The sequence below is a fragment of the Synechococcus sp. R50.1 genome (genome assembly GCF_047462115.1).
GTDB lineage: Bacteria > Cyanobacteriota > Cyanobacteriia > Thermostichales > Thermostichaceae > Thermostichus.
Map to the genome: position 1 here is coordinate 1 of NZ_JANSIN010000004.1, position 56651 is coordinate 56651.

Consider the following 56651-nt stretch of genomic DNA (forward strand, 5'->3'; position numbering starts at 1 on the left):
CTGTCGCGCTTGAGCCAGTCATCGACGATGTCGAACCATCCTCGCTCCTGACGCACGCGCCCTACCGCTATGGTCATAGGACGTCTCTCCAGAACAATGACGACGAATAAAGTGCAATACAGCAGCGCCCACAACAGTTCTGAGCAGCACTGTCCTTCCATCTTACGAAAAATCAATAAGTTGCAACATAACCTCAAGATGAGGCGCTGCATCAGCTCATCCGGCGCAGGGATCCCTTGTGTTTTAGGATGGGAAGGGTTTTGGCTGAGGGCAACTGAGCCGGGATCCGTTCGCGGCGGCGGAGCGGAGCCCACAACACCAGGGAGGGCAGCGTGGTTCAAGCCAGGATTTTGTTCGCAGCGGCAGAGGCAGCACCTTTGGCCAAGGTGGGGGGCATGGCGGATGTGGTGGGATCCCTGCCTGTCGTTTTGCGCAAGCTGGGTCAGGATGTCCGCATCATCATGCCTCTGTATGGCTTTCTCTGGGACAAGTTCGGCCAGGAACCGGGGCAATACCCCCGCTCGAAAGATCCCATCTGGTCTAAACAGGTCATGGGTCAGGTGGCCGATATTTACGAAAGCGTTTTGCCCGGCACCGATGTGCCCCTCTACTTGGTCAGCCACTACTGCTTTGCCCCCCACCGCATCTACTACGGCGAGGACGAGTTCTGGCGCTTCACCTTTTTTGCCAACGCCGTAGCCGAATTTGCCTGGACTTACTACCCCTGGAAACCCAACATCATCCACTGCCACGATTGGCACACCGGCATGATCCCGGCCTGGATGCACCAAGCTCCCGATATTGGCACGGTGTTCACCATCCACAACCTGGCCTACCAAGGGCCCTGGCGCTGGCAACTGGAGCGCATGACCTGGCTGCCCTGGTATTTTTCTGCCCACAACACCATGGCTGCCGGGATCCTCTACGCCGACCAAGTGAACACCGTCTCGCCCACCTATGCGATGGAAATTCGCACCCCTCTGCATGGGGAAGGACTGCAGGACTTGTTGGCCTGGAAAGGGGAACGGTTGCGAGGAATTTTGAATGGGATCGACATCGATAGGTTTGATCCCCGCACCGACCCAGACCTAGAAGCCAATTTCAGCATCGATGATCTCAGCGGGCGGGCGACCAACAAAGCCACGCTACAGGCCAAGTTGGGCTTGACCGTTAACCCAGATACCTTCCTGATGGGCATGGTGGCCCGTTTGGTGGAGCAAAAAGGGATCGACTTGCTCATCCAAGCCCTGGATCGCTTTTTGACCTACAGCGACGCGCAATTCGTTTTGCTGGGAGGCAGCGGCGAAGCCTACTACGAAGGGCGGATCCGGGAGATGGCCGAGCGGCACCCGGGCAAAATGGCCTACCAAAAAGGCTACCAACCCAAGCTGGCCCAGTTGATCTACGGGGGGGCAGATGCGTTTTTGATGCCCAGCCGCTTTGAGCCCTGCGGCATCAGCCAAATGATCGCCATGCGCTATGGGTGTGTGCCCATCGTCCGCCGCACGGGAGGGCTGGTGGATACCGTCAGCCACCACATCCCCAGCAAGGGGATCGGCACCGGCTACTGCTTTGACCGCTACGAAGCCCTGGACTTTTACACCTGTCTGGCGCGGGCTTGGGAAGCCTTCCAGCACAAAGAAACTTGGCAAGCGCTGCAGAAGCGGGGCATGGCCAGCGATTTCAGTTGGCACCGCTCAGCGCTGGAATACCTGCGCATGTATGAGCTGATTCTCAACCTACCGCTGCTGCCGGAAAAGCCTCCAGAGCCACCCAACTCGCCCAGCTCCTCTCCGCCCAAGCTCAAGAAGCCCATCTCCTCCCAGCCTCGCTCCAAAGGGATCCCTGAGCTGCAGCAAAGACCCGAGGAGTAGGGTAAAGTGGAACGGGTCAAGAGAGGTTTTGGGGGTTACCCACACATGATCGGACGACGTCCCGCTGTTGCTTCCCAAGGCTGTCGCCAGGACGCCATCGCACAGGGGCTCAGCCTTCTGCGCCGTTCTTGGGCGCGGTTGGTTTTCGGCGTACTGCTCGGCCTTGTCCTGGGCATGGGCTCCACCTTCTGGGCCACCGCTCAGCAGCTCCCTGCCGGACAGCAGCTTATTCCCAATCCGCAGCAGTTTCGCGCCCTAGAGCAACCCAGCAGCGCCCTCAGCGCATTGCGAGCCGAACAACTGGCTGCCGAAGCCGATGCCGCTATCCAAGCGCAAAACTACGACCAGGCTGTCGAGCTGCTGCAGCAGGTGTTCAACGCCTACAACCAGCGCTCCAACTACCACCAAGATCTCTCCCGCGCCTTCGCCGGGATCCAAAACCGCATCTCCGAAGAGCAGCGGGAGCTGGCCCGTGTTGCTGCCCAAGCCCGGGATCAAGCCGCCTACGATTTGGCCGTGGTCTACCGCGCCGCAGGGCGACCGGAAGAGGCCGTGGGCTGGCTGATCCAGGTCATCAACAGCCAGAGCCCAACCCGCGAGCTGGGCACCCAAGCCTACCAGCAGCTCTTGGAAATCGGCTTCGTCAGCACTCCCTTCCCCAGCTAGAGCTGCTCTTCCAGATGGCGATAGAAAGCCAGCGCCGTTTGCCCATAGGTTCGTTGGTCAAAGCGCAGCAGGGATCCCACCTGGTCTGGTAGCTTCTGGCCGCTGCGATGCTCGACGATCAAGGTTCCGCCTGGCTTGAGCAAGGGCGGGATCAGGGGCAGGAGCGGGGCGTACAGACCGGCCTCGTAGGGAGGAGCAAAGTACACGTAATCAAATGGCTCCAAGTTCAGGCCGCGGCTGAGCAGCTTGCGGGCATCTCCCTGAATGACCTGGAAAGATTGCCCCGGCTGCGCCACCTTGGCCCAGTTGGCTCGGATGATGCGGCAGGCAGGGGCGGCAATCTCGATCCCGGCCACAAAAGCGGCCCCCTGACACAGGGCTTCTGCCCCCACCGTACCGGCTCCACAGCACAGATCCAGCCAGCGACAGCCTTCTACCTGCCCTTGCAAGATGTTGAACAAGGCCTGCCTCACCCGGCCAGGTGTGGGTCGAGTGCCCAAGCCAGCGGGAGTTTGCAGCGCTCGTTTGCCGCTGATGCGCAGGCTCATGGGATCCCTTCAGGGGCTAGGCGTGGCCGGCAACTGGCCGGTCAACCCACTGCGCTGGGCAGCGCGATCCCGCTCCATCTGGATTTGCTCCACCAAAGGTTGGGGCAGTTGGGCGGAAGCTTGCAGGGCCTGATCGAAAAGGGGGACGGCCTCTCGGTCTTGCCCTTTGGAAACCAGAATTTGCGCCTTGAGGTAATAGAGCTCCGGGTTGTTGCAGGAAGCAGCAATGGCCCGATCCACCGCCTCCAATGCCTCGTCAAAGCGCTGCATATCCCGGTAGGCCAGAGCTTGGCCGCGGTAGGACAGATAGTCAGGCGCTGCCATCCGAAACTGATTTAGAGCCTTCTCCCGGTAGGTCAGCAGCAAATCCATGTAGCCGTTGAGCAGATTCAGCTCCGGATCGCTGCTGTCCACTGCCTGGGCGGCCCGGATGGAGGCAAACAATTGATTGAGGGTGGGCAGAGCCTTGGGCAAACCGATGACCACCCCATCTCGCACCACAATGTTGGCTGCCTCTAGCCCGTAGCCCACACCCTCGTAAAGGTTGCCACGCAAGGGATCCGTCTTTTTCAACTCGGCGGCCACCTGTCGGGTTTGAGTGGCCAACTGGGCAAATGCTTCCAGGTCTCCCTCCTGATAAGCCAGCGCCGCCAACAGGGCATAGACCATCGGCTCTTCGGGAGAGGCCTTCTTGGCCATTTCCAGCTTTTCCCGGCTCTGGCTGTAGCGGCCTGCACAGAAGAACTCTTCAAAAGCTGCGGCTACCTCTGGGCTGATGGGGCGGGCATTGTCCCCGCTGCGGAAGGGATCCTGCGCCCAAACGGGCAGAGCGGATCCCCACACCCAACAGAGCACCCCCAGCAGTTTGCCCAGCCTGCTCATTTTGCCGATACTCATCCCCACTGCCTCAACCCCCACCCCTGTCTAACTTTCCCTTTAGCGCAGCAGTTGCGCAATCGAAGCAATAGCCGCATCTTGAACCAACTCATTGGGCTCATAGGCCAGAAGATCGTGCAAGGGACCCAAGGCGCGCGGATCCCCGATTTGGCCGAGGGCACGGGCCGCCGCCTCCCGCACCACCGGTTCATCGTCCGCAAGCTTGGTCAGCAAAGCCGGCACCGCCTCCACCACCCGCATTTGCCCCAACCGGTAAATGGTTTGCAGTTGAGCCTCAAGAGGGGTTGCTGGGAGAGCAGAGCTGTACACAGAAATACCCGCAGAACCGTCGTAGGAATAGCCGCCGTGCGCCATCGAGATAGCCGAGAGAGCCTGCAACGCCTCTAGGGCACGATATCGCTCTGCCCCGCTCATCTGGGGCAATTGAGCCACCAGATCATCAAAAGCTTGCTGCACAGGATCGACAGCCGCAACCTGTTGGGCAATGCGAGTTAATTGGCGATCCGCCTGCACCTGCTGCCAAGACTGGAACGCTGCCAGACCTGCCACTATCAAAGCCGCATCGGCCAGAATGGCTAGCAGCGCCATTCCTCCCCAAATCTTGCTGCGACGGCTGAGCCTTCGCATTTGCTTGTCCACATAGACAAAGGCTTGGTGCTGCCGTTCCCAAAAGTCGGGGGCCACCTGCAGAGTTTGGGCGCTCAGATCGGGAGACAGAAGATTTTCCTCGCGGGCTACCTCCAGGCTCTGTAGCCTCTGATTCAAGCGAGAAAATTGTTTCGTCCAGAGCCAAGTAAACATCAGGTCACGTCCTCTCTCCAAGCCTGCCAATGAGAACCAAGTCCTGCTGACACGACATCATGTGGCCTGTGCTGGCATCTAATCTAGCGTCAGGCAAGGTTGGCCCACTTTCCCTCGCGATCCCAGGGGGGAGCTTATGCGACAGGATAACAAAAGCGTCGGCTCCCCACCACCGGTCTTTACCCCAGAATCGCAGGATACCTCTCATCATGGAGAGGCCGACGAAGGATACAGAGAGGTTGGCTGCACTTGCGACCGAGAGAACCCGAAGGCCACCGCGTCGAGCTTCTCGACACCCGACTGACCGTTTGAGCCATTCTGCCGCTGCCTGAGGAGATGCCATGACCACTGCCCTCGCCCCCCGTAAAACCCACACTTCAGAGGAATACTTTGCCCTGGAAGCTGAATCAGAGGCCACAGGCGGGATCCGCCGTGAATTTCGCAATGGGGAAATTATTGAGATAACTGGCGGCACACCCATTCATAGCCAACTGATTACCAGTGTCAATGCCCTACTTTGGCTTAAGCTAAGAGGCAAGGGTTTTTCCGTTTTTTCTAGTGATCTCAGACTTTACATACCTGCCTTCGAACAATATGTCTATCCCGATGGTATGGTGATCCAAAACCCAGTTCAGCTTAAAGAAGGGCGCAAGGATACTGTCACTAACCCTATCTTAATTGTGGAAGTGCTCTCGCCTGCCACCGAAAGCTACGATAGAGGAGCGAAGTTTGCTGCCTATCGCTCTCTCCCAACTTTACAGGAGTATCTGCTAATTGACCAAGCTCGAATCAGTGTAGAACACTACCGCCGCCAGGGAAATGTCGAGTGGATCTTCAGGGACTACCATGCCCTGGATGATGTTGTTACGCTGCCATCTGTCAACATCACTTTTTCCCTGGCAGACATTTACGGTGATATTGAATTAGAGCAAGATTCAAATGCAACACGCTCCTGACAAGAACCTACTCCCCCACTTGAAATGTAGATGAGGCAAGTTGGGAATGCCTGAAGTGATTCTGCTAGATATCTACATCCGGCTCTGGCTAGGGTTACACGGCTATGCCATAAAAGACTATTAAAGGATGAGATGGGCGACAATGTTTGCAGAAGTATCTAGGGCGTTTTAACTCATTCAAGGGAGGAAAAACTATGACTGCTACCTATGCTGTGTCTTCTAAGCCAATGACTTTTGCTGAGTTTCTGGAGTGGAAACCTAACAGACGATACGAACTACACAACGGAGTTGCGGTTGAGATGCAACCCACAGGGAAACATGATGAAATCAGTGGTTTTCTTGCCATCGAATTGGCATTAGAAATCCGCAGGTGCAACCTCAACTATTTTCTAGGTCGGGACACCTTGATCAAGGCGCCGGAAGGCGATACTGCCTACGCTCCTGATGGGGTGGTGATTGACCGTACCGCCTTGGCCAGAGAACCCCTGTGGCAGAAATCCTCGACGCTCATCCACGGAACCTCTATTCCTCTTGTCATTGAAATTACCAGCAACAACTGGCGAGATGACTACTGGCATAAGCTGAGTGACTACGAGACGTTAGGTATTGCCGAATACTGGATCGTTGACTACCAAGCGTTGGGGGGTCGTCGGTACATTGGCGAGCCGAAGGTTCCCACAATCTCGGTTTTCCAACTGGTCAATGAGGAATATCAGGCGCAATTATTTCGGGGCAATGACCGGATTCGCTCTAAAGTTTTCCCTGAATTAAACCTCACGGCTGAGCAGATTTTTCGGGCTGGAGCCTAGCATGGTCAAGGCACTTCCGCCCGTATTAACTCGTGGTCAGAGGCAACTTTTTCCAGCCCATTGGCAGAAGCATATCGAATTGGCTGATATATGGCTACCACCCTTCTGAAAGACGTTCCACAATATCCCGACGGGACAACACCTTTTCGCAGGTCTCCCATCTTGGGCCTTTGGGTTCAACTGTGCTTGCGTAGCGCAGCTCAAAAGCGTTGGCCTGTTTCTTGCGCTCTGTAAACTCCTGCAATTTGGCCTCCAGAGTTTCGATATTCTCAATCCACTCATCTTCGATAGTATCGGGCAAAGAACCGAACAAGTCGTAGCGATCTTTCATCCGCTGAGAAAGCACCTCGTATACCTTTTCGTCGTGGGTACCGTGGTACACCAGGTTGAGCATGTCCACACGGTCGCGGGTCTGACCAAAGCGCTTGATCCGCCCGATGCGCTGCTCTAGGCGGGAAGGATTCCAAGGGAGATCAATGTTGATCAGCGTGCCCAAAGTTTGGAGATTCAGACCTTCACAAGCAGCATCGGTGGCCACCACCAGCCGAATGGTACGCTCTCGCACGGCTCTCTTGATATCTTCCCGCTCTGCGCTCCGCCATTCTCCGGCAAAAAACAAACCCGACTTGTGGGCGCCTGCATAGAGAGCCACACTTTCTTGAGGCAGACGTTGGCTCAGGTTGTTGGCCACCCAATGGGCGGTATCAAAATACTGGCTGAAAATGATGCATCCCAAGTCCAGCCAGTGTCGTTCCTGTAGGAAATAGAGGACGGCATCGAGTTTGGGATCCGTGCTCTTTTGGCTCAAGACGCTAACAATGCGCTCCAAATGGGCATATTCTGCCTCTAAAATCTCTGGAAGGTTGTCTAACAGCCAATCTTCTTCTCCGTCCTCCTCAAAAAAACGCCGCTTTTCCAGTAGTTTCTGAGCCGTAGATAGGCCGCTGGCAATACTGGAGCAGATCCGGCTTTGCATGATGCTTTTCATAAACCCAGCGGATTGGGTACGCTGTCTCAAAGCCCTAGCAAAATCTTGGGCAGCTTCATAGGCCACATCAAATTCGGGAGAAGTGAGCAAACCCAGCCCACAGAACATGGGCAATTGCTCTCCCTCGCTCGGCCAAATATCGACGGCAATCCGCTCAAGCAAGCCCAATTCTTCCAAGGTAGAGCGTTTTCGCAATACGGTATGGCGCAGAATTGGGTTGTGTCGCTGGAAAAAAGTCAGCCCCTGTTGGCGCTCTTCCAGGGCATCTCGCAGTTCTTGGCGGGTGAAGTCCTCCAATTCCGTCAGGGGCTTATCTGTGAAGTGTTGACCTTTGAAGAGCTTCAGATCGCTGCGGATGTGGTCAAACAAGGGATCCTCAACAGATGGCGGCAGAGGATTGCGGAGCAAATTCCAGGCAAAATGCTCGTCGGTCACTGCTTGTTGTCCTGTCAAGATGGGCAGGATCTTTTGCGTCTGCTGCCACAACTGCTGATGCCGTCGTCCCAACACATGCTCGGCACCGCTGTTGAGCACTCCCAGCAGATCCCACAGTTCCTCAACATGGGTTTGGATGGGGGTGGCTGTGCCCAAAAGGACGTGCTTGGACTGCGTGGCCGCCTTGCCCATAAAGTCCAAGAGATTGTTGGGTTTGGGATCCCTTACCGTGACACCACGGGTACAGCGGGCGCGGTGGGCCTCATCCAGGACAATCGTGCCAAAGCGTCGTTCCAAAAGGCATTGGGCTTCGGGGGCATTGTGAAAGATGAGACCCGTAGAAACAATACCAATTTGATAGGGGCAACGGCCAATACCTTCAGCACCCTTGGTTTTGATGATGTGCCCATTGGCATCTTGCCATACCTTGCGGTTGGAGAGCCACACAGCAGAGGGAATGCCCAGTTTATCTTTGAGTTCCACTTGCCACTGCTGGCAGAGGGTAGCCGGACAAAGAATTAAGGCTGGCCCATCTTCCAAAAGGCACGCCACCATCGCCGCAACCGCCAAAGACAAGGTTTTACCCAGCCCCACTTCATCTGCCAGAATGAGTCGCACTGCACCATACAGCTCTCGGTGTTCCAGGAACATTTCCACAAACGACTGCTGCCATGGTTTGAGAACCTCACCCCGGCGATAGAGAGGGGCTTCCACCAATGCGGCTCCAGGAACATCGACAGGTTGCAAGTCTTGAAGAAATACCTCTACCTTGCGAGATAATCGCCCCACCTCTTCCACAATCGCTTCTGGCAGAGGAACACTCCGTTCCCACAGGTACTGAAACTCCGCTTCGACCCAAGCAACCCCTTCTGGCGACTGGTCTTCCCAGACAATTTCGTAATGCTCTTGCCATCCCTGCCGCGTTTCGTTGAGGCTGCCGATAAAAGCAGATTTGGTGCCATCTCTTGCCTCAATAACACCTGCTTTGCCGTGGAGAAAGGGGGCATCTGCGGCTGACACCACTCGCACTTCCACTTTGCCGCTTTTGAGGATTTCGTAAAGTTGACGGTAGCGGGGGCGCTGTAATAGGCTGGTGATCAATTCTCCTTTCTCTTCGTTCCATTTTTCTTTGAGCGCCATTTCTCTGGCCTGGCGGGAAGCTTTGCCGATGGCAATATCCCAGGGATCCAAGTCGCTGTTACAGACGATCTGCACCTGCTCGATGTGTGTAATCTCTTCAGTCACCAATTCAAAAATAGAAGAGCGAAAGTACCCAGCAATGCGCTTGTAGGTGCGTGCCTTTGCCAGGCGATCTTTGAGAAAGACATGGCTGAGCCGCTGCTGGCGGGAACTGAAACGGCGTAGGAAAGAAGTGCTGGACATGGCGGGCTGGGGTAAAATTGTAACAATACTCTAGCCTTAAAATGAGCAGCCGAAGGCGCAAGCAGCGTCTTTGCAGAATAAGCTGATCAGCGCAAGGTAGCCATGTCAACCGTACAAGAGTCTGCAGGCTTTCAGGGCAGAGAGAAGCGCAGCATAGGAATATCCGAAGCACAAGCGCGGCTTATTCAAGAGAAAATTCAATCCGTCTTTGGCTCGGATCTGTGGGCTATTGTTGTCTATGGATCCCGCGCCAATAATTCATGGGTTCACGGCTCTGACCTCGATTTATTAGTAATTGCAGAGAATATACCCGATTGCAGGAGCAGAGATGACTTACTGCTTCCTACCTGCAGGGATCTAGAAAAACTTCTTGGCTTGGAGATAAACTTTATCTTGCTAAAGCCCACAGAGCTATGCAGGCCAGCCAGCTTGACTTATGAAGTGGCTACCAACCACCACATCATCTATGAAAAGCAGAACTGCATCACGCAGATCAGGGATATAGTCAATCAACTCATCTGTGACAGTTTAATTACGTATAAAGTATGCCGGGGGATCCCCTATTGGGTGAATAACGATGAGAAAGAAATTAGCAAGAGACTACTATCAAAGGGCTAATTATCGCATCCAAGCGTTGTCATTCTTCTATGAGGTTGGCGATTACGCTGATGTAGTTCGGATGTACCAAGAAATCATTGAGTTATTCATCAAAGCTTGCCTAATCATTAAGGGAATAAACTACGGCAAAACCCATGACCCTGGTGGCCAAGTAGCAGAAAATAGAGAACGGTTCCCAGAGCTTTCTGACGAGGAAATAGCCTTGCTGGAAAACATATCATTTGAGATGCGCAAAGATAGGGAGTTGGCTTTTTATGGAGCTGTAGATATTGTCCCCTTGGAATACTACAAACAAAAAAATGCGGACAAGGCTATAGCTTATGTTAACCAAATAAAGTCGATTGTTGAGAAATACTTTAACTCAGATGCTGAGCTTGAAGGAAGCCCTGACAATACAACTTGTGAGTGAGTTAATCCTATAACTTCTTCTTCAACCCAAGCGTTCATTTCTGATAAGGGCGAGCAAGATCCCGGCGGCTGAGGACTCTTCTGGATAGCGGTGTTCTCGCTTGCGGGCAATGTATTGACAAAAAGCCACCAAATCATCCCGGCGCATGTGGTAGTTGGGCACCAAAGACCGCAGGTGTTCCATCACCTCATCGCTATCCGCCTCTTTCTGCAGTTCGTAGAGAGCAAACAAAACGGCTCGCAGTGCTGAGCGGCCAAATTCGCCCTCAAAGCTGCTCTTCTTGAAGTCTAGAGCATTTTTGAGTCGGGCATTGTTGGGCTGCTGAGAGGCCATCAATTCGCCATAGTCGCCAACTCGAAATGCCTTGGCAAAGTTCTGGTAGTTGTCCAGCTTCTTCAGCCCTACCGCTTCCAGTTCCATCATTTTCAGATAAAAGCGCTCTGCACCACAGCACCCCTCCCACACCCCCTGCGCGATGCCTTCAGGTACAAGATGCTCATTGGCAACCTGCACGGCATAATCAATAATTTCCCGAACGATATCTCTTTCGCCTTTGGGTCGGGGGCGCAGGGCTGCTGCCACCATATCCTGTCCATCAATGCGCCGGTAGCCCGTCAATACCCGCAACGCTGCCGCATAACCTGCCATTTGCAAATCGGCATCTTCAAACAGGTTTTCGGTGCGCCCCTTGCCTTGGGTGCTTTGATTTAGCCCCACCATGGTTTCAATCTGATGGGCAACTTCTTGCCGCACCTCTTCCACCAGCTCATCCCGATAGGCAGAAGTATCTTGCAACCGCTTACGCGCCACCAGCAACACCGTGCCTTGCACATAACCGCCCTTTTTGAGTTCAGAAGTGGTTTCGGTGGCAATGTACCAAGCGGCTGTAACTTGCAAGCCCGCCCCCCACATGATGCTGGCCATATCCGACCACACTTCGGCATCCTGATGGGTGAACATCACAATTTGCAAGCCGTTGTCGGGCATGTGGTTTGCCAAGGCAGTATAGGCGGCAATCATATCCTGACGGAACTTTTCCCCCTTGCCCTGAATGGCTAAAGCTCTGCGACTATCCCACACCCAATGGGCAAATTCTTTGGGTGGATTCTTTCGCAACCACGCAATAAAAAACTCGGTGATTTCGTGGTAATGAATTGCATCGGCATAAGGGGGATCGGTAACTCCACAGTCACAACTTATTTTATGTTCCCGGGCATCTGTACATTGAACAGTAGAAATTCCGGTTAGATGGGAATATCGACGGTCGTATCTGGATACATAAGCACTAATCTCGCAAGAACTTCTCTCGGCATAAGAGAAAAAAGTGTTAAGCGCTTGATTGTAAAATACTTGGGCAACTTTTTCAGCAGTCAGGGCAACACCAGGTCTTCCTGGACTTCCAGGAGTCCATCGACACAACTTAGATGAGTAATCTAATATCTTACAAAGATCTACTGAAAGAGTGGAAACTTTCTTTAATCGATTTGACATCCTAGAAAGTATAAACAATTGTCTTGGACTAAACAAATGATGCCAATACGTCCAGCCCCGCGTGCGAATTAGCTCATCGGTTTTTTCTCCAGGTTCAATCGGCATATCGGGTACCAGTCCAGCTTCTTGCCAGGCGGCGAGGTTTTCTCTAACGATTTGCTCTACTTTGCGCTCTCGTTCTAGGTCGGCGGGGGTGACGCTGGCGAAAAAGGTTTCTTGACGGCTCTTGCCCAAGGTTTCGGCGGTGATCCACTGAATGCAATACAGCCGTTCCTGAAAAATATCGTCGGGGCGAGGCATAAAATCGTGCTTTTCCCAACGGCGCAGTTTATTGCCGGTGGTGCCATCGGGAAGGCGGTAATCGCCTCGGATGGTTTTAATAGGCGTGCGGTACTCTTCTCCATCCAGAACGTAAACCAAATCGCCATCCTGAACGGTGCCCTTGGCAGCGGCTTTCATTTCCGCTTCGCTGACCCCGGATACAATTTCAATCTCAAAGCGCTTGTGTTCGGGATTGGGGATCAACTTGGCTACCACATTGCGGGTTTTGCTAATCACCCAACTGGGAGCCATTGGCACCATCCAGCCCGTGTGAGGGCAACGAGTTTCCAGGCAATACAAATAGGCTTTGGCGCGGTTGCCGTGCTCATCATGCTCAATGCCTAGAGCAGTAATTTCCCGATCCACCGCCTCAGCCACTGCTTTTTGGGCTGCTTCAATTTCCCGACGGGTGGCTTCATCGGCTCCCACGATATTCAGCGCTCCCCAAGTGAGCATACAGGCAATGGGATTGAGGTCGCTGGCATAGACATCGCATCCCAGCCTTGCCGCCTCAAAGGGGATTTGACCGCTCCCGCAAAAGGTATCCCCTACTCGTGGGCGATGGCCAAACCGCAAAGTCCCCAGTTGTTCCACCAATTCCGGGAAACTGTGGGCATTTGTCCCCAAATGTTGGTTCACCCGATCCCAAATGGGGCCGTAGAGGGTGGCATCGTCGCATTCTTCGGGTCTCTTGGCCTCTGAGACGCGAGTTGGGTAGTCATGGCAGCGCACAAATTCTGTCTCCCACTTCAGCCGCGTCTGTTCATCAATAGCCGGGTTCCAGATCAAAGTTTTATTTGGGTCAACAATAATTTCGTCAATTGCAGACGGATCAAAAGGCAAAATCTGATCGTTTTTTGAACCGAACTTTCGGGATTCTCGCCACTGAACGGCAAATAGCCTAGATGCTGTTTGGTTATTCAACCGCGAATGGGCCTTGAGTGTTTTGTAAATCTTAATGGGATTCTTTTTAAATCCCCTGCGAACAAATGCTTCATCGTCAATTGCCATCAACAATTCAAACACTTCCAGATCGGCTTCGGGGTTATCCGTTGCAGGTAGCAATGCCCCCAATACGCAAGCTTTGGCCAGGATCAGAGGTTTGCGCCCTTTCCAATAGCTCCCCAACGCCGTGAGGGTTTGGCCAGCCCCAGCTTTGCGTTCCTTTTGCGCTTCGGCGCTGATTTTTTGGGCAGGCAAGAGCCGCTCGATCAAACTCGGCTTATCTTTCCAAGCAAGGGGGATGATGGACAAGGGAGATCTCCGGCGATACCATCGATCATGGTAGCTCTTAGGGCCCTAAGCCGTGAACTGGGAAGACTATATTCATTCGGATCCCGATATTCTCCTGGGTAAGCCAGTTTTCAGAGGAAGTCGCCTATCGGTGGAATTTATTTTGGGGCTATTTTCGGCAGGCTGGACGGAAAAGCAGATTTTGGAAAACTACCCTACGCTGACTCCAGAAGCACTTAGGGCTATGTTTAGCTATATCCAAGAATGTATGCGTGAAATGAACTTCTACAGTTTTTCAGATAAAGTCAGTTGATGCAATTTCTCGTCAATGAAAATTTTCCACGCTTAAGTATCTGTCTATTGCGAGATGCTGGCTTAGATGTGGCATCGCTCTCAGAGGAAGCTCCAGGTACTAAAGATTTCGAGGTCTTGGCTAGAGCTGCACAAGAGAAGCGGATTATATTGACTTTTGATCGGGATTATGGAGAACTAATTTTTCGTTATTCTTCCCGAGAAAGAGCATCTGTGGTTTACTTTCGTTACCAGCCGAGTACGCCAGAAGAACCAGCTCAGCAATTGCTAAAGTTGGTCGGCGATAAAAACTTGGTACTGGAAGGGATGTTTACTGTGATCGAGCGCAATCAAGTGCGACAGCGTCCTTTGTAAGTCTAGCTTGTCCAAATCTGGAATGGACTCTGGAAGAGCGTTAAACAACTTGCGAAACTGGGCAGTGGTGCGAGATTTCACAGTGTTTCGGGGTTTAATTCTTCCGTCTTGCCTGCTTGATACTCGGCTATTGCCTCGGCACCGAGTTTTGCTAACATATCCGCTGAAGAAGCAAAGGATTCTTCCCATCGCTGATCGTCTTCTAGCTCATCAAGAATCAGGCTGGCAATTGCATTTTGCTCCTCTGTGGGTAGAGCTTTTAACTTGCTAATCGCTTTCTCCAGCAGTTCTGTCATCATTTGCATTCTCCCAAATAGGCGGTTTTATCTAGTATAACTTAATCTCTTAGCTTTGTCGTGCCAATGGTTGCTTCACTATCCCAAAAGGGCGAGGGATCTTCTTGCAAGCAGGATAACAGGCTGAGTTGATCGGCTTCTACGGCTTCGCTACGCAAGCTATCGGAACAAGCTGGCTGGTATGGGCGCTTGACCGGAGTAGGCACACTCAGTTCCGTCAAGGGATTTTCTGTGAGGGCATAGCGCAGGGCTTTGCGCCAACCGATATTCCCGTGATCGACACCCCCTGTCGCCGCTGCTGTCATGGTGTAAAGCCACCAGCGCTCTTCTGGACGCAGCCCTCTCCAGTTGCGAATGGCATTGGGGATCGCCTCCGGTTTGGCCCGTTCTACTGCCCAAGCCAGCACCAGCAATTCCTTCCCCAGCAGACGTTCTACGAGGTTGCGGCCAGTTGTCCAACGGCTCGGATTCATTTTTTTCGCCCGCAGGCGGTCATTAAACTCTTGTTTGAGATCCTCAGCAATCTGGCTCCAGATAGACCGGCTGAGAACACAGCGCTCCGCAATGTCCGGCTGTCCGTTGATGCCCGCCTTGATGCCATAGACTTCGTAAATCAGCACAGGAGCGGTTCTGCCGGCAGGTATTTCGACCACAAAGTGGTGGGGATCAACGGTTTTGGGACAGCCGAACCCCACCGTCTCCCATTTTTTATCGCTCACTGCTCTACCTCTCCCGGCTCAGGATTGATTTCCAACCGATGCAAAAAGACTTCCAAATCGTGGCCGCTGCTGAAGTGTAGGTCGTCCAAGCGCAGACTCACCTCTGCCGTCTCATTGCCCAAAGCCTGACGTGCTATCGCAATAAACTGCTCAATGTCTTCCGCTTTTACCACCATATCGCTTCCAAACCGGGTGGTGATGGCTCGGTTCCCTTCCCCCACGGTTAGGGAGATCCCACCCGCCAGTCGCACACCCAAAGCCTTGCTCTGATTGATGGCCGTATAACTCGCCTTATTTCCTTGCAGGTTGAGGCGCTTGTGCAGCTTAGCCGGTTTGTTTTTGTCAATCACCGGCCCTTTTTGGTCGAGCGCCGGGATCGTGAAGTTGCGAGTGGTGCTCACCCCTTGATCTTCGGCGTAGGCATAGATGGTAACGGCTTCTGATCCCTCTAGTTCGATGGGGCCAGTGTAGAGGGTGCCTTCCCGTGGGTTAATGCCCGTGGTGTTCCAGCGAATTTGACCACGGGGTTTCACGGTTAGCTCTACGGTGCGCTTGCCGCCGCCAATACGAGGCTGGTGGGTGAGGGTCAGCGTATTCTTCCAAGCATAGACATCCCCTGTCTCGTGCCGGCCATCCGGGTCAATGGCGACAAACCACAGGGCAGTGGCATCAGTTGTCCAGATCGTATCGGGCACCACAGGGCTGTTGGCATCCACATTGGGCGTGTAGCTGTAGTGAACGCGGCCATTTTTGCCCGCATCTCGAGGCAGAATTTCCAAGGTAGCCGTACCGGTGCGGTCATCGTATTCTCGCTGGGTGATGGCTACGGATGTGCGGGGGGGCGGAAAGGGCCCCTTTTCGATGTATCCATCTTCGGTGTACCGCCAGCGACCTTGGCTGACGGCTATCTGCCGCAGGGTATCCATTCCTTTGGGGGGCAACCAGGGCCAGCGCTCGTTGGTGATGGTGCGGGAAACCACGTCTCGCCAAGGGATACGCCGCTCTCCCCCTGCCGGCCACAACAGGTCTTCTGCTCGCGACAGCAACGCCTCGGCATTGGCTTCCACATCGACATACAGCTTGGATGCACCGACATCGGATAGGGCTTTTTCGATCTGCTCTTCAGCATGGAAGGTATTGCCCGTAAAGGTCATGGAGAGCTTGGTAGGAGTCAGTTTGCCCTTGATGGGGTAATAGACCCGATTGAACAGGCTGACCACAGTGGCGTTAAAGTCGTAGGCGGCTTGTTCGGCCTCTTCCTCCAGTTCTGCTTTGTGGGGGGATTTGTCTCCACCGGTTTCTTCCAGTACTCGGGCAACGGCCCACAAACGACGGGTTTTGTCTTCTAGGCTGGCCAGATTGGAGCCATCTCCGGTAACCACACAAAAGTTGTTCTTCTCGGGAACACTTTCCCAAAACTGCTGGGCCTCTTCTGGGGGTGTTTTGCTGTCTGGGCTGAGTACCAGGCACACCCGCGGGCCATTGAGGCGAATCTCATCAATTTTGGGCAGGGCTTGCACCTCTTGATAGGCAATCCGCCGTTGGGGTCGGAAAATTTCTTCCAGCCGCCGCTTCATTTCCGCATCAATTTTCGGCTGGGGAGCGTTGCGGGCACGGCTATCAATGCGCTTACGCAGGTTCTCGATGTTGGAAAAGTACCAAGCATCGTTTTCTTTGCGGTGCAGGTACCAGGCGTTGGCACGGAACGCTTGAAAAGCATCCTGAAATTCGCTGACATTCCGCTGAGGAGCTACTAGGTATTCCAAAAATTGCCCCTCGGTAAAGCCTTTCACGGCATCAACTGATTCAGACAGAGAGGCAGTCAACAGCAGGGCAGCAATCTGACTGGCAGCATCATGGCCCAGTTTTTGATCCACCAGTTCAGCGACAGCAGTGCCATTGGCCGCAATATCGTGGGCAATCGCTCCCTGTAGATTGCTGATTTTGTTGATCTCTTCCCGCACATCTGGGATGTTGAGGTTCAGATGCTGGCAACCGATCAGGTAGACATCGTTGCTGGGACGCTCCCATACCGACTGGATTATTTTTGAAACAAACTGCATCAAGCCGCGAGTTTGACGGTAGCTTTCGTTTTCCTTAAATAGGGCAATGATGTGCTTAACCGAAGGATGGAAAGGGTAAGAAGCATGAATTTCGGCGGCAATTTGTTCGGCAGTTTTGGCAATTGATTTGGCTCTGGCTGCATCTCCCAGCACTTTTGCGTAGGCAGAAGCAACTGCATCAATGGTTTGTACATTGGGCAGGGAGCTAAATAGCCGCTTGCGGAGAATGTCGTAAATTTCCGATGTGCCCAGGTCTACCGGTGTGATGGATCGCGCTTGGCGGTTGGTTTCTTGAGCGAAGTTACCGATTGCTTTTTGCAGTTCCCGTGAGGCTCCTTCGTAGCTGCCGGATAGGTTGGAAATGACAATGCAGCAGCGCTTTAACTTCAAGGCGGCACTCAGCAGGTTCGATAGGGCGTAGGTTGTCACTTGCGCCAATGTACCTCCGCCCACCATGCGGGTAATGGCGTAGTCGAAGTAGGGCGGCAGCTCGTCCAATAGAATGAGGGTGGGTTCATCTCCAATTAAATCAATCCAATCCTGCTCACTGGGGGCATCTGCTCCGTGCTGCCAAAATTTGACAAAAGCCTCTTCTTTCCCCAGTTGCCGGGCAATCTCTCCCCAAATAAACCGTTGCTCGAACTTGAGGCGTCCATTGATGGCAACCAGTTTAGCGTCGGCAAAAGGAGCATCTTGAGTGATGTCTGGCACAACCTCGGCACGCAAAGCGGCATCCCGCGCCAGCAACCCTAGGGCAATCATGGAGTGGGTTTTACCACCCCCCATCGCCTGTTTGAGTTCAAACACCGCTTGGTCGGAGCGACCTGCCAGCCGTTTGAGCCCCTGACGCAGCAACAGATCCATCCCGCGGGTAATGTGGTTTTTGGCGAAGAATGCCCGGGCATCCTCTGCTGTATGCTCGATAACATTCGACAGATTTTCAATTTGCTCAACTATGGCGTAGTTCAAGGCCATAGGATGAATTTGACAAACGTCTTTGACGGTGGGAATCATTGAGGCTAGCTCCTGCTACCCAAGATGGTGACCCTCTCTTCAACTAAAGGAACTGTGGGGGGTGTTCAGTATTTAGCAGAGCTGACACAGGCAGGCAAGGGCGGCTGTTCGATATTCATGTCCCGCCTTGTTTGGGATGCGACGGTCAGGATGGGGATCCCTCTGTGAGGATTTGGTTAACCTTTTCTGTCCACTGGGGATCTTCAGGTGCAATCACTATGCTCTTGGGTCGGGATCCCAGTTCCCGATAGATGGGCTCCACTGCGGGAGTGCCCCGCAACTGCCAAGCTATGTCTTTGAGCTGTTGAGTGGTCAAGGTCGATAAATCAAGGATGGTCATGTGGATAGCTCCCCCTCTGGGCCAGTGAATCTCTGTAGCTTCGACCCGTTGGGCTTTACCTCAAGATAAACGGAGAGGGTGGGATTCGAACCCACGGTGGCGTCAACCACGGCAGTTTTCAAGACTGCTTCCTTAAACCGCTCGGACACCTCTCCAAATTGCCGGGATCCCCAGGCTTTACTTATGTTACGCAATGGGTTTCTGGCTGTGCAATCGCTGCCGACCACAACCCCCACAGATTTACCCGCCACTGCCGCTAGAGACCTGAGTGGACGCCTGATGGTTGCGAATGGCCCGCTTGACCAAATTGAGGAAGGCAAAGGCCCGTTGGTCGGTGGGATCCAAGCGCATCACCGCTTGAAAGGCTGCTTCCGCCTGTTGCAGAACGGCCAGATCGATTTGTCCATCCTCATCGGCTTCCAGTTGGGCCTTTTGCAAGAGGAGGGCCCCTCGATTGTAATGGGCTGCCACATGGTTGGGATCTGCCGCCAAAACGGCTTCCAGCTCTGTCAGGGCCGGATCCAGATAGCCGCTCATGCCCAGTACCCAGGCCAGCTTGTAACGAGCTTCGGTATGGGTTGGGTCGGAAGCAACCGCCTGCCGAAATGCCCGGATGGCAGCCTGGAAATCGCCCGCTTGTACCGCTGCAATGCCCTCTTGGTAGCTATCGTGAGCCATGAGCAAGTTTGGGGTTGAATGGGAACCTGGCGTGAGGTTATTTGCAGCTTAACCCTTGCCAAACGTGTTGCCCCCAATTCCCATCCTAGATGCCGAGAACAGAGCTGTGCCCCTGCCGGTTCAGCGTCTTTTCCCCCTGGGTGATGCCATCTGCAGCAGGAGAAACTGCCGCGGCAGGAGATTGGAGATTGCGCAAAGCCTGACCCCCTCAACCTGTGCCCCTTCCTAGGATGAACATAGCCATTGATCGGTTGTGAACCATGAACGCCAAACTGCTTTTCCTACCGCTGGCTTTGGGGCTGTCTGTAGCTCCGGCCACCGCCGTTTTTCCGCAAACCCTGGGCATCTACCCTCCTTTACAGAGGCTGCAACTGGCCGATACCCGTCAGTTGGATGCTGGCACCCGCTCCATCATCGTCAACCCCGTTCCTTCCGACCTGCGGGTGAATCTGGAGCTGGATCGGCGCGGGTCTAACCCCATCTACCGGCCTGGCGAGCCGATTTCTATTACCCTGAGCACCAACCGCGATGCCTACGTCTACTTGTTCAGCATCCAAGCCGATGGCCGTACTCACCTGATTTTGCCCAACCGCTTTTCCGGCGGCAACGAGTTTCTGCGGGCCGGAGAAGTGCGCACCTTCCCACCGCCGGGGGCCAGCTACCGGTTGACCATCGCTCCGCCTTTCGGTCAAGCCCAGGTGTTGGCGGTGGCATCCCCCCGTCCGCTGAACTTCCAGGAGATCGCCTCTTTTGAGCAGAGTGGATCCTTTGCCGATGTGCGGGTGCGGGGATCCCAACTGGGCAATGCCATTGCCCGCGCCATCATCGTCGAGGGGATCCCTTCCGACCAGTGGGTGACGGCCACCCGATTCTATCGGGTTGCCCCGCGCTAATCCAAGCTCTGAGACCTCAGGTGGATGGCCCGCACAGGATCCCATTGGATTGGGTGCATGACCAGGCCGGGAAGGGAGTCAACTCTCCCAAAGGTTGCCTAAAGATTGGGTTCATCTGCCACAATGAGAGCAGCCAAAGGTAGTCTCGGCTACGTTTCTCCTGTGCGGTTTTGGTCGGCCGTTCTATGTCCCCTTCCTCCAATCCCCTGAGCGAGCAGATTCGCAGTATTGACGACCATCTCTCCCGCCGACCCCTGGATCTGGATCCGGCGGGCTATTTCGTCATCTACTTGGATCGGGAGCAGAACCTCATTTGCGCCAAGTACTACAGCACCGTCATCAATGAGCGGGGGCTGGCCACCGATCCGGAAACAGGAGCTGTGATCCCGGCAAAGGGCCCCGTCAACCGATCCCCTGAACGGGTGTATGTTGGGCGCACGGCCAAAGAACTGTGTGTACAGATCTTTGAAAAGGAGCAGGAGAGAGTGGTCTCCCAGCTCAGCCATGCGGCCTACTTGGGAAGGGAGTTTCAAAAAGCCGAAGCCGCCCTCATCTCCGGCGAGGAGTACATCCAGGACTGATCCCTTCCCAAGCAGGGCCAGAGCTCATTGAGACTACATCATCCCCTTGGCCCCAGAGCCAGCCGCCGGTTTGGGCTCAGGCTTTTCCACCACAATCGCTTCGGTTGTGAGGTACATTCCGGCTATGGAAGCCGCGTTTTGCAGCGCTGAGCGCACCACTTTGGCCGGATCGACGATCCCCTGGGCAAACATATCCACATAGGTTCCGCTCAGGGCATCGAAGCCAAAGGGCATCTCCTTCTCCAAAACCTTTTCCACCACCACTGACCCTTCCAGACCGGCATTGTGGGCAATCTGAAAGAGAGGGGCCTGCAAGGCTCGGTAAACAATTTCTGCCCCCACCTGTTCTTCGGCATTCAACTTGGCCTTGAAAGCCGGGATCCCTTTGGAGAGGTGCAATAGCGTCGCCCCGCCGCCAGGGACGATCCCTTCTTCCACCGCAGCTCGGGTGGCATTCAGGGCATCCTCAATGCGCAGCTTGCGATCTTTAAGTTCTGTTTCAGTGGCAGCCCCCACTTTGATCACCGCCACTCCCCCGGCTAACTTGGCGATGCGTTCTTGCAGTTTCTCGCGGTCGTACTCGGAATCGGTGGTTTCCAGTTGCTTGCGAATTTGAGCCACTCGCTTTTCCACCGCCGCCTTGGTGCTGCCATCGGTCACAATGGTGGTCTTGTCTTTGGTGACGGTGATCTTGCGGGCCACCCCCATCATGTCCAGGGTGACCTTATCCAGCTTGATGCCAACATCCTCAGAGATGAGCTGTCCGCCGGTGAGAATGGCGATATCTTCCAGCATGGCTTTGCGCCGATCCCCAAAAGCCGGAGCCTTGACCGCCACCGCATTGAGTACCCCCCGCAGGCGGTTCACCACCAATGTGGCCAGAGCCTCTCCCTCCACATCCTCCGCAATGACCAGAAGAGGCCGACCCTCGCGGGCCACCCGCTCTAGGATGGGCACCAGATCTTGCAGGCTGGAGATCTTGTTGCTGGTAATCAGCAGATAAGCATTCTCATACTCGGCCACCATCCGCTCCGAGTCTGTGACGAAATAGGGGGAAATGTAGCCGCGGTCAAACTGCATCCCCTCCACCACGTCCAACTCGGTTTCCAGCGACTTGGATTCTTCGACCGTGATCACCCCATCTCGCCCTACAGCATCCATGGCCTTGGCGATCATCTCTCCCACTTCGCTGTCATTGCCAGCAGAGATAGTGGCTACTTCGGCGATGGTTTTACGGCCTTCCACAGGCTTGGCATGAGCTGCAATTTGCTCCACCAAGTAGGCAGTGGTCTTTTCAATGCCGCGCCGCAGAGCCACAGGGTTGGCGCCCGCCGAGATGTTTTTGAGCCCTTCCCGCACCATGCTTTGGGCCAGGATGGTGGCTGTGGTGGTACCATCTCCGGCCACATCGTTGGTCTTAGAGGCCACTTCCCGCATCAACTGGGCGCCTGTGTTCTCCAAAGGATCGGCCAACTCAATTTCCTTGGCAATCGTGACCCCGTCGTTGACGATTTGGGGGGCACCAAACTTCTTCTCCAAGACCACGTTGCGTCCTTTGGGGCCAATCGTAACCTTGATTGCATCCGCCAGTTGGTTGATGCCCTGCTCCAATGCCTTGCGGGCCTCTTCTCTAAACAGAATCCGCTTTGCCATAGAATCCGCGATCCTCGTAAGTCTGACTGGGCTCCTACTTTGGGTACTGCCAGGCGGAGTGGGGTTCCCAGGAATCCTCCGGCTCGGCTAGCAGGGAGTTAGCACTCTAAACTCCCGAGTGCCAATCTAGCTCAAAGACGGGAGCCTGAGCAAGATGGGCAGATCCGGAGTCACGTTTTGGCTGACAGGGGGGAGAGGGCTAGGAGTTGCCGCCGATCAGGATGTCGGGAAACTGGGCCTGGGCTTCGCTGATGGGGCGGTTGCGCCCGCCGTTTTGCCAGTAGTTGATGAGTTCGGTGGCTCGGTTGAGCAGCTCAATGCGATCCACCTCGCTGATCCAGGTTTTGCTTTCCAGCTCAGCCTTAAGCTGCTCCCAAGCGTCATCCCGCGGCCAGAAAAAGTAGTGGGTGAGGGGGCTGCGGTTTTTGGCCACCACCTGATCGACGGCAATAGCCAAATCGTTTTCCAACCAGAGGGCTTTTAGGGCGAACTTCGGCAAGGCTCTCTTCTCCTTTGGGCTACTCAACGGACGATCCGATCCTAACCAGGCAGCCTTTCATTCTGACATATGTCCTGTCCATCGGCGGGCCGAGAGCCGGAAGATGGATACGGGCTCAGCCCTGTCTGGGGGCAAAGGGCCCTAGATCACAGAGGGCTGTTTCCCCTTTCAGTACCAAGTCCCGCAGGATGGCGGCGCTGATCGGGGCCAGCAACACTCCATTGCGATAATGGCCGGTGGCAATGAGCAGATTGGCGTAGCCAGGAGCCCAACCCAGGATGGGGGCGCGCTGTCCCACTGGTCGAGGCCGATGGCCGGCCCAATGATCCAACAAAGTTGCTTCGGCCAAAGCCGGGCAGAGTCGGATGGCGCGGGCCAGCAGATCTTGTAGCGCCAGCAGCGTCGGCTCGGGATGAGGGGCCTGAAATTCCACTGTTGCCCCCACCCACAGGGATCCATCCCCCAGGGGAACCAGATGCAGATCCGCGTCGGTGACCACGGGCCCCAGGGGGATCCCGGGAGCTCTGACCCGCAGGGCCTGGCCTTTGACCGCTTGCAGGGGCACCTGCAACCCCAGCTCTTTGGCCAGAGGGGAGCTGCCCAGACCTGCCGCCAGAATGACGTGACCTGCCGAGAGGGTGAGAGCGGGGGTGTAAACCGCTTGCAGGCGAAAGGGGGGATCCGAGCTGCGCTGAATCTTCTGGACAGGCTGGTGGAAGAAAAAGCGGGATCCCTTGCGTTGGGCTGCTTCCAAGAGAGCCTGGGTTAGGAGCTTGGGCTGGACTTGTCGATCCTGGGGAGAGTAGATGGCCGCCGCCAGGTCGCTGCGCAGGCCGGGCTGCAGGGATCCCACTTCGGCAGGGCTGAGCAGATCTAGGCGGTAACCTGCTTGTCGGCGGGCCGCCAGGGTCTCTTGCCAAGCTTCCACTTCCTCCTCCCTGAGGAGTTTGAGAATGCCGCGCCGATTGACGGGCAAACTCCGGCCCAGGTCTTCCTCCAGCCGCGCGATTAGGGGATCGAACAGCTCCAGGCTTTTTAGACGCAACTGCACCACCTCCCCGCTAGGCTGGCGGCTGCAGATCCCCATCAACACCCCCAGCGACGCGCCCGCGGCGCCTGAGGCCGGCTCCCCGGCATCCACTCCAATGACCGACAGCCCAGCTGTGGCCAATTCGTAGGCAATGGCACAGCCCACCACTCCACAGCCAATCACCAACGCATCACAGTTCAACAGCCCGACCCTCAACGGAGACGCTTTTCGTAGTGATACTCCACAGAGTTGCTGCGATCGTGCAATTCACGAATTTCCGGCAGACGCACATAGCCGAGCCGCTCATAAACCCGATGAGCCGTCGTGAAGCGAGTATCTGTCCACAGATGCAGAGAGTCCGCCTGCTGCTGCCGAGCCGCAAATTCGGCCTGTTCAATCAAACGCCGACCCAAACCCCGACCGCGCACTGCGGGCAGAGTGTAGAGTTTTTTCAGCTCCATGCGCCCAGGGATCCCATCGGGCACAAGGCCGACACAGCCGACCACTTGATCCTGATGCTGCGCCACCCAAAGGGATCCCCCCATCTCCGCGAAAGCTGTGGCAGGCTGAAGCAACTCCGGCACCTCTTCGATATCCAATACACAGCCTGGATACTCCGCAAAGACCACCTGCAAAATGTGGAGCAGAGCCGCACTGTCCGAGTTTTCCGCAGGACGGATGTCGATCTGCATCGAGCAGCGAAGAAAAAGAAATCATCGTTAAGTAAAGCTTTCTCGATTGTACCTGGGCTTGCTCGAGGACTCTGTTTTCTCTGTTTCTCAGGGAGCAGAGGATCCCTGAGGTGAGCAGCTAAGATCGCTAGCATCCCCAACCCCATCTGCCCATGGATACTGAACTGCTGGTTCCCGACGTCGCCGATCTCGTAACAGAGGATGATACCCCGGTGGATAACTTTGCCTCCGAAAAGCAGCAGCGCCTCTTGACAGGGGCTCTCTACAGCGCTTTGCGCGGCAAAACCTTTTTAGCAGCGGCAAATGTAGGCATCTACACCGCCATCGGTCGGCCCCCGATTGTGCCGGATGTTTTTCTCAGCCTGGACGTCACGGTGCCGGAGCAATGGTGGGAGAAGCAAAACCGTTGCTACCTGCTCTGGCAATTTGACAAGCCGCCGGATGTGGTGATCGAGATCGTCTCCAACCGCGAAGGCGACGAGCTGGAAGGCAAGCTGAGCCGTTATGAGCAGATGCGAGTTAGCTACTACGCGGTCTTCGATCCCAATCATGAGCTGGGGCCAGAGGAGTTGCGCATTTTCGAACTGCGGGGCCGCCACTACGCGGAAATGACCGAGACCTGGCTAGAACAGGTGGGGCTGGGCCTGACGGTGTGGGAAGGCGTTTTTGAGGGGAAACAAGCTCGCTGGCTGCGCTGGTGTGATGCCCAAGGGCAGTTGCTGCTGACCGGCGATGAACGGGCTGAGTTGGAGCGGGAACGGGCCGAGCAAGAACGCCAAAGGGCGGAGCGAGAACATCAACGGGCGGAGCGTCTGGCGGCAAGATTGCGGGCTTTGGGTGAGGATCCCGATTTGGAGAGCTGAAGCCCAGGGATCCCCTTCAGCACCCACCCTCCACTACACTCAGAGAGGGAACTGCTGCCGGAGTGGCAGGGATCGTTGGACTCACAGATGGGTTATCGCCGCCGGGATTGGTTGGCCTACTGGCTGCTCAAGTGGCTGGTGGTCAACCCCTTGTTTCGGGGACTGTATTTTGGGCGCACCTATGGGCAGGAAAACGTGCCTCGCCAGGGATCCCTCATCGTCGTCAGCAACCACGCCAGCCACTTGGATCCGCCGCTGGTGGCCAATGCGGTGCGCCGTCCGGTGGCCTTCATGGCCAAGGAAGAGCTGTTTCGGGTGCCGGGGTTGAAGCAAGCGATTCAGCTCTACGGGGCCTATCCGGTCAAAAGAGGCGGCTCCGACCGCGCTGCCTTGCGAGCCACAGAAGCAGCTTTGGCGCAGGGATGGGCGGTAGGGATCTTTTTGAATGGCACTCGTACCCCCGATGGCCGCATTCCTCAGCCCCACTTGGGAGCGGCCTTGGTTGCAGCCCGCACCCAAACGCCTCTGCTGCCTGTAGCCCTTTGGGGCACGGAAAAGGTCTTGCCCAAGGGATCCCGGTGGCCGCGCTTGTTCTGCCCCATCACGGTGCGCATTGGCAACGTGATTCCCCCCCCTGCTTCCAGCGATAAGGCCGATTTGCAGCAGGTGACGGCAGAGTGCGTGCAGGCTATCCATGCCCTTTTGGATCAGGGGCGCTGAGGGTATCTTGGGCTACCAGATACTCAACAACAGGGATCCCTCCCAAGATGTGCTTTTGAAGAATCTCCTCCACCACCTCCGGCGTGACCGAGTGGTACCAAAACCCACCGGGATAGACCAGCAACACAGGGCCAGGAACAGCATAGTCGCATGCCCGCAGGCAGTTGGCTTTGGTGCGGTGTACCCGCAGGGATCCCCCGCTCCCGATTTCCAGGTTCAATTCCTTGATCCGCGATTTCAAATAGTCCCAGGCTTCCAATCCCACGGCTTTCTCACAACATTTGGGCTTGGTTTGATCTGCACAAAGGAACAAATGCCACTGGTAGGGCGGAATGGGAGCCGGCTGAGGCGCTTGGCCTGGGGATCCGGTTGCCGAGGAGGGATCCAGGATAGGGGAAGAAGCGACAGGACGCGACATAACAAGATGTTTGGGCTTGGCTACAGTTGCATTATCCCCTGTTCTCTAGGTTCTTACCGATGCTGGTGGATAACCCCAAGCAGCGACTGTTTCTTGCTCTGCTCCCCCCTCCAGCACTGCAAGAGCAGGTGACAGCCATCAAACAGCAGTTTGCCGAGCAATTTGCCAGCCAAGCGGCCCTGCGCTCGCCTCCCCACATCACTCTGGTGCCGCCGTTCGAGTGGCCCAGTTCCGATCTGCCGGCCTTGACGGGATCCTTAGAGGCCTTTGCCAAGCAGCAAACTCCCGTCGCCATCCAGTTATCCGGCTTTGGGGCCTTCGCGCCGCGTGTCATTTTTATTCACGTCGTGCCCTCCCCAGAACTGCAGCAGCTACAAGCTCAAGCCCATCACCACATGGGGCTCCTTCTCAACCGGAAAGAAACGACCGCTCAAGCCCGTCCGTTTGTGCCCCACATAACCGTGGCCTTCCGAGACCTAACCCCCGCCCACTTTCGCGCCGCCTGGCCAGAGTTCAAGACGCGTTCTTTCCAGAGTGCGTTTGTAGCGTCAGCTTTGACGCTCCTCCTCCACGACGGCAAACGTTGGCAGGTTTTTGCCCAGTTCTCGATGGGGGAATAATGGGGAACAGAAGAGGGTTGCCAACCAAAGCAGCCTACTCCACCCAGTGAGCGGCCATGTATTCCGCCAAGTCCAACACCCGCTGGGAGTAGCCCCACTCGTTGTCGTACCAAGCCATGACCTTGACCAGATCCCCATCCAGCACACTGGTCATCTCCGCATCCACAATGGCCGAGCAGTCGTGGCCGCGGTAGTCGATGGAGACCAAGGGAATATCCGAGTAGGCGATGATCCCTTTCATCGTGGTTTCCGAGGCTTCCTTCAGGGCAGCGTTTACCTCTTCGGCAATCACGCGCCGCTCCGTCTGCACCACCAAGTCCACCAGAGACACATTGGGCGTGGGAACCCGTACCGCCACCCCATTCAGCTTGCCTTTCAGCTCCGGGATCACCAAAGCCACCGCCTTGGCAGCCCCCGTGGTGGTGGGCACCATGCTCAATGCTGCTGCCCGGGCCCGCCGCAGGTCACGATGGCCCCCATCCAAAATCCGCTGGTCGCCGGTGTAGCTGTGGGTGGTGGTCATGGTGGCGCGAAGGACGCCGAACTTGTCCAGCAACACCTTGATGATCGGGGCGAGGCAGTTGGTGGTGCAACTGGCATTGCTGACAATGTTGTGGCGCACCGGGTCGTAGGTGTGTTGATTAACACCGTAGACAAACGTGGGAATGTCTCCCCCCTTGGCCGGAGCGGTGATCACCACCTTTTTGGCTCCCGCTTCTATGTGCTTAGAGGCGCCCTGGTAGTCGACAAAAACACCTGTAGCCTCGATAACAAGATCCACCTTCCACTCTTTCCAGGGCAGGTTGCTGGGGTTGCGGTCGGAAACGGCATGGATGTGCTTGCCGTTCACCACCAAACCGTTTTCTGCAGGCTCAACGTCTGCTCCCTGCAACGGCCCAAGGATGGAATCGTACTTGAGCAGGTGGGCAGCCGTGCGAGCATCTGAGGTGTCGTTGATGGCAACAATGTCCAGGTTGGACTGGGAGCGACCCAGCCAACAGCGCAAAAAGTTGCGACCAATGCGACCAAACCCGTTGATGGCTACCCTAACCACTGCTCCTGACCTCGCTGCTTGAAATCTCTTGGGGGCTGCTGCTTAGCACATGATATCGCAACCCCTGAACATTCTGAAGACAAAATTTGGGATCCAAGGGGTTGTCTTCGTGGACGTTGACCTGCAAACCTATGCGGAGCAGGGATTGAGCCTCTTTCAAGCGGGATAGCGCTGGTGCAGCAGAGCCATAGCCGAGGCCACATTTTCTACCCCTCGCTGCTCCAGAAGATCCGTGAACATACTATCCAGCCAGTAAAGGTGCTCGCTGATGATCTGGCTCCAGGCGCGGTAGAGTTTCACCTGGACTTCCAGGGGCAGCAGGATCAGCCCTTCGGTGGAAAGGCGTAGGGTTTGCACCTCGGTCATGCTCACTGCCGTAAAGGAGCGCCGCCGCCCCGTCAGCAGAGAAAGTTCCCCAAACAAGCGCCCGGCGTGCAGCGTGGCCAGCCAATAATCTCCCGGATGTCGCACGTACTGGCGACGCAGCTCCACCACTCCACTGAGGATCATGTACAGGTCACTACTGGGATCCCCTTCCTGGAAGATCACCTGGCCTGGGGAAAAGCGGCTGGGCAACAGGGCAGCCGTCAATGCCTTCCACTCGGCATCTTCCAAGGATTGGAAGAGCAAATGCTCGCGAACACGCTCAAACGGATAACGGGTGCTGCTCATCGCGTCGGTGATCCCAAGGGGGGCTTGAGGCCGGCTCTGTCTCATCCTACCCTTGCTGGAATTGACTTGCAGGGGGTCAGTCCTGGCGGAAGACCTCCCTTAAGCTTTCCAGCACTGCTCCTGTCAGCTCAAAGAAGCGGGTGGAGCGCCAGGTCTCGAAGCCGCGTGGCTGGGGGAGATCTACCGGGATCACCTTGGCAATTTGGCCGGGGTTGGGGGTCATCACCACCACTCTGGTGGAGAGAAATACCGCCTCTTGAATGGAGTGGGTAACGAAAAAGACGGTTTTTTGGGTAGTCTCCCAGAGGCGCAGCAGCTCCAGGTTCATTTTCTCGCGGGTGATCTCGTCTAGGGCCCCAAAGGGCTCGTCCATGAACAGCAGCTCGGGGTCAAAGACCAAGGCCCGCGCCAGCGAAACCCGCTGTTGCATACCTCCAGACAGTTGCCAGGGGTAGCTGTGCAAAAAGTTCCCCAGCCCCACCCGCTGCAACATCGCTTTGGCCCGCTCCTGACGCTCTCGTTTGGAGAGGTGCATCACCTGCAGCGGCAACATCACATTCTGCAAAGCCGTGCGCCATTCCAGCAGGGTCGGGGCCTGGAAAATATAGCCGTAGAGCCGCTCCTGCCGGGCCTGTCGGGGGCTTCGTCCTGCAATGGACACGGATCCCTCGCTGGGCTGCTCCAGATCCGCCAAAATACGCAGCAGCGTGGTTTTGCCGCAACCGGAAGGGCCAATCAAGGCGATAAACTCGCCCCGCTGCACCTCCAGATTGATATCCCGCAGCGCCACCAATTCCCCAGACGGGCTGGGGTAGCGCTTGCCAACCCCACGCAAGCTGACCAGGGATCCCACCTCACCGGCCTGTAATCCGTCAGAGACAAGGGAAGGGTTCATGAAAGAAGACAAAGGTCAGAACAGCCATCCACCCCAAAAAACCAAACGGTTAGTTGACAGACCTGACTGGGTGCCTATTCCTCAAGCACGTAGGAAATGGCGTTTTTGTTGACGCAGATAAACTCCGCATGGGCAACACGGCGGCCATTGATAAACATTTCTGAGTCGGTTAAGGGAACAAACGTGCGCTCGTCGTTGAGCAAGCTGGAGACCCGTCGCTCGAACTCCGTCCCCTCCAGAAACACCTCGCCGCGAATGTCGGTGCCATCCAAGGTGCGAATACGGATGCGCCGCCGCTCCTCTCCGATGGCCTGGGCAGTTTCATAGGCTCCCCGTCGGGCTGCTTTCTTGATTGAGCGACCCGCGGTGCTCATGGCCTCTTGCAAATCATCCAACTGTTTGTCGCTCATGTGCCCACTCTAGAACTCAGCACGGGGCCGAAAAGCAGCCCAATCGCTCCCTGTGGAGTTAAGACTAACACAACCGATCGCTCCACCTTACAAGCCGAGGCGCTAACTCTTGCAAAGCTATGCTCTGCACGTCTGTTGTGGGGCAAGACGAGCAACATCATCAAAAAATCAAAAAAGATAATGAAAGGTGGTTTCTCTCCGCCAGAGCACGGACTATGTCCCAGATTCCCTGCTGATGAAGCCACTGACAGCTCAGGTGGTACTGCGTGTAGGTTAGGAAAGAAACCACGGCCCTACTCGTGCCAACGCCGAAGAGGGATGGGTGTGAGGCTACTTAGCTTTATCTTAGTGCGCCCCCGATGGAGGCTGCATGCATCCTGGATCGATTGTCTGCTGCCGAAACCGCGAATGGGTTGTGATGCCCGCAGACACGGACGAGACCATTGTTCTCCGCCCCCTCACCGGCACCCCGGAGGACGTGGTTTACCTTCACCGGGAACTGATGGGTCTGGTGGGCGGTACCCTGCCGTTTGAGCGAGTCACGCCTGCATCCTTCCCGCTGCCCACAGCCGAGGACGTTTCCGACGCCACAAGCGCTCGTCTGCTTTGGCAAGCTGCACGGCTTACGCTGCGCGAGGGGGCTACCCCACTTCGCTCCCTAGGGCGCATTTCCATCCGGCCACGGACGTACCAATTTGTGCCCCTTCTGATGGCCCTGCGTCTGGATCCCGTGCGGCTGTTTATCGCCGATGACGTTGGCGTAGGCAAAACCATCGAAGCTCTGCTGATTGCCAGAGAACTTCTGGATCGCGGCGAAATCCGGCGCTTTTGTATCCTGTGCCCACCCTACCTGTGCGAACAATGGGCTAAGGAATTGGCGGAGAAGTTCAACCTTGAAGCGGTGGTCATCCGCTCCGGAACCGTCGGGCAGCTTGAGCGCCAAACGCCGGTAGGGCGCAGCCTCTACGAACACTTCCCCGTCCAGGTGGCAAGCATTGATTTCATCAAGACGGAGCGCAACCGAAACCAGTTTTTGCAATTCTGTCCTGAGCTAGTCATTGCCGACGAAGTTCACGGGGCAACAGCAGCCCATCCTGGCAGGAACCAGCAGGAACGGCATGCCCTTCTAAAAGCCATCGCTCAAAAGCCCGACCGACATCTGATCCTGCTGACGGCGACCCCCCACAGTGGTATCGAAGACGCCTTTCGTTCCTTGCTGGAACTGCTGCGCCCTGAGTTTGGGGCCTGGGATCCCCAAGCCCTCAATGAGGATCAACGCATCAAACTGGCTCGTCACTTCGTCCAGCGCACGCGGCGGGATATTGCTCAGACCTGGGAAGAAACTGCCTGTTTTCCAACGCGGGAATCTGTAGATGAAACCTACACTCTTTCTGAGCGGAATCGTGAGCTGTTCGAGCGCACCTATGCGTTTTGCTCGGAAATCGTGCGCACCGGCGAACATTTGGAAAAGCGCCAGCGGCGGGTGCGTTACTGGGGCGCTTTGGCGCTCTTACGCTGCGTTATGTCCAGCCCAGCAGCAGCCCTGGCAGCGCTGACCCATCGGGCTGGAGCACCGCTGGCCGAAGAGGAGACCGAGGAATTTGGGCATCTGGTGTTCGAGTCGGCAGAAGGGCGCACCGACGACGAATCGCCCACTCTGGCTCTCGAGGCCACCGGCGCAACTCTGCAAGAACAAGAAGCAGACCGCCGCAAGCTGCGCGAACTCGCTCAATTGGCCAACAAACTCTACGGCACGGACGACGACACCAAGCTTAAGCGGGCCATCAAGATTGTGCGGGATCTGCTGAAGGAAGGCTTCCATCCCATCCTTTGGTGCCGGTATGTCGCTACGGCGGAGTACCTTGCAGACCACCTGCGCCAGTCGTTGGAAACCACAGCCCAAGTGGTGTGGGTCACCGGTCGCATGGGCGACGATGAGCGGGAAGCGAAAATTGCCGAAATCGAACCTAACCGTCCTCGGGTGCTTGTGGCAACGGACTGCCTCTCGGAAGGGGTGAACCTGCAGGAGAAGTTTACGGCTGTCGTTCACTACGACCTGCCGTGGAATCCCAATCGGCTGGAGCAGCGGGAGGGCCGAGTAGATCGCTACGGCCAAAAGGCCGGGCGGGTCAGGGTCATTCGGTTTTTTGGGCGCGACAACCCCATAGACGGCGTGGTGCTTGAGGTGCTGCTCAACAAAGCGCGGGAGATCCACCGCGCCTTGGGCACCCATGTGCCTGTGCCGGAAGCCAGCGAGAGCGTCACGCAGGCCGTTCTTGAAGCCCTCTTCCTGCGCAGGGGACGCTGGTCTGCCGAACGCCAGCTTGTGCTCGACCTTGGCGTGCCAGAAGTGGAAGAGTTTCATCGGCAGTGGCAACAGTACGCCGAGCGCGAGCAGATCAATCGCACCCGGTTTGCCCAGCGGGCGCTCAAGCCCGAAGAAGTGCAGCGGGAAGTTGAGGCCACAGATGCTGTGCTAGGGGATCCCACGGCTGTGCGCGAATTCCTCCTGGCGGCAGCAGAGCGCATTGGTCTGCCTGTTTCCCCGGACAACCGACCGGGTGTCTTTCGGGCGAGCATCACTCCAGAGGCGACCAGAACCCTGCCTGAACTGGTCAAGTTGGCCCTGCCCTCCCCCAAGGACGGTCGGTGGCTCATCAGCTTCGACTCGCCCACGCCTGAAGGGGCGGAATACATTGGCCGAAACCACCGCTTCGTAGCCACGTTGGCCCGCTACCTCTTCGAGGCAGCCTTGAACGATCCCAGCCCCAATAGCAGGGTGGTCTCCCGCTGCGGCGTCCTGCGCACCCGTGCCGTAACCAAACTCACGACCATCCTGCTGCTGCGTATACGCTACCTGGTCGAGCAACCTGCTGCCCGATCCCTTTTATCGGAAGAAGTCCTGGTGCTTGCCTATGTTGGCCTGGGAGGCAGCAATCCCCAGTGGCTGGAGACCGGCGATGCCTTGCGGCTGCTGGCAGAAGCCCAGCCGGATGACAATCCCCCTCTGGCCGAGAAGCAGGAGCTAATCCGACGGGTGCTCAGCAACCTTGGAGACTGGCACAGGGATCCCCCTGAAGCCTGGGGCACAGGGCACTTGCTGCAACAAGCCATCCGGGATCGAATTGTCCGCCGCGCGGACGAACTGACTGCTGCTCACAAACGCGTCTGTCAGGCGGTGGCACTGCAGGTGCGGGGGCTGGCGGTCAAGCCGCAATTTCCTCCCGATCTTCTGGGACTCCTTGTCTTGCAACCTGTGGTGTCGCGATGAGCCAGTTCCCTGCCGTACGCCTTGAAGGGGGGCTTTTGGGCCCCGATACGCTGGAAAAGCTCCTTGCCGGCGAGCTTACTGGGCAGAAGCCGAAAGACTTTGGGCTGGACAACCGGCGCAGCCTGACGGATGAGATTGCCGGCGTCTTTGCCGAGGCCCGCGCCCAGTGGGAGATCTTCCGGCGTCGCCTAGAGCGCCTGCCGGAGAGCGACTTGGCCACCTCGGTTACTCGCGATGTCTGGTTGATCCCGTTTCTGAGCCTGCTGGGGTACGAGCTGCGCTACAACGCGCGCGCCTACGAAATAGACGGTGCCACGTTTGCCATTTCGCATCGCGCCGGAGAGGCGGAGGATGCACCGCCAGTCCACATTGTCGGGGTTCGGCAGGAGCTGGGGCGTCTGGCTCCCAGCGGTCGACCAAGACTTGCGCCCCATTCGCTGGTGCAGGAGTACCTCAACCGCAGCGATCACCTCTGGGGCATTGTGAGCAACGGCCTGAGGCTGCGCCTTTTGCGAGATTGCACCTTCGTGCGTCGCCAAGCCTACGCCGAGTTTGACCTGCAGCAAATCCTGGAGGAGCAGCGCTTTAACGACTTTGCCATCCTCTACCGGCTGCTGCACCGCAGTCGGCTGCCGCACAGGGCTGAAGATGCCCCAACCTGCCTGCTGGAGCAGTACTACCGGGACGCCTTGGAACAGGGGGGGCGGGTACGGGATCGGCTGCGGGATGGTGTGGAGCAATGTCTGAAGCGCTTGGCCAACGGCTTTCTGGAGCGCTCCAACAACACTGACCTGCGGAGGCGGATCGACCCGAAAGCCGGCAGCTCAGAGCCTCTCACCCCAGAGGAGTTCTATCGGCAACTGTTGCGCTTGGTCTATCGCTTTCTGTTTTTGCTGGTCTCGGAGGAGCGGGGGCTGATTAGCGACAATCCTCTCTACCGGGATCACTACAGCGTGACGCGGTTGCGGCGGCTTTTGGATCGGCAGAGTGCCTATACCGAACACGAGGATCTTTGGTGCAGCTTGCGGGTGCTGTGGAGGGTGTTCTCGAAGGAAGAGCTGGCCAACCTGTTGAAGGTCTCTCCTCTTAACGGCGAGCTTTTTGCTCCCCTCGATCTAGATACCTACAGCCTCAGCAATCGGGCTCTGCTGGAGGCCTTTTGGCATCTATCCTACTATCGGGAAGATGCTTCCGCCTCACCTCGGCGCGTGAACTATGCGGCGCTGGATGTGGAGGAACTGGGCTCGGTCTATGAAAGCCTGCTCGAATACCACCCTCAGATTGACACCTCGGGAAGGATCCCCCGCTTTGAGTTGGCCTTCGGGTCAGAGCGCAAGAGCACCGGCTCCTACTACACCCCGCCGGAGCTGGTGGCAGAACTCATCCGCTCGGCGCTGGAACCGGTTCTAGCAGAGCGGCTGGCCAAAGCCAAGCCAATGGCGGATGCCGAACAGGCCCTGCTCTCCCTCCGCGTCCTTGACCCCGCCTGCGGATCGGGACACTTTCTGCTGGCTGCCGCCCGCAGGTTGGGCAAGGAACTGGCAAAGATCCGCACCGGCGAAGAGGAACCCGCCCCCGAGCGTGTCCGCGAGGCCATCCGCGATGTGGTGGCGCACTGCATCTACGGCGTGGACAAAAACCCCCTGGCGGTGGAACTCTGCCGCGTGGCCCTGTGGCTGGAGGCCCACTGCGCCGGCAAGCCCCTCACCTTCCTGGATCACCACATCAAGTGCGGCGATTCGCTGGTGGGTGTCTTGGATTTGGCGATTTTGGAAAAGGGCATCCCCGATGAAGCCTTTACCCCGGTTAGCGCTGACTCCAAGGAGGCTGCCCGCTCGCTAAAGCAGCGCAATCGCACCGAGTGCCAGAGTTTGCAAACAGGGCAGCTTTCCCTTGCTTTTGACACTGACCAGGTGGTGGCTGAGCTTAGCCAGGAGCGACAGAAGCTAGAAGCCATTCCAGACAACTCCCCGGCAGAGGTTAGCCGCAAGCAGCAGCTCTACAGCCGCTACTGCCAAGACCCGCAACACCAAAAGCTAGTGGAAGCCTGCAACCTGTGGACAGCCGCTTTTTTCCAGCCCTTGATCCCTGACTTCTCTAGGGCCATTACCACCCAAGCCGTGGCTGATCGACTGCAGGAGAGAACCCCCTCCCAGGCCCTTGCCACTGCTCAGGCCCTCGCCGTCGAGAACCGGTTTTTCCACTGGCCGCTGGAGTTCCCGGAGGTGTTTGAAAGTGGCGGCTTTGATGTGATCCTCTCCAACCCGCCCTGGGAGCAAATTCAACTGGAAGAGCAGGAATTCTTCGCCAGCCGCGATGCCCAGATCGCCCGCGCCTCTAATGCCGCCGCCCGCAAACGGCTGATCGCCGACCTACCCAAGACCAACCCCGCCCTCTGGCACGACTACCAGCGTGCCCTGCACGGCGCCGAAAGCACCAGCCGCTTTTTACGGGGCAGTGGTCAATATCCCCTCGCCGGCCGCGGCCGTATCAACACCTACTCGGTCTTTGCCGAACGGGTGCGTAGCCTGCTCAATATCCGGGGGCGGGCGGGCATCATCGTCCCCACCGGCATCGCCACCGACGCGACCAACCAGTTCTTCTTCGCCGATCTGGCAGGCAAGGGGCAACTGGCAAGTCTGTTCGATTTTGAGAACCGCCAGCGACTCTTTCCGGCAGTGGATAGCCGCATGAAGTTCTGCCTCCTCACCCTGGCAGGATCGTGGCAACCGACGCCAGCCGGCGTGTGCGAAGCGGCGCCGATGGTCTTCGCCTTCTTTGCCACCCATGCCGATCACCTGCGCGACCCGCGTCGCGTTTTCACCCTCACAGCGGACGACATTGCCCGCATCAACCCCAACACCCGCACCCTGCCCGTTTTCCGCACCCAGCAAGACGCCGACCTGACCCGCGCCATCTATCAGCGCGTGCCAGTGCTGGTGAACGACTCTCCTCTCCCCACGGGAGAGGGGCTGGGGGTGAGGGTCAACCCCTGGGGCGTGCAGTTTAAGCAGGGGTTGTTCAATATGTCTTCTGACTCGCACCTCTTCCGCACACGGGCAGAATTGGAGCAGCAGGGGTATCGGTTGGTGGGGAATGTGTTTGTCAGGGGTGAGCCATCCACCGCAACGCACTACCTCCCGCTCTACGAAGCCAAAATGATCTGGCACTACGACCACCGCTACGGCACGTATGAAGGAGTGGATTCGCGTTCCAGCACCCAACTGCCCACCCCCGACGAGCGCCAGCACGCCGATCCGCACTTCGTCGTTCTGCCCTGGTACTGGGTGCCCGCTGAAGAAGTAACGAAGCGCCTGGGCGACTGGCAGCGTGGGTGGTTGGTGGGATTCCGCGATGTTACTAACGCCACTAACGAGCGCACCGCCATCTTCAGCCTGCTGCCCAGAGTTGGGGTAGGACATACGATGCCCATAGTCCTTACGGGTGAGATTTCGGCTATTCATCTCTCGTGTTTTCTAGCCAATCTAAATGTCCTGATTTTTGATTGGGCATTGCGCCAGAAAATTGGTGGGACGCATCTTACTTTCTTCATCCTCCGCCAACTCCCTATTTTTCCCCCCACTGCCTACACCCCCGCCGATCTCGCCTTCATTGTGCCGCGCGCACTGGAACTGACCTATACTGCCTGGGATCTCAAGCCCTTCGCCGACGATGTGTGGAACGAAGCTGATGACGGGCTGCGGGCAGCCATCCATGCTGCGTGGGATGCAAACCGTATTGCTGTCGGCAGGCATGAAGGGCGCCTGCCATCCTGGATCAGCGCTTACCCGGAGATCGAAACCAACCCGCAGAAAGGCATCCCCTTTCCGCCCTTCCGCTGGGACGATACGCACCGCGCGGTGCTGCGTGCCGAACTCGATGCGTACTACGCCCAGCTCTACGGCCTCACCCGCAAGCAACTGCGCTACATCCTCGACCCGGCAGACCTCACCGAACGCGAACTGGAAGACATACTCGACCCGCGGGAAGAGGTGGCAGACCCGCTCGACCCGGCTGGCTACGCTACCCGCGCTGCTGCTAGCACCTTCCCCGGCGAAACCTTTCGCGTGCTGAAGGAGAAGGAGATAGGTCAATACGGCGAATACCGCACCCGGCGGCTGGTACTGGAGGCGTGGGAGAAGCTGGCGCAGCACTCAACAAAAGCTTAGAATACACATAGATCTGCATTTCTATACACACAAGTGGCTCCTCATGCGCACCAACATCGTCCTGGATGACGACCTGATCGAGCGTGCCCGCCAGGTAACCGGCCTCAAGACCAAGCGCGAGGTGATTCACGAAGCGCTGCGTGTCCTGATTCGCCTACACGAGCAAGCTGAGATCCGCAACTTACGCGGCAAGTTGAAATGGGAGGGCAATTTGCAGCAGCAACGCCTGTCGTGCCTGCAGGACTGAGGATGATCCTGGTGGACAGCACCATCTGGATTGATTACTTCAACGGCATTTCATCGCTTCACACCGACTATCTGGATTGGGCCCTGGATCAAACTCTTATCCTGGTGGGCGACCTGATTTTGGCAGAAGTCTTGCAGGGCTTTCGCAAAGATGCCGATTTCGAGCAGGCTCGCTGTGCTCTGGTGAAATTGCATCAGGTGCAAATGGTTAACCCCTCCCTGGCGGTGAAAAGTGCGCAGAACTTTCGCTTGTTGCGTCGCAAAGGCGTGACGGTGCGCAAAACAATAGACAGTTTGATTGCCACTTGGTGCATTGAGAACAATGTTCCGCTCCTCCACCACGACAGTGACTTCGATGGCTACGAGGCGCATCTAGGATTGCGGGTTATTCGTCCATGAGGCAGAGGTGGCCTTCTGCAGACCAGTTTTCTCTTGACATACCCCCTGCCTAAAGGCAAGGGATTCTGGTTCCTGCATTCGGAGAACGCTGCAGCCGTCGGCGGGTACTGGAGGTGTGGGGGAAGCTGGCGCATTGCCGATCCCACTTCGGAGATATCTTTTTGCCGTTCAGCGGGCCGTAGATCTTGGTGGGTGCGGTTTCAAACACCACTTGCGGCATCTTCAAGCTAGGCTTGAGCTAACCAAGCGGGCCTTAAGGGCAGATTCGATGTCCACCATCTTTGATCTCCACGCCACTGTTCTGGACGACTATCGCGATTTTGTCCGCTCCTTTTTTCTCATTGGCGACCAACGGGCGCAAGCCTTTGTGAATCAAGCTCTAGAGGAAGGGATCCACCTCTGGCCAGAACCCCTCCTCCAGCTCAGCCCTAGTTATGTATCTGGTCCAACCGTTGACGAGTTGGCCGAGGCGGGGCGCATTGCCCAAGAAACAGCCCGCATTTTCCGCTTTGAGGATGGCAGACCCTTCCGCCTCTACCGCCACCAGGAGGAAGCTGTTGCCAAGGCCCTAGCAGGCAAGAGTTTTGTCGTTACCAGCGGCACCGGCTCTGGCAAAAGCCTTTGCTACTTCTTGCCCATCATTGACAACTGGATTCGCCAGGGGGGATCCGTGGGCCAGGTGACGGCCCTAGTGGTCTATCCCATGAACGCGCTGGTGAACTCCCAGTACCAGGCTTTACAGGATCTCCGCCAGCGGTATGAGCGCCGCTACAGTCGCCCCTTTCCGCTGCGCTTTGCCAAATACACCGGCGAAACCGAGGAAAGCGAGCGGGAAAACCTGCGGCGGGATCCACCCCAGCTCCTGCTGACCAACTACGTGATGGCCGAGCTACTGTTGGTGCGCCCCGAAGATCAGCGCTTCCTCAGCCCCAACGGCCTGCGCTTTCTGGTCTTTGACGAGCTGCACACCTACCGGGGTCGGCAGGGGGCCGACGTGGCCATGCTGGTTCGCCGCCTCAAGGGACGCTGCGCCGCCAAGAACCTGGTGCACATTGGCACCAGCGCCACCATGATCTCCCGCCCCGAGGCCAGTGCCCTGGAGCGCCGCCAGACCGTGGCCGACTTCGCCAGCCGCTTCTTTGGCCATCCCTTCACACCGGAGCAGATTATCGAGGAGACCCTGGCCCCTTTGAGCGAAGGTGGCCCGCCTTCACCTGAAGAGCTCAAACCCGCCCTCGATCCCCCCTGGCCCACCGACCTAGCTAGCCTGCGCCGCCACCCCTTGATGCGCTGGTTGGAGTACGAGCTGGGCCTAGAGTTAAGTCCCGACGGCATCAAGCGCCGCGTGCCCAGGAAGCTCTCCGAGGTGGCCGCCCAACTGGCAGAGCTGACCAGCACTACCCCTGAGAGCTGCACCGAGTCCCTACGCCAGTTTCTGGCCCACGCCAGCAGCCTGCGGGAGGGCTCTAGCCGCGGCCCGGCCTTGAAGTTGCACCAGTTTATCTCCCAGGGCCGCACCCTCTATGCCACCCTGGAAAGTCGGGACAAGCGGCAGTTTTCCCTGGAAGGACAAGTGCAAGCAGGGGAAGGAAAGCTGTTTTTCCCCGTCAAGTTCTGCCGCCACTGTGGCCAGGACTACTACCACGTCCTCAGGTCAAAGACTCACTTCCTGCCCTATCCTCTGGGGGAAGAGGTTGAGGAAGGCGAAGACCAGCAGGCCGGCTACCTCAGCTTGGATCCCATTGACAACGAGTGGTCGCTGGAGCAGATCCCCGAAGACTGGTACACCCCTGAGGGCAGACTCAGGCCCAACTGGGGAAAGCGCGTCCCCCAAGCCGTCTGGGTGCGCCCGGATGGCTCCTTTTCCGAGTACCCCCAGGCGGAGGCGCAGAAGATGTGGTGGCAGCCCCACCCCTTTTCCCTGTGCCTGGCCTGCGGCGAGTACTACAGGGGCCGCGAGCGGGAGTTTGTCAAGCTGGCTTCCCTCTCCAGCGAAGGCCGCTCCAGCGCCACCACCATCCTTGCCACCTCCCTGCTGCGCCATGCCGAGCAAACCCAGGCCGCTTGCAGCAAGCTGCTGACTTTTACCGACAACCGCCAGGACGCCTCCCTGCAGGCCGGCCACTTCAACGATTTTGTGCATGTGGCCCTTCTGCGGGCCTCGCTCTATGCTGCCCTCCTCAAGAAAAAAGAGCTGGGCTTTGACGAGGTGGCCCAGGAAGTGGTGCGGGCTTCTGGCCTGGAGCTTGCCGACATTGCCCAAAACCCGGCTTTGGATCCCGACTCGCCCAGTGCCGAGGAAGTGTGGCAGACCTTTAGCGAGCTAACCGAATACCGGCTCTATGAAGATCTGCGGCGCGGCTGGCGGGTTACCCACCCCAACTTGGAACAGGTGGGCCTGCTGAAAATCGAGTACCGCGGCCTCGGGGAGCTCTGCCAAAATTCAGCCCTGGCTTCCCTTCACCCCTGGTTTGCCCAAGCCAGCCCTGAGGAGCAAGAGCAACTGCTGCGGGCTCTGTTGGATCAGTTTCGGCGCCAATTGGCCATCGATGTGCCCGTGCTCAAGGCAGAGCCCCAGAGAAGGCTGCGCCGGCGCGCCCAGCAATATCTCAATGAGTTTTGGGGCCTGGAAGAGCATGAGGAGTTGCGGACGGCTCGCTTCTTTGTGCGCCAGAACCCTTCCCGGGAAAACGGGCAAATGCTCAGCCTGGGCCCCCGCAGCACCATTGGTCGCTTCCTCCGCAGGCGCCTTGGCGCCTTGATCTGAACCAAGAAGCCTACGACAGGTTTTTGGAGTCCCTGCTGTCTCTCCTGGTCAGACAGGGCCTGCTACGGCGCCACGTGGAAAATGGCCAGGTAGCATACCAGCTAGACGCCGGCTGTCTGCGCTGGTGTCTGGGGGATGGCCTGCCGCCGCCGGATCCTCTGTATTCCCGCAGCGCCCAGCAGGAGGGCTACACCTCTGTCCGCCGTCCCATCAACCCCTTCTTTCAGGAGCTCTACCGAGCCGGGGCAGCAGGGCTAGGATCCCTGGAGGCTAGGGAGCACACTGCCCAAGTGGTTCGGCCAGGAGAGCGGGAGCGGCGAGAAAGGCGCTTTCGCGGCGAGGAGAGGGATCGCCGCCTTCCCTACCTAATCTGCTCGCCCACCCTGGAGCTGGGGGTCGATATTGCCGATTTGGATCTGGTACATCTGCGCAACGTCCCTCCAACGCCGGCCAACTACGCTCAGCGCAGTGGACGCGCAGGCCGCCAGGGGCAACCGGGGCTAATCGTAACGTATTGCAGTGCTTTCAACAGCCACGACCAGTACTACTTCCGCCGCCGCGCCGAGATGGTGGCCGGTCGAGTGCGCCCTCCCCGCCTGGATCTAGCCAACGAATCGCTGCTGCGCGCTCACATCCACGCCGTTTGGTTGGCTCAGGTGCGCCTGCCCCTAGGCAATTCCATTGAAACCGTCATTGACGCGGATCGGGAAGAGCTGCCCCTCAGGGAGACAGTGGCCCAGCAAATCCAACTTGAGGAGTCTGCCCGCCAACAAGTGAAGGAGCAGGTGCAGAAGCTGCTGGCCGCCGATCGCCAACTCCTAGATAAAAGCGGCTGGTTTAGCGAGCGCTGGCTTCAGCAGGTCATTGAAGAGGCACCCCAGGCTTTTGACCGAGCTTTCGATCGCTGGCGAGAGCTCTATCGGGCTGCCACGCAGCAGTTGGAAGCCGCTAACCGCCAGCTCCAGACGACTCGCCAAAAGAAAGACCAACAGGAAGCCGAGCGCCGCCAGCAAGAAGCCCTGCGCCAGCGCAACTTGCTGCTGCAGATTGGAACCCAGCGGGAGGAAAGCGACTTCTATCCCTACCGCTATTTGGCTAGCGAAGGCTTCTTGCCCGGCTACAACTTCCCTGCCTTGCCGGTGCGGGCCTGGGTGCCCCGCGGCAGCGAGGGCGAGTTCATCGCCCGGCCTCGCTTTTTGGCTATCCGCGAGTTTGCTCCCCACAACTTCCTCTACCATGAGGGCTGCCAGTGGGAAGCAGTGGCGTTTCAGGCTCCGCCCGGCGGCCTGGAGGAGCGCAAAAGTAGCCACAAGCTCTGTTTTAGCTGTGGGGCCTTTGCCGATCCCCACCTGGATTGCTGCCCCGTCTGCGGCACCCAGTTCGATGGGCAAAACAGCCTCTTTACCCAGCTTCTGGAAATGCCCAATGTGCGCATGCGGCGGCGGGATCGCATCACAGCTGACGAAGAGGAGCGGCGGCGGCAAGGCTACGAGCTGCAGACCTTCTTCCAGTTTGCTCCCGAAAGCTCTGGCTACCGCGTCCAAGAAGCTGATGTGCTGAGCGGACAAACTCCCCTGCTGCAGTTGCGCTATGCCCCGGCGGCCACCCTGCTACGCATCAACCACGGCTGGCGGGGAAGTGGAGGGCGCGGCTTTTTGGTCAACTTTGACACTGGCGAAGTTCTCTCTCGAACTCAGATCCAGCAGAGCAGAACTGGCTCTTCCGACCCAACACGTTTGCAGCGCGTCTGCCTGGCGGTGCGCAGTACTCAAAACCTGTTGCTGGTGCGCCTGGTTCAACCAGGTCTAGGGGATCCCCAGACCTTGGAGACCAGCCTGCGCTACGCCCTTAAGCGGGGGATCGAAGAGACTTTCGAGCTGGAGGAGTCGGAGCTAGCCGCCGAGTCCATTGGCCAGGGATCCCATCGGGCTATTCTCCTCTATGAGACGGCAGAAGGAGGAGCCGGCGTCCTGCGTCGGCTGGTGGAGGAGCCAGAGGCTCTTGCGGAGGTGGCTCAGGCGTCTCTGGAGATCTGCCACTTCAGACTTTCAGAGGCCGGGGTTCAAGATCTCCGGCCTGAGTGCCGGGCAGCCTGCTATGAGTGCCTGCTGAGCTATGCCAACCAGAGGGAAGCGCTGGAGCTTGACCGATACAAGATTCGGGATCTTTTGGGTGAGCTGGCCCACAGTCGCACTGACCCAGGCAGCTCCCGACAAGAGCACTTGGATTGGCTACGCCAGCTCGTTGACCCTCGGTCTGAACTGGAGCGCAGGTTTCTCGAGGCGCTGGCAGAAGGAGGGTATCGATTGCCTGACGATGCCCAGAAGTCCATCAGTGAGCCCCGCTGTGTTGTCGATTTCTTCTATGACCCCAATATCTGCGTCTTTTGTGATGGCGCAGTCCACGATGAGCCAACTCGAGCCGAGCAGGATCGCCAACTGCGGGCTCAGCTCCTAGAAGGCGGCTACCGCGTGATTGTCCTGCGCTACGACCAGAATCTTCAGGAGCAACTGGCTCGCTATCCAGAAGTGTTTGGCCAGGGGAACTGAGAAAACCCTCAGTCCTGCTGGTGGGAAAATTGATAAGCGCCCACAAAGGCCAAGATCACCGCCAAGCTGCCCAAAACCCCAACCGTGTACCAGGGAAACTGGGAGAGGGGCTGATAGGCAGCCGCCCGCATGCCGATGCTGGCGTAGGAGAGGGGCAGGCAGTAGACCAGCACCTGCAGGTAGGTTGGCAACTGGGCGGGATCGAAAAAGGTGGCCCCCAGAAAAGACATGGGGGTAATCAAAAAGTTGGTGAGCACTCCCACACTCTCCAGGCTGGGCACCTTCAACCCGGCAATCACTCCAATGCCGGCAAAAACGGCACAATTGAGCAGCAGAATCAACAGCGATAGAGGGTGGAGAAGGCCCCAAGCGCCGGTGCCCAGCACCCCCACCGCCAAGACGCCCAGGGCTGTCAGCAGGCCGCGGGCAATGCCCGCCAGTACCTTGCCCAGATGTAAGGACAGCGGGTGAACCGGCAGGAGCAACAGTTCTTCAAAGCTTTTGGTGAAGAGCCGGGATCCACAGATGGAGAAGGTGGTGCCGGCAAAGCTGATGGTCATGGCGGAAAGGGCCACCATCCCCGGCAAAATAAAGCGCAGGTAGGAGCCTGCCGCCGTGGATCCCACCACATCGGCCAGAGCCTCTGAACGCAGGGATCCCCCCAAGCCCACCCCAAAGGCGACAATGTAGATGAGGGGGGCCACCAGACCTGAGGCCACCACCTGCCAAACTCGCCCCCGCAGATCCAGCCAGTCCCGCCAGAAGATGGTTAAACTGTCTTCCCAAATTTGCTGATAGGGTAGGGTCAGGGCACGGTTCACCATACGTTTTCCTCGCCGTTCACGGGTTTTGGGCTTGCCGTCTTGTGTCCGATTTTCTGCCACCACTCCGGTTGGGCACCGTTGGCTAATAGCCGTAGTAGTTGGAACGCCACCAAGCCACCGGCAGCGCCAACGCCTTGCTTAGGGTGGATACGTAGGCGCGAGTGCGAAAAACCTGGTAGTGGTTGCGCTCGATGGCGTTGAGGATCTGCCGGTAGAGCATCAGAGAAGCGGCCACCGGCCAGCGGGAGTCGGGTTGCAGGGTGGGGATCCCCCGTTCGGCCTGGGCGTAGAGCTGTCTGGCCCGTTGGATCTCGTAGTCCATTAGAGCCATCCAGCGCTCGTCGATAACATAGTCAAACAAATCCCGCTCAGAGTAGTTGAAGCGGCGCAGATCTTCGAGGGGGATGTAGATCCGTCCGCGGCGGGCATCTTCCCCCACATCCCGCAAAATGTTGGTGAGCTGCATGGCGATCCCCAAGGCCACCGCCTCTTCGCGGCCATCCCGGCCCGGCACAAATCCCATGATCTCCGAGCACATCAGGCCCACCACCCCGGCCACGCGGTAGCAGTAGACGCGCAGATCTTCCCAGGTGGCGTAGCGCCGCGTATCCAAGTCCATGCTCTGCCCCAGCAACATCTCGCGAAACGGCTCGATGGAGAGGCGGTAGGCGCGGATGGTGTGGATAAGGGCCAGGTCGGTGGCAACCTGAGGCTCACCCCCCTGGAACAGGGACTCCAGATGGGATCCCCACTGCTCCAACTTGCTGCGGGTGACCTCCACCTCTGCCTGGCTGGCCTCTAGCCCATCCAACAACTCGTCCGTTTGCCGCAGCCAAGCATAGATCGCCCAGATGGCCCGCCGTTTGGGTCGGGGCAAGAGCAGGGATCCCAAGTAAAATGTCTTGGCGTGCTTGGCCGTGATCTGGCGACAGAGGGCAAAAGATTGCTCAAGCGGACTCATCTGGCTGATCTCCAGGGGCGCAGGGCCAGGATAGAGAAGGAAGGGAAACGGCGAGGGCACATATCAACACTACGGGAAAGCGGACGCCGTGGATAGCCCAGAAGAGGTTATGGGGGAAGGGATTCAAAGGATCTTATTAAAGAGGCCGACGGCGGAGAGCTAGACCCCCGCTGCTGCCAAAGTCGAGGCCGAGACAGAGGCAGGTTGAAACGGGATCCCTTGGTTGATGGCTTCAGCCGCCCATTTGCCGGAGAGAATCGCTCCCTCCATGCTGCCCAGGAACGGCTGTAGGGTGTAGCTGCCCGCCAAGAAGAAGTTGGGAATGGGGGTAACTTGGGTGGGACGATATTGCTGTCTGCCGGGGGTGGCCTTGTAAACCGAGCGCGGCGTTTTCACCACCACCCATTTGCGCACGCGAGCGGGGTTGGGGCCGGTGAGGTGCTGGGGAAAGAGTTTTTTCAACTCCTCCAGCGTGGCGGCCAAGATCTCCTCGTCGCTGCGTTCAATCCACTCGGCGGCAGGGGCCAGCACCAGTTCCAACATCGATCGCTCCGGATCGGCGTAGGCACGGCAGGTGTTGCTCATGTCGGCGTACACGCTCAACAGCGGCGAGCGGGAAAACAGGGAGTGATCGATGTGGGTGAGCTTGCGGTCAAACCAGATCTGCAGGCTGATCACCGGCACCCCTTCCAGTTCCTGGAGCTGCTGAAAATAGGGGATCCCTTGCCATTGGGGCGGCAACAGCTCCTTGAGGGCATCCACCGAAAGGGCCGAGACATAGGCATCGGCAGTCACCTCCACCGGCCCAGAGGGGGTGGCTAAGCAAAACCCGGCCACGCTGTTATCGAGGTTGAGACGAATGTCCTGCAACGCCGCGTTTAGATGAACCTCCCCCCCACGGGCGACAATGTAGTCCACCATCGGCTGGCAGAGCCGCTCTGGGGGAGCGCCGTCTAGGTAGGCAATCCTAGAGCCATCTTTTTGCTGCAAAAAGCGGTTCAAGGCCGTCAGGGGCACCATGGCCGAGATCTCCTCCGGGTTGATGAAGGCCAGGGCCTTGGAGACGGCAATGAAAATATCGGTGTTGACCCGCTCGTCAATACCCTGCCGCCGCAGCCATTCCAAGAGGCTATAGCGATCCATCTGCTCCACATAGCGCTGGCCGCGAATCATGGCCGGCACCAGCCCCAGGGCAAACTTCACCTTTTCCCCCCAGGTGAGCATGTCGTTGTTGCGCAAGATGCCGACAATGGCGTTGAAAGGAGCGGGAATATCCGGCAGGTCAAAGCGGGAATAGGTGCCCGGCTTGTCCGGCTGGTTGAAAATCAAGCTGTGTTCCTTCCACTGCAGGCGATCGGAGATGCCCAGCTCCCGGAACAGCTGCAACGTGTTGGGGTATGCGCCAAAAAAGTTGTGCAGCCCCGTCTCGATCCAGTCGCCGTCGGCATCTTTCCAGGCAGCCACCAGGCCACCCAAAACATCCCGCCGCTCAAAGAGGAGCGGTTGATGCCCGGCATCGCAGAGATACTTGGCACAGGCCAGCCCGGCCAGCCCGCCACCAGCAATGGCAACACGCATGAGGGTAACGACAAAGCAACATTTTTATTCTATTTGCAAACCGTTACAATTGCCGGGGCCAAGGGGCAGACGGAAGGCCGACCCAGCAAAAGCAGCGGAACAAGGGGATCCCGAAGCCCATCTGTCTCACTGCCGGGATCCCAATCGCTGGTAGGATACATACGGAAGAAAAAATAAAGATTTTCTGCAGTCCGGGGGAAAACAACGATGGCCAAACAAACACTGGGATCCCTGCTGTCATCTGGCTTCGATTTAAACGGCAAGCGCGTGCTGGTGCGCGCCGACTTCAACGTCCCGTTGGATCCCCAGGGCAACATCACCGACGACACCCGCATTCGCGCCTCCCTGCCCACCATCCAGGCCCTCACCCAGGCAGGCGCCAAAGTGATCCTCACCAGCCACCTGGGCCGCCCCGTCAAGAAGGACAAAGAGACAGGCGCGGTTAAGGTCGCCCGCGAGGGCAATAGCCTGGCCCCCGTAGCCACCCGTCTTTCTCAATTGCTGGGCCAGCCGGTTGCCTTTGCCCCCGACTGCATCGGCCCTGAGGCCGAGGCGGTAGTGAACCGCCTGGAAAACGGCCAGGTGGCCCTGCTGGAAAACGTCCGCTTCTACCCAGAAGAGGAGGACAACGACCCGGAATTTGCCCGCAAGCTGGCCTCACTGGCCGACCTGTTTGTCAACGACGCCTTTGGCAGCGCCCACCGCGCCCACGCCTCCACTGCCGGCGTCACCGCCTACCTCCAGCCTGCTGTGGCCGGCTACCTGGTGGAAAAGGAGCTGCAGTTTCTTTCGGGCGCCATCGAGAATCCGCGGCGCCCCTTGGCGGCCATCATCGGCGGCTCCAAAGTCTCCACTAAGATCGGCGTCATTGAGCGGCTCCTGGAAAAAGTGGACAAGCTCCTGCTGGGCGGCGGCATGATCTTTACCTTTTACCAAGCCCAAGGGATCCAAACCGGCAAGTCTTTGGTGGAAACCGACAAGCTGGATCTGGCCCGCTCCCTGATGGAAAAAGCCAAAGAGCGGGGGGTGGAGCTGCTGCTGCCGGTGGATGTGGTGGTAGCCGATAGGTTTGACAAAGATGCCCAGGCCCAGACCGTTTCCATCCACGCCATCCCCGAGGATTGGATGGGCTTGGACATCGGCCCGGAATCGATCAAAGCCTTCCAGGCTGCCCTGCAGGGGTGCCAAACCGTGGTCTGGAACGGGCCGATGGGCGTCTTTGAGTTTGACCGCTTTGCCCTGGGCACAGAAGCCATTGCCCGCACCCTGGCCGATCTCACTCAAGCGGGAGCCACCACCATCATCGGCGGGGGAGACTCGGTGGCTGCCGTGGAAAAAGTGGGCCTGGCCGACAAAATGACCCATATCTCCACCGGTGGCGGAGCCAGCCTGGAGCTATTGGAAGGGAAGGTGCTGCCCGGCATTGCCGCTCTCACAGAAGCGTAGGTTCCTCCTTCGGGTCGCAGCCCCTCCAATCCAAAAACCAAGCCAAAAAGTAGGGGCTGGATTCAGCCCCTCCTAACTTTAGTCGGTGTAGATCGCTGCAGCGATGGCGAGACAGGATCCGGCTTAGTGCACCACCACTTTAACGTTGGCGTTGTTCAGGCCAGGACGCTTCACCTCGGCCAAGGTCTTGTTGACGGCGTACTTTTGGTTGATGGAGTTGATCAACTCGGTTTGGTTGTGCTTCTTGGCCACGCCCCACAGATCGGCGATCAGGTCGTAGGAACCGTCGGGATTCTTCGACCAGCCCAGGTCGTAGTCGCCTTCCAACTGAGCCACGATGTCAGCGCGAACACGCTGGCCGTTGTAGCCACGCACGTCGGCGTTCAGCTTAACGGTGTAGCCGAGATCGCGCAGAGAGTTGATCAGGACTTGACCGTCAGTGATTTTGGTACGCAGGGTGCTAAAATGAGACATGGTGTTTCTCTCCTTTGTATAGAGGTTGGAACATCGACACAAACAATGGGCACTGTTCTTTGGGGAAGGTTTGGGCCCTGCCGTCCCTGCTTCTGTCAAGGTAGCTTTGGATCCTCACCTCCTCCTAGAACTCCAGCCGCTGGTACTCGGCTACAGAGGCCGCTGCAGGCCGAGCCCGCTGCTGGGCCCATTCCCTCAACGCTACCACTTGCTCCGTCATGGTGCGAGATAGCGGTTGAGTTGCTTTTGTTGCTGCCAAAATGTCCAGTTGGGTAAATTCGCGGTTCTGGGCAAACGCTTCGTACATGGCAGCAATCAAAACTTGTTCGATCTCCGCGCCGGAGAAGCCTTCACAGGCTGCGGCCAACTGGCGCAGATCAAAGCGGCTGATGTCGCGCCGCCGCTTCTTCAGGTGGATCTCGAAAATCTCCATCCGCTCGTTGATGTTGGGGAGATCCACGAAGAAAATCTCGTCAAAACGGCCCTTGCGCAAGAATTCGCCCGGCAGACGATCCACACGGTTGGCCGTGGCCATGACAAAAACCGGCGAGCGTTTCTCCTGCATCCAGGTCAGGAAGGAGCCAAAGATGCGGCTAGAGGTGCCCCCGTCGGAATCGCTGGAGCCTGCTGACCCGGCAAAGGCTTTGTCCAGCTCGTCGATGAAAAGGATAGCAGGGGCAAGAGATTCAGCAGTCCGCAGGGCACTACGCAGATTTGCTTCCGATTTGCCCACCATGGAGCCATCATAAACGCGGCCCATGTCCAGACGCAGCAGGGGCAGGCCCCAGAGACGGGCAGTGGTCTTGGCGATCAGCGACTTACCGCAGCCAGGCACGCCCAGGATCAGCATACCCTTGGGTTGGGGCAGTCCATAGGCGCGGGCCCGCTCGGTAAAAGCTTCAGAGCGTTGCAGCAACCAGCGCTTCAGTTCTTCCAGACCGCCCACGGCGTCGATGGTCTCATCCTCTTCGATAAACTCGAGAATGCCGTTGCGCCGGATCAGTTGCTTCTTCTCAGAGAGGATGATGTCTACTTCTGCCTCGGTGAGGCGACCATGCATCACCACAGCCTTGCGGTAGACTTTTTCTGCCTCGTCCTGCGTTAGGCCCAGGGCCGCCTTGAGCAACTTTTCGCGGGTATCAGGAGCCAAAGGCAGGGAGCGCGGGATCTGCTCCAGCTGGCGGTTGAGGGCGCGCTCCAATGTGGCCATGTCCGGCAGGGGGAAGTCCACTACGCAAATGTCTTTCTCCAGCTCGACCGGGATCACCTGCACCGGCGACATGAGCAGGATGGTTTTGTGGGATCCCTTCAGGCTGGCAATAGCATCCCGCAGCCAGCGCTTCACCTCGGTGTTGTCCAAGAAGTCATGTAGGTCTTTGAAGACGCAGATGGCGGGATCCTTTTGCTCCATTACCCACTGGATGGCGGGCTGGGGGGATTGGGTGTTGTGCTGGGTGAGGCTGCGGGGGTTGCCGTATTCGACGATGCCGTGGGTAACTGTCCAAATGAATAGGCGACGCTGAGGCTTAAGGGTGCGGGCAATTGCTGCCAGAGCCGCTTCTGCCCGTTCCTCCTCTGGAGTCAGCAGGTACAGCAGTGGGTATTGAGCTTGAATGAGGATGCTTAGCTCTTGCATGGGAAACACCAACTGCAGAGGGGAAATTTCAGGAGCCGCCAGAACGGTTGAAAAATGGGGTTCGAGTTGCCTAGGTATTGGATTGCACTTGGGAGTACGCCCTTGTTGGATGGATTTTGAGAGGATTTTAGAAGCCTTCTGTGTTGCTGTCTGCTCCTATCAGCTCAAGTTCCTGAAGGGGGCCCGCTTGGGAGCGTTCTAGCAGGGTACCAGAGCATCCTGCCGTTGCTCTTCCGAGCCAGCAGCCGATCCCCAGTATTCTGGCTCCACCTCTTCAAGGATGGCTTCGGCAGCCGATGTCTGGTGCAGGGAAACCACCTCTCCATCGCGGATAACAAATGGGTGACTACACTTGGGACATTGATGGACACGATAGGCGCTACCTTGTACCCCTTCAATGACCTCTGGGTGAAGCAGATAGAAGGTAATGGCCTTCTCTGCCACTGCCGACATCGGCTCCCGCTCCACGGCAGCCCGAATCTTCAGATTCCGGTGCAGCTCAGGTGAGAGATACAGGGTCACCTTCTGCTTGGACTCTGTGCCTTCCACTACCTCTGGCCGATGATTCATGGCTAACCGCTTTCTTTGAATTGCTTGCCAAACTTGGGGCCTATCATAGCCAGTCTGCCGGCTTGACGGCAAGTTTTTAACAATCTGTAACAAACAATTTTCTTGATGGCCCTCTGTGGATACCTGCGGCTGGGGGAGTAGGCTAGGTGGAAGACAAGGAGCGGAATGTCCAATCCCTATGGAACGCTTGATCAACACCCTCAGCAAAAATTTCTCTAGCTGGGGCCGCCGTGCCCTGGTGCAGGCCAGCGATGGTTTGGCCAGCTTGAGAGACACTGCCGTGGATAACGGCAATCTGTTACTCTGCAAGGCTCGCATCGCGTTCGCGGATGCCAGCTTCACCACCCTAAAGGCAATTCGGTCTCGCTTTGGCGCCAGTCGCTGACGGTTGGGCAGAAGCACCCTGCTAGCCGCCCAGATCTTGCAGCCGATAGAGGCTGGCATAGAGCCCGCTGAGGGCCATAAGCTCGGCATGGGATCCCTGCTCCTTGAGTTCCCCCCGCTGCAGAACCAAAATGCGATCCACATTGCGGATGGTGGAAAGGCGGTGGGCGATGATCAGGGCGGTGCGATCCTGCAGCAGGGTGTCTAGAGCCGATTGCAGGAGCGCTTCGGTGCCCACATCCAGGCTGGCCGTGGCCTCATCCAAGACCAAGATTTTCGGATCCCGCCACATGGCCCGCACAAAGCTGATGAGCTGTTTTTGGCCGCTGGAGAGGTTGTTGCCTCGCTCCCGCACGGAGGTGGCGTAGCCTTGGGGCAAATCGCGGATGAAGTCATGCAGGTTGAGTTGGCGGGCGACCTGCTCCACTGCCGCTAGATCTGCCTTCTCTCCTAGGGTGATGTTTTGCTGGATATCCCCGGAAAACAAAAATCCATCCTGCAGGATTACCCCTAGGTGGCGGTGCAGCTCAGCCTGGGGGAGATCGCGAATATCAACGCCGTCAATGCGAATAGATCCCTGGGTTACGTCGTAGAGACGGCAGAGCAAGCGAATGATGGAGCTTTTCCCGGCTCCCGTGGGCCCCACCAGGGCCACTTTTTCTCCGGGGCGGATGGTGAAGGTGAGGTCTTTGAGCACCCACTCCCCGGGGTTGTAGGCAAACCAGACGTGCTCAAACTGCACCTCTCCCTTAGCATCGGGGGGTAGGTGGCGGGGCTGAGCGGGATCCCGGATGGCGACCGGCAGGCTGAGGATGGCATCGATGCGCTCGACGGCGGTGAACCCCGCCTGCAGGGCGGTGAACTTTTCCGCCAACTGCCGCAGCGGGTTAAAAAACCGTTGTGAAAAGAGAATAAAGGCGTAGAGGCTACCGAAGGTGAGGGGTTCCCTGGGCAGGGGCAGGGATCCCGTCCATCCCCCTCCAAGTGAGCCCCTACCGGCTGACATCACCTGCTGCCCGCCCACCCAGAGCAAAGCCGCCACGGCCAGCCAAGACACCCACTCCAAAACGGCAGAAAGGGCAGAATCATAAAGGATGGTTTGATCCACTTCCCGGATGTAGCGGCGGTTCATGGTTTGAAAAATCTCGCTATTGAGCCGCTCCCGCCGAAACAGTTGCACCACGGTAATGCCCAAGATGTTCTCCTGGATCCAGGAGTTCAGCTTGGAGAGTTCTTCGCGCACGCGAAAGTTGGCATCCCGAAAGCGGCGCTGCAACTCGAGGACAACAGCGCTGATGGGCAGGACGATGAGGATTAGCAGCAAGCCCAGATCCCAGCGTTGGCTGAGCATGACCACCGCGATCACCCCCAGAGTAAACAGGTCGCTGACAATGCCGACGGCACCGGTGGAAAAGACATCCCCCAAGGCTTCCACGTCGCTGGTGATGCGGGTGATCAGCTTACCCACCGGGGTGCGGTCGAAAAACTGAGCCGGCAAGGCCAGAATGTGGGCGAAGAGATCGTCGCGGATGTCGCGGGTCATCAACTGCCCCAGCTTTTGGCTGACATACCCTTCCAGGGCTTGGAAGAGCCAGCGAACCAGTACCGTTAGGATCAACAGCCCCACATAGGGCCAAAGGTCGGAGAGGATCCCGGCCTCACCTCGTTCCAGCGCTCGGGCAATGGGGCCATCCAGAGCCCGCTGTAGGATCAGAGGCTGCACCGCATCTGCCAAGGCCAAAGGGGGCAGAAAGGCCAAGGCCGCCAACACCAGCCTGAGGTGCCGACGGGCATAGGGCCAGAGCAGCCGCAGCAGCCGCCAATCGCTGGCTCGCCGAGGGCGGGGATCCCTACTGAGATCGGCAGCGGGGGGAGAGGCGGCAAGGCTCACAGGCTTACACCCGAGAACAACAAAGACAACTCATAGAGAGCACTGATCTACTCTAAGCGCTCTCCCTGAGGGAGAGGGAGTTTGGGATCCGCAAGGGTTTCCTCGCCATTGGGAATGGCTATAGCTGCACCCCTAATGGCTCTGGGACGGACGGAAAACTGGCCGCTTCAGGAGCTTCTGGCCGCTCGGTTCGGGCAGGCTGTAGGCAGCTTGATGAGGAGAAACCGGCAATGTCTTACTCAACCTCTTACTCCGTGTCTTACTCGAAAATCTTTTTCCCAGTTTGGGTGGCGGGGCTGCTGTTGTTGATCGGCGGCGGGATCCTGTTTGGCCTGTTGCGGGCTTTTGGGCTACCTATTGGGGAGCTGGCCGATTGGGCCATTGGGATCGCCAGCTTTTGGTGGCTGGTGGTGATCGTCACCCTTCCCTGGAACCTCTACTTTCAGGCCAAGGCCGTTCAGCAGGAGGCGGTTGTGTCTCAGGAACGAGGGATCCCGGTGGAAGATTCAACCTTGGCTTTCCTACAAAAGCTCAGCCGCTGGTCGTTGCGCGTGGCCATTGCCCTGCATGGGCTGTCGGCTCTGGCTTTCTATGGCTTGGCCGTTGGGCAAGTCACCCCCATTGGCTACCCCAGCGCCGTGGCTGCGGTGTTGTTAACGGCTCTGCGCCCGGCCATCCGGGGCTACGAGTATTTGGCCGACCGCTTGGCCCAGTTGCAAGGGCAAATCCAGATCCCTCGCGAAGATGCCATCGAGTTGGCCGAGCGGATAAAGCAGTTGACACGCCAAGTCGAGCAGTTGCAGGAGCAATGGGATCCCGGCAAGCCCGGTTCTTGGGCCCAACAGGAGGAAGAAACCCGGCGCTACCTGCGGCAGGAGCTGGCCGCGCTCAAAGCCCAACTGGAACAGTTCCGGGCCAGCAACGAGCTGGAGCACAGGCAATTGCGCCAGGAGACCCACCAAGCTGTGGCTCAGCTCAGTGTGGATAGCCAGTTTCTCGGCCATGTGCGGGAGATTCTTCGCTTTATCAAGGAAGCTTAGCGGGATCCGTTGTTCAGTCCTTCCAACTGAGCGGAAAACTGAGAAGGAACCAGCTTGGTGCCCACCCCGGCATCGGTCAAAATCTCCAGCAGCAGAGAGTGAGGGGATCCCCCATCCAGAATGTGGGCTGCCCGTACCCCTTGTGCCAAGGCGCGAATGCAACACTGCACCTTCGGGATCATGCCGCCCTTGACGACACCGGCTTGGATCAACTGGCGAGCCGTCTCGATATCCAGCAACGTAATCAGAGAGCTGCGATCCTGAGGATCTTTGAGAATGCCAGGGGTGTCGGTGAGCAAAATCAGCTTTTCTGCCCCCAGAGCAGCCGCCAGTTCTCCCGCCACCGTATCGGCGTTGATGTTGTAGGCTTGGCCTGTCTCATCGGCAGCCACGCTGGAGATCACCGGAATCTGTCCACCTTCCAACAGGGTTTGCAGCAACTGGGGGTTGATGCTGCTCACTTCCCCAACAAAGCCGATCTCTGCCCGGCCCTGGGATCGCGCTTTGATCAAGTTGCCATCCCGCCCGCACAGCCCCACCGCCGATCCGCCGGCCAAGCTGATGAGCTGCACGATCTGCTTGTTGACCTTGCCCACCAACACCATCTCCACTACTTCCATGGTGGCGGCATCGGTAACCCGCAAGCCATCCACAAACTTGAAGGGAATGTCCAGTTTTTGTAGCCAACTGTTGATCTCCGGCCCCCCCCCATGCACCAACACCGGGCGGATCCCCACACAGGCCAGAAAGACGATGTCTCGGAGCACCTCGGCCCGTCGCTCTTGGTGCACCATGGCTGCGCCGCCGTATTTGATGACAATAACGCGGCCCTGGTACTGCTGAATGTAGGGTAAAGCCTCGATGAGGATCTGCGCCCGCGTGAGGGGATCACACGCCGACCCGGTCGCCTCAGAAAGGGAAGAGTTGGTTTGCACTGCTGTAAGTCCCTAGAAGTCCAGAAAACCTGACCTAGAGTATCCCATTCTGCTTGCAAAGCAGATCTCAGGCTTTGGGCGTCAACTGGTGGTTTTTTTTCAAGCTCGCTTCCCCAACCCAAGGACAATTTGGTTGAGGAATCGCCGTCAATCTTCAGGTATGGAACGGGATCGCCAGCAAAGGCAATAGGGACAACCCCAACCAGGCCCAACCCCGAATGGAAGAAGAATGGGGTAGGGGATCGACGGGCCCTGACTCTGCCTGCTGCAGCAGGGCATCGATACGCTCCTGCAGCCGTTGCCCTGAGTCTGAACTCACGGCCATTGCAAAGCCAACCCAGGCCGCCGCCGGTTGCTCCACCACGCCATAGCCCACCACCTGCAGCAGGGCCTCTCCCAACAACAAGGGATCCACCCGTTGGGCCGCCCAGCGATCCGCCCGCAGTTCCCGCAGAGTGAGCAATTCCTGCCAGAGGGCCTCGGTGTTGGGCAGCCAGCCGGTGAGGCGTCGCAGCCAGCCCACCCCAAACATCCACAGGGTGTCGCGGTAGTGGCGATGGGCTTCTTCGTGAGCGATTACAGCCCGCAAGTGCTCATCATCCAACTGCTCCAGCAGGCCGCGGCTGACCACCAACTGGGCATTCCACACCCCCACTTGGGCAGCAAAAGGGATCTCCAAATCCAGCACATAGGCCGGAGAGCCATGCAAATCCACATGGGCTAAAGCTTGCAGATGGGCACGTCGATAGGAGCGCCAGTATTCCCAAATCCAGTGCAAGGCCACGCCGCCGGCCACGGCCAGCAACAGCAGAGCACAGCCGTAGCAGAACCAGCCCCCCACCCCGGCCATTTGTCCCCACGGCCCCATCCAGGCCAAGGCCAAAGCAGTGGTCAGCAACAGCAGCGGGGGCAGCAAGAAGTGGATCCAAGCCCGCTGCCAACGTCGGCCCCATCCCCCACTCCTGTCCAGGCGCACCTGGGCTCGCCACAGGCAACTGAGGCCCAAGCCCAGCAGTAACATGCCCAAGTGGCTCATCGCGGATCCCTCCTGGCTTGACGGGCTGCCCGCAGCCGTTCGGCAATCGCCTGCAACTGGGACACACTGGCCTGATCCAGGCTATCGGCAAAGGCTGCCACCGTATCGGGATCCCCTACAGCCAAAAACTGCTGCAGGTGGGTGAAGGCCCTGAGGCTGGCCGCTTCCTGACGCGAAAGACGAGGCCGCCACAGCATGGGCAGATTCCGCCCTTGGGGATCGGTGCGGCGCTCACAGCTCACCCAGCCCTTCTGGCTTAAGCGCTGCAAA

52 protein-coding genes and 1 tRNA gene (1 of these 53 running past the window's edge) are annotated in these 56651 nt (G+C 57.7%); 22 read left to right on the plus strand and 31 right to left on the minus strand.

The window, feature by feature from the left end:
- A partial coding sequence (locus tag NW870_RS01905; protein ID WP_414373619.1) for a hypothetical protein occupies nucleotides 1–341 on the minus strand: 341 nt, incomplete at its 3' end.
- On the opposite strand from NW870_RS01905, the gene glgA reads away from it, so the two are divergent.
- Both glgA and NW870_RS01915 read left to right on the plus strand, forming a co-directional pair.
- The gene (gene glgA, locus NW870_RS01910; RefSeq protein WP_414373622.1) at nucleotides 333–1874 is read left to right on the plus strand and encodes a glycogen synthase GlgA; all 1542 of its coding nucleotides are present in this window, start codon (nucleotides 333–335) and stop codon (nucleotides 1872–1874) included. The genes NW870_RS01905 and glgA overlap by 9 nt on opposite strands.
- Nucleotides 1875–1919: 45 nt before the next feature.
- Nucleotides 1920–2540: a hypothetical protein gene (locus NW870_RS01915; RefSeq protein WP_414373624.1), complete on the plus strand. Its 621-nt coding sequence runs from the start codon at nucleotides 1920–1922 to the stop codon at nucleotides 2538–2540.
- Here the strand turns inward: NW870_RS01915 and rsmD are convergent.
- The 3 genes from rsmD to NW870_RS01930 are packed head-to-tail and all read right to left on the minus strand — an operon-like array spanning nucleotide 2537 to nucleotide 4786.
- On the minus strand, nucleotides 2537–3088 hold the full coding sequence (gene rsmD, locus NW870_RS01920) for a 16S rRNA (guanine(966)-N(2))-methyltransferase RsmD (RefSeq protein WP_414330030.1): 552 nt from the start codon (nucleotides 3086–3088) through the stop codon (nucleotides 2537–2539). The genes NW870_RS01915 and rsmD overlap by 4 nt on opposite strands.
- 9 nt (nucleotides 3089–3097) lie before the next feature.
- Nucleotides 3098–3985, minus strand: a complete 888-nt coding sequence (locus NW870_RS01925) for a Sll0314/Alr1548 family TPR repeat-containing protein (RefSeq protein WP_414373627.1) — start codon at nucleotides 3983–3985, stop codon at nucleotides 3098–3100.
- 39 nt (nucleotides 3986–4024) lie between these two features.
- Nucleotides 4025–4786: a HEAT repeat domain-containing protein gene (locus NW870_RS01930; RefSeq protein ID WP_414373628.1), complete on the minus strand. Its 762-nt coding sequence runs from the start codon at nucleotides 4784–4786 to the stop codon at nucleotides 4025–4027.
- A 341-nt stretch (nucleotides 4787–5127) separates the two neighbouring features.
- Between NW870_RS01930 and NW870_RS01935 the strand changes: the two genes are divergently transcribed.
- Both NW870_RS01935 and NW870_RS01940 read left to right on the plus strand, forming a co-directional pair.
- On the plus strand, nucleotides 5128–5742 hold the full coding sequence (locus NW870_RS01935; protein ID WP_414357404.1) for a Uma2 family endonuclease: 615 nt from the start codon (nucleotides 5128–5130) through the stop codon (nucleotides 5740–5742).
- A 194-nt stretch (nucleotides 5743–5936) separates the two neighbouring features.
- Complete coding sequence (locus tag NW870_RS01940; RefSeq protein WP_414357405.1) at nucleotides 5937–6551, plus strand: Uma2 family endonuclease; 615 nt, start codon at nucleotides 5937–5939, stop codon at nucleotides 6549–6551.
- A 94-nt stretch (nucleotides 6552–6645) separates the two neighbouring features.
- On the opposite strand, the gene NW870_RS01945 is transcribed toward NW870_RS01940, so the two are convergent.
- Nucleotides 6646–9357 (minus strand): phospholipase D-like domain-containing anti-phage protein, encoded by a 2712-nt coding sequence (locus NW870_RS01945; protein ID WP_414373630.1) that lies wholly within the window; start codon nucleotides 9355–9357, stop codon nucleotides 6646–6648.
- Nucleotides 9358–9459: 102 nt separating this feature from the next.
- Here NW870_RS01945 and NW870_RS01950 point away from each other — a divergent pair, with 102 nt between their 5' ends.
- The gene (locus NW870_RS01950) at nucleotides 9460–9975 is read left to right on the plus strand and encodes a nucleotidyltransferase domain-containing protein (RefSeq protein WP_414357407.1); all 516 of its coding nucleotides are present in this window, start codon (nucleotides 9460–9462) and stop codon (nucleotides 9973–9975) included.
- The gene (locus NW870_RS01955; RefSeq protein ID WP_414373632.1) at nucleotides 9935–10384 is read left to right on the plus strand and encodes a HEPN domain-containing protein; all 450 of its coding nucleotides are present in this window, start codon (nucleotides 9935–9937) and stop codon (nucleotides 10382–10384) included. Before NW870_RS01950 ends, NW870_RS01955 begins: the two co-directional genes overlap by 41 nt.
- Nucleotides 10385–10405: 21 nt before the next feature.
- Here the strand turns inward: NW870_RS01955 and NW870_RS01960 are convergent, their stop codons facing one another.
- Nucleotides 10406–13450 carry an anti-phage-associated DUF1156 domain-containing protein gene (locus tag NW870_RS01960; RefSeq protein WP_414373633.1) on the minus strand — a complete coding sequence of 1015 codons (3045 nt, stop codon included), beginning with the start codon at nucleotides 13448–13450 and terminating at the stop codon, nucleotides 10406–10408.
- A 52-nt stretch (nucleotides 13451–13502) separates the two neighbouring features.
- Here NW870_RS01960 and NW870_RS01965 point away from each other — a divergent pair, with 52 nt between their 5' ends.
- A complete protein-coding gene (locus NW870_RS01965) occupies nucleotides 13503–13742 on the plus strand; it encodes a DUF433 domain-containing protein (protein WP_011433325.1) in 240 nt (79 codons plus the stop codon).
- Entirely contained in the window at nucleotides 13742–14095 is a 354-nt protein-coding gene (locus NW870_RS01970) for a DUF5615 family PIN-like protein (protein ID WP_414373635.1), read from the plus strand. The genes NW870_RS01965 and NW870_RS01970 overlap by 1 nt, the downstream gene beginning before the upstream one ends.
- Before the next feature lie 77 nt (nucleotides 14096–14172).
- On the opposite strand, the gene NW870_RS01975 is transcribed toward NW870_RS01970, so the two are convergent.
- From NW870_RS01975 to NW870_RS02000, 6 genes are all read right to left on the minus strand, one after another.
- On the minus strand, nucleotides 14173–14394 hold the full coding sequence (locus NW870_RS01975) for a hypothetical protein (protein ID WP_011433323.1): 222 nt from the start codon (nucleotides 14392–14394) through the stop codon (nucleotides 14173–14175).
- Between the two features lie 38 nt (nucleotides 14395–14432).
- On the minus strand, nucleotides 14433–15110 hold the full coding sequence (locus tag NW870_RS01980) for an anti-phage-associated DUF3780 domain-containing protein (protein WP_083757646.1): 678 nt from the start codon (nucleotides 15108–15110) through the stop codon (nucleotides 14433–14435).
- Nucleotides 15107–18187 (minus strand): anti-phage-associated DUF499 domain-containing protein, encoded by a 3081-nt coding sequence (locus NW870_RS01985; protein ID WP_414373636.1) that lies wholly within the window; start codon nucleotides 18185–18187, stop codon nucleotides 15107–15109. Before NW870_RS01985 ends, NW870_RS01980 begins: the two co-directional genes overlap by 4 nt.
- Nucleotides 18188–18332: 145 nt before the next feature.
- The gene (locus NW870_RS01990; protein WP_011433320.1) at nucleotides 18333–18527 is read right to left on the minus strand and encodes a hypothetical protein; all 195 of its coding nucleotides are present in this window, start codon (nucleotides 18525–18527) and stop codon (nucleotides 18333–18335) included.
- Between the two features lie 70 nt (nucleotides 18528–18597).
- Nucleotides 18598–18682, minus strand: a tRNA-Ser gene (locus tag NW870_RS01995).
- 85 nt (nucleotides 18683–18767) lie between these two features.
- A complete protein-coding gene (locus tag NW870_RS02000) occupies nucleotides 18768–19205 on the minus strand; it encodes a tetratricopeptide repeat protein (protein ID WP_414373638.1) in 438 nt (145 codons plus the stop codon).
- A 260-nt stretch (nucleotides 19206–19465) separates the two neighbouring features.
- On the opposite strand from NW870_RS02000, the gene NW870_RS02005 reads away from it, so the two are divergent.
- Both NW870_RS02005 and NW870_RS02010 read left to right on the plus strand, forming a co-directional pair.
- Nucleotides 19466–20098, plus strand: coding sequence for a DUF4384 domain-containing protein (locus tag NW870_RS02005; RefSeq protein ID WP_414373639.1), 633 nt, complete (start codon nucleotides 19466–19468; stop codon nucleotides 20096–20098).
- A gap of 185 nt (nucleotides 20099–20283) precedes the next feature.
- Complete coding sequence (locus tag NW870_RS02010; RefSeq protein WP_414373641.1) at nucleotides 20284–20679, plus strand: DUF4346 domain-containing protein; 396 nt, start codon at nucleotides 20284–20286, stop codon at nucleotides 20677–20679.
- 33 nt (nucleotides 20680–20712) lie between these two features.
- Here the strand turns inward: NW870_RS02010 and groL are convergent, their stop codons facing one another.
- The 4 genes from groL to NW870_RS02030 form a co-directional block, all read right to left on the minus strand.
- The gene (groL, locus tag NW870_RS02015) at nucleotides 20713–22332 is read right to left on the minus strand and encodes a chaperonin GroEL (RefSeq protein ID WP_414373643.1); all 1620 of its coding nucleotides are present in this window, start codon (nucleotides 22330–22332) and stop codon (nucleotides 20713–20715) included.
- Between the two features lie 199 nt (nucleotides 22333–22531).
- Entirely contained in the window at nucleotides 22532–22858 is a 327-nt protein-coding gene (locus NW870_RS02020; RefSeq protein WP_414330048.1) for a 30S ribosomal protein PSRP-3, read from the minus strand.
- Between the two features lie 88 nt (nucleotides 22859–22946).
- Nucleotides 22947–24062 (minus strand): NAD(P)/FAD-dependent oxidoreductase, encoded by a 1116-nt coding sequence (locus NW870_RS02025; protein WP_414357710.1) that lies wholly within the window; start codon nucleotides 24060–24062, stop codon nucleotides 22947–22949.
- A gap of 11 nt (nucleotides 24063–24073) precedes the next feature.
- Nucleotides 24074–24553 carry a GNAT family N-acetyltransferase gene (locus NW870_RS02030; RefSeq protein ID WP_414330053.1) on the minus strand — a complete coding sequence of 160 codons (480 nt, stop codon included), beginning with the start codon at nucleotides 24551–24553 and terminating at the stop codon, nucleotides 24074–24076.
- A 152-nt stretch (nucleotides 24554–24705) separates the two neighbouring features.
- Here NW870_RS02030 and NW870_RS02035 point away from each other — a divergent pair, with 152 nt between their 5' ends.
- Together NW870_RS02035 and NW870_RS02040 are read left to right on the plus strand one after the other, a co-directional pair.
- Entirely contained in the window at nucleotides 24706–25416 is a 711-nt protein-coding gene (locus NW870_RS02035) for a Uma2 family endonuclease (RefSeq protein WP_414330056.1), read from the plus strand.
- Nucleotides 25417–25503: 87 nt separating this feature from the next.
- Nucleotides 25504–26136 (plus strand): lysophospholipid acyltransferase family protein, encoded by a 633-nt coding sequence (locus tag NW870_RS02040; RefSeq protein ID WP_414373646.1) that lies wholly within the window; start codon nucleotides 25504–25506, stop codon nucleotides 26134–26136.
- On the opposite strand, the gene NW870_RS02045 is transcribed toward NW870_RS02040, so the two are convergent.
- Entirely contained in the window at nucleotides 26105–26554 is a 450-nt protein-coding gene (locus NW870_RS02045; RefSeq protein WP_414331431.1) for a (2Fe-2S) ferredoxin domain-containing protein, read from the minus strand. The genes NW870_RS02040 and NW870_RS02045 overlap by 32 nt on opposite strands.
- 59 nt (nucleotides 26555–26613) lie before the next feature.
- Between NW870_RS02045 and NW870_RS02050 the strand changes: the two genes are divergently transcribed.
- Nucleotides 26614–27174, plus strand: coding sequence for a 2'-5' RNA ligase family protein (locus tag NW870_RS02050; protein WP_414373648.1), 561 nt, complete (start codon nucleotides 26614–26616; stop codon nucleotides 27172–27174).
- 34 nt (nucleotides 27175–27208) lie between these two features.
- Here NW870_RS02050 and gap read toward each other — a convergent pair whose 3' ends face one another.
- The 4 genes from gap to NW870_RS02070 all read right to left on the minus strand — a co-directional run bounded on the left by gap (nucleotide 27209) and on the right by NW870_RS02070 (nucleotide 30205).
- Nucleotides 27209–28228 carry a type I glyceraldehyde-3-phosphate dehydrogenase gene (gene gap / locus NW870_RS02055; RefSeq protein WP_414373651.1) on the minus strand — a complete coding sequence of 340 codons (1020 nt, stop codon included), beginning with the start codon at nucleotides 28226–28228 and terminating at the stop codon, nucleotides 27209–27211.
- A gap of 156 nt (nucleotides 28229–28384) precedes the next feature.
- Nucleotides 28385–28900 (minus strand): Crp/Fnr family transcriptional regulator, encoded by a 516-nt coding sequence (locus NW870_RS02060; RefSeq protein ID WP_414373653.1) that lies wholly within the window; start codon nucleotides 28898–28900, stop codon nucleotides 28385–28387.
- 76 nt (nucleotides 28901–28976) lie between these two features.
- Complete coding sequence (locus NW870_RS02065; RefSeq protein ID WP_414357705.1) at nucleotides 28977–29795, minus strand: ABC transporter ATP-binding protein; 819 nt, start codon at nucleotides 29793–29795, stop codon at nucleotides 28977–28979.
- A 74-nt stretch (nucleotides 29796–29869) separates the two neighbouring features.
- Nucleotides 29870–30205 carry a hypothetical protein gene (locus NW870_RS02070; RefSeq protein ID WP_414357704.1) on the minus strand — a complete coding sequence of 112 codons (336 nt, stop codon included), beginning with the start codon at nucleotides 30203–30205 and terminating at the stop codon, nucleotides 29870–29872.
- A gap of 418 nt (nucleotides 30206–30623) precedes the next feature.
- Between NW870_RS02070 and NW870_RS02075 the strand changes: the two genes are divergently transcribed.
- The 6 genes from NW870_RS02075 (at nucleotide 30624) to NW870_RS02100 (ending at nucleotide 43606) form a co-directional block, all read left to right on the plus strand.
- Complete coding sequence (locus NW870_RS02075) at nucleotides 30624–33476, plus strand: helicase-related protein (protein WP_414357703.1); 2853 nt, start codon at nucleotides 30624–30626, stop codon at nucleotides 33474–33476.
- Complete coding sequence (locus NW870_RS02080; RefSeq protein WP_414373655.1) at nucleotides 33473–37645, plus strand: Eco57I restriction-modification methylase domain-containing protein; 4173 nt, start codon at nucleotides 33473–33475, stop codon at nucleotides 37643–37645. Before NW870_RS02075 ends, NW870_RS02080 begins: the two co-directional genes overlap by 4 nt.
- 43 nt (nucleotides 37646–37688) lie before the next feature.
- On the plus strand, nucleotides 37689–37892 hold the full coding sequence (locus NW870_RS02085; protein WP_011433302.1) for a type II toxin-antitoxin system VapB family antitoxin: 204 nt from the start codon (nucleotides 37689–37691) through the stop codon (nucleotides 37890–37892).
- A 2-nt stretch (nucleotides 37893–37894) separates the two neighbouring features.
- Entirely contained in the window at nucleotides 37895–38290 is a 396-nt protein-coding gene (locus NW870_RS02090; RefSeq protein ID WP_011433301.1) for a PIN domain nuclease, read from the plus strand.
- A 268-nt stretch (nucleotides 38291–38558) separates the two neighbouring features.
- On the plus strand, nucleotides 38559–41057 hold the full coding sequence (locus NW870_RS02095) for a DEAD/DEAH box helicase (RefSeq protein ID WP_414373658.1): 2499 nt from the start codon (nucleotides 38559–38561) through the stop codon (nucleotides 41055–41057).
- Between the two features lie 23 nt (nucleotides 41058–41080).
- Nucleotides 41081–43606: a Zn-binding domain-containing protein gene (locus tag NW870_RS02100; protein ID WP_414373659.1), complete on the plus strand. Its 2526-nt coding sequence runs from the start codon at nucleotides 41081–41083 to the stop codon at nucleotides 43604–43606.
- 8 nt (nucleotides 43607–43614) lie between these two features.
- On the opposite strand, the gene NW870_RS02105 is transcribed toward NW870_RS02100, so the two are convergent.
- The 3 genes from NW870_RS02105 to pds form a co-directional block, all read right to left on the minus strand.
- Nucleotides 43615–44430, minus strand: a complete 816-nt coding sequence (locus NW870_RS02105) for an ABC transporter permease (protein WP_414355720.1) — start codon at nucleotides 44428–44430, stop codon at nucleotides 43615–43617.
- Nucleotides 44431–44512: 82 nt separating this feature from the next.
- On the minus strand, nucleotides 44513–45391 hold the full coding sequence (locus NW870_RS02110; RefSeq protein ID WP_414373662.1) for a phytoene synthase: 879 nt from the start codon (nucleotides 45389–45391) through the stop codon (nucleotides 44513–44515).
- 159 nt (nucleotides 45392–45550) lie between these two features.
- The gene (pds, locus tag NW870_RS02115; protein ID WP_414373663.1) at nucleotides 45551–46969 is read right to left on the minus strand and encodes a 15-cis-phytoene desaturase; all 1419 of its coding nucleotides are present in this window, start codon (nucleotides 46967–46969) and stop codon (nucleotides 45551–45553) included.
- 207 nt (nucleotides 46970–47176) lie between these two features.
- Here pds and NW870_RS02120 point away from each other — a divergent pair, with 207 nt between their 5' ends.
- Entirely contained in the window at nucleotides 47177–48415 is a 1239-nt protein-coding gene (locus NW870_RS02120; protein WP_414350812.1) for a phosphoglycerate kinase, read from the plus strand.
- Between the two features lie 123 nt (nucleotides 48416–48538).
- On the opposite strand, the gene NW870_RS02125 is transcribed toward NW870_RS02120, so the two are convergent.
- The 3 genes from NW870_RS02125 to NW870_RS02135 all read right to left on the minus strand — a co-directional run bounded on the left by NW870_RS02125 (nucleotide 48539) and on the right by NW870_RS02135 (nucleotide 51095).
- Nucleotides 48539–48889, minus strand: a complete 351-nt coding sequence (locus NW870_RS02125) for a DUF1257 domain-containing protein (RefSeq protein WP_011433295.1) — start codon at nucleotides 48887–48889, stop codon at nucleotides 48539–48541.
- 124 nt (nucleotides 48890–49013) lie between these two features.
- On the minus strand, nucleotides 49014–50525 hold the full coding sequence (locus NW870_RS02130) for an AAA family ATPase (RefSeq protein ID WP_414355710.1): 1512 nt from the start codon (nucleotides 50523–50525) through the stop codon (nucleotides 49014–49016).
- 198 nt (nucleotides 50526–50723) lie between these two features.
- Nucleotides 50724–51095 carry a hypothetical protein gene (locus NW870_RS02135; protein ID WP_041436554.1) on the minus strand — a complete coding sequence of 124 codons (372 nt, stop codon included), beginning with the start codon at nucleotides 51093–51095 and terminating at the stop codon, nucleotides 50724–50726.
- Between the two features lie 178 nt (nucleotides 51096–51273).
- On the opposite strand from NW870_RS02135, the gene NW870_RS02140 reads away from it, so the two are divergent.
- Nucleotides 51274–51480 (plus strand): hypothetical protein, encoded by a 207-nt coding sequence (locus NW870_RS02140; RefSeq protein WP_041436551.1) that lies wholly within the window; start codon nucleotides 51274–51276, stop codon nucleotides 51478–51480.
- Between the two features lie 21 nt (nucleotides 51481–51501).
- Here the strand turns inward: NW870_RS02140 and NW870_RS02145 are convergent, their stop codons facing one another.
- A complete protein-coding gene (locus NW870_RS02145) occupies nucleotides 51502–53370 on the minus strand; it encodes an ABC transporter ATP-binding protein (RefSeq protein ID WP_414373665.1) in 1869 nt (622 codons plus the stop codon).
- A 230-nt stretch (nucleotides 53371–53600) separates the two neighbouring features.
- Here NW870_RS02145 and NW870_RS02150 point away from each other — a divergent pair, with 230 nt between their 5' ends.
- Nucleotides 53601–54410: a hypothetical protein gene (locus NW870_RS02150; RefSeq protein ID WP_414355708.1), complete on the plus strand. Its 810-nt coding sequence runs from the start codon at nucleotides 53601–53603 to the stop codon at nucleotides 54408–54410.
- On the opposite strand, the gene argB is transcribed toward NW870_RS02150, so the two are convergent.
- The 3 genes from argB to NW870_RS02165 all read right to left on the minus strand — a co-directional run.
- A complete protein-coding gene (gene argB, locus NW870_RS02155) occupies nucleotides 54407–55345 on the minus strand; it encodes an acetylglutamate kinase (RefSeq protein WP_414373667.1) in 939 nt (312 codons plus the stop codon). The two genes, NW870_RS02150 and argB, sit on opposite strands and share 4 nt — an antisense overlap.
- Before the next feature lie 154 nt (nucleotides 55346–55499).
- The gene (locus tag NW870_RS02160; protein ID WP_414373669.1) at nucleotides 55500–56381 is read right to left on the minus strand and encodes a M56 family metallopeptidase; all 882 of its coding nucleotides are present in this window, start codon (nucleotides 56379–56381) and stop codon (nucleotides 55500–55502) included.
- Nucleotides 56378–56651, minus strand: partial view of a BlaI/MecI/CopY family transcriptional regulator gene (locus NW870_RS02165; RefSeq protein ID WP_011433287.1) — the 3' portion only. The gene runs 161 nt beyond the window's last position; the window shows 274 of its 435 coding nt (coding positions 162–435); the start codon falls outside the window, past its right edge — the gene reads right to left on this strand; it ends in the stop codon at nucleotides 56378–56380. The genes NW870_RS02160 and NW870_RS02165 overlap by 4 nt, the downstream gene beginning before the upstream one ends.

What these genes read in the sequence shown, in the direction of transcription:
- NW870_RS02000 (WP_414373638.1), bottom strand. Translation starts at nt 19,205, where the DNA reads ATGGCTCACGATAGCTACCAAGAGGGCATTGCAGCGGTACAAGCGGGC.
- NW870_RS02120 (WP_414350812.1), top strand. Translation starts at nt 47,177, where the DNA reads ATGGCCAAACAAACACTGGGATCCCTGCTGTCATCTGGCTTCGATTTA.
- NW870_RS01950 (WP_414357407.1), top strand. Translation starts at nt 9,460, where the DNA reads ATGTCAACCGTACAAGAGTCTGCAGGCTTTCAGGGCAGAGAGAAGCGC.
- NW870_RS02060 (WP_414373653.1), bottom strand. Translation starts at nt 28,900, where the DNA reads ATGAGCAGCACCCGTTATCCGTTTGAGCGTGTTCGCGAGCATTTGCTC.
- NW870_RS02110 (WP_414373662.1), bottom strand. Translation starts at nt 45,391, where the DNA reads ATGAGTCCGCTTGAGCAATCTTTTGCCCTCTGTCGCCAGATCACGGCC.
- NW870_RS01925 (WP_414373627.1), bottom strand. Translation starts at nt 3,985, where the DNA reads ATGAGTATCGGCAAAATGAGCAGGCTGGGCAAACTGCTGGGGGTGCTC.
- groL (WP_414373643.1), bottom strand. Translation starts at nt 22,332, where the DNA reads ATGGCAAAGCGGATTCTGTTTAGAGAAGAGGCCCGCAAGGCATTGGAG.
- NW870_RS02040 (WP_414373646.1), top strand. Translation starts at nt 25,504, where the DNA reads ATGGGTTATCGCCGCCGGGATTGGTTGGCCTACTGGCTGCTCAAGTGG.
- NW870_RS02090 (WP_011433301.1), top strand. Translation starts at nt 37,895, where the DNA reads ATGATCCTGGTGGACAGCACCATCTGGATTGATTACTTCAACGGCATT.
- pds (WP_414373663.1), bottom strand. Translation starts at nt 46,969, where the DNA reads ATGCGTGTTGCCATTGCTGGTGGCGGGCTGGCCGGGCTGGCCTGTGCC.
- NW870_RS01945 (WP_414373630.1), bottom strand. Translation starts at nt 9,357, where the DNA reads ATGTCCAGCACTTCTTTCCTACGCCGTTTCAGTTCCCGCCAGCAGCGG.
- NW870_RS02125 (WP_011433295.1), bottom strand. Translation starts at nt 48,889, where the DNA reads ATGTCTCATTTTAGCACCCTGCGTACCAAAATCACTGACGGTCAAGTC.
- NW870_RS02085 (WP_011433302.1), top strand. Translation starts at nt 37,689, where the DNA reads ATGCGCACCAACATCGTCCTGGATGACGACCTGATCGAGCGTGCCCGC.
- NW870_RS02160 (WP_414373669.1), bottom strand. Translation starts at nt 56,381, where the DNA reads ATGAGCCACTTGGGCATGTTACTGCTGGGCTTGGGCCTCAGTTGCCTG.
- NW870_RS02010 (WP_414373641.1), top strand. Translation starts at nt 20,284, where the DNA reads ATGTCCCCTTCCTCCAATCCCCTGAGCGAGCAGATTCGCAGTATTGAC.
- NW870_RS02080 (WP_414373655.1), top strand. Translation starts at nt 33,473, where the DNA reads ATGAGCCAGTTCCCTGCCGTACGCCTTGAAGGGGGGCTTTTGGGCCCC.
- NW870_RS01915 (WP_414373624.1), top strand. Translation starts at nt 1,920, where the DNA reads ATGATCGGACGACGTCCCGCTGTTGCTTCCCAAGGCTGTCGCCAGGAC.
- NW870_RS01975 (WP_011433323.1), bottom strand. Translation starts at nt 14,394, where the DNA reads ATGATGACAGAACTGCTGGAGAAAGCGATTAGCAAGTTAAAAGCTCTA.
- NW870_RS01940 (WP_414357405.1), top strand. Translation starts at nt 5,937, where the DNA reads ATGACTGCTACCTATGCTGTGTCTTCTAAGCCAATGACTTTTGCTGAG.
- NW870_RS02070 (WP_414357704.1), bottom strand. Translation starts at nt 30,205, where the DNA reads ATGAGCGACAAACAGTTGGATGATTTGCAAGAGGCCATGAGCACCGCG.
- NW870_RS02105 (WP_414355720.1), bottom strand. Translation starts at nt 44,430, where the DNA reads ATGGTGAACCGTGCCCTGACCCTACCCTATCAGCAAATTTGGGAAGAC.
- rsmD (WP_414330030.1), bottom strand. Translation starts at nt 3,088, where the DNA reads ATGAGCCTGCGCATCAGCGGCAAACGAGCGCTGCAAACTCCCGCTGGC.
- NW870_RS02050 (WP_414373648.1), top strand. Translation starts at nt 26,614, where the DNA reads ATGCTGGTGGATAACCCCAAGCAGCGACTGTTTCTTGCTCTGCTCCCC.
- NW870_RS01985 (WP_414373636.1), bottom strand. Translation starts at nt 18,187, where the DNA reads ATGATTCCCACCGTCAAAGACGTTTGTCAAATTCATCCTATGGCCTTG.
- NW870_RS02030 (WP_414330053.1), bottom strand. Translation starts at nt 24,553, where the DNA reads ATGCAGATCGACATCCGTCCTGCGGAAAACTCGGACAGTGCGGCTCTG.
- NW870_RS01930 (WP_414373628.1), bottom strand. Translation starts at nt 4,786, where the DNA reads ATGTTTACTTGGCTCTGGACGAAACAATTTTCTCGCTTGAATCAGAGG.
- NW870_RS01935 (WP_414357404.1), top strand. Translation starts at nt 5,128, where the DNA reads ATGACCACTGCCCTCGCCCCCCGTAAAACCCACACTTCAGAGGAATAC.
- NW870_RS01970 (WP_414373635.1), top strand. Translation starts at nt 13,742, where the DNA reads ATGCAATTTCTCGTCAATGAAAATTTTCCACGCTTAAGTATCTGTCTA.
- NW870_RS02095 (WP_414373658.1), top strand. Translation starts at nt 38,559, where the DNA reads ATGTCCACCATCTTTGATCTCCACGCCACTGTTCTGGACGACTATCGC.
- NW870_RS02035 (WP_414330056.1), top strand. Translation starts at nt 24,706, where the DNA reads ATGGATACTGAACTGCTGGTTCCCGACGTCGCCGATCTCGTAACAGAG.
- NW870_RS01955 (WP_414373632.1), top strand. Translation starts at nt 9,935, where the DNA reads ATGAGAAAGAAATTAGCAAGAGACTACTATCAAAGGGCTAATTATCGC.
- NW870_RS02140 (WP_041436551.1), top strand. Translation starts at nt 51,274, where the DNA reads ATGGAACGCTTGATCAACACCCTCAGCAAAAATTTCTCTAGCTGGGGC.
- NW870_RS02045 (WP_414331431.1), bottom strand. Translation starts at nt 26,554, where the DNA reads ATGTCGCGTCCTGTCGCTTCTTCCCCTATCCTGGATCCCTCCTCGGCA.
- NW870_RS02005 (WP_414373639.1), top strand. Translation starts at nt 19,466, where the DNA reads ATGAACGCCAAACTGCTTTTCCTACCGCTGGCTTTGGGGCTGTCTGTA.
- NW870_RS02075 (WP_414357703.1), top strand. Translation starts at nt 30,624, where the DNA reads ATGCCCGCAGACACGGACGAGACCATTGTTCTCCGCCCCCTCACCGGC.
- NW870_RS02150 (WP_414355708.1), top strand. Translation starts at nt 53,601, where the DNA reads ATGTCTTACTCAACCTCTTACTCCGTGTCTTACTCGAAAATCTTTTTC.
- NW870_RS02135 (WP_041436554.1), bottom strand. Translation starts at nt 51,095, where the DNA reads ATGAATCATCGGCCAGAGGTAGTGGAAGGCACAGAGTCCAAGCAGAAG.
- NW870_RS01990 (WP_011433320.1), bottom strand. Translation starts at nt 18,527, where the DNA reads ATGACCATCCTTGATTTATCGACCTTGACCACTCAACAGCTCAAAGAC.
- NW870_RS02065 (WP_414357705.1), bottom strand. Translation starts at nt 29,795, where the DNA reads ATGAACCCTTCCCTTGTCTCTGACGGATTACAGGCCGGTGAGGTGGGA.
- NW870_RS02130 (WP_414355710.1), bottom strand. Translation starts at nt 50,525, where the DNA reads ATGCAAGAGCTAAGCATCCTCATTCAAGCTCAATACCCACTGCTGTAC.